We start from the raw sequence: 57,671 nt of genomic DNA, 5'->3' as shown, positions 1-57,671 counted from the left end.
GGGATATATTGATGTTAAAGATGCTACTTATGGGTTGGCTTATCATCCCATAGCTCATGAATTTGGACTTCAAGATGGCGATATTGTAACAGCCGTGGACACTTTCACAGTTCAAACAGCATCAGATATTCAATCGCTTATTTTATTAGAGGGTGCTAAAGAAATTACTGTACAAAGAAAGGATTCAACATTTAAGTTGACCATTCCTGCAGATTTTTCAGAAAAATTCCTGGAAAATGAAGTGAAAGCGTTGGCAATAGAAAGAGTATTTTCGGTTGTTGATTCTGTGTTTGCTAATACAGAGGCCGAAAAAGCAGGAATTAAAAAGGGAGATGTTATTCTCTCTATCAATGGTAAAGAAGCAGATTATGCACGTATGGCAACAAGCTTGTTTCAGGAAAACGCCGGAAAGCGTATTGTTATAGAGCTTGTTCGTGATAATAAAAATCTAAAATTGACCAGTAATGTTTCTGATAAAGGAAAAGTAGGTTTGCAATGGTTGATAGATTTTAAAATTACCCACGTTAAATACGGTTTTTGGGAAGCACTTCCTGCTGGTGTTAATAAAGGTATTGATACATTAGTAGGGTATGTAAAACAGTTTAAATTGGTATTTACAAAAGCCGGAGTAAAACAAATTGGAGGTTTTGGTGCAATAGGTAATTTATTCCCTCCATCATGGGATTGGCAATCTTTCTGGTCTTTAACCGGATTTTTATCTATTGTTTTGGCTTTTATGAATATTCTTCCAATACCGGCATTAGATGGTGGTCACGTGTTGTTTTTACTATACGAAATTGTTTCTGGTCGCAAGCCAAGCGAAAAATTTCTGGAATATGCGCAGGTAGCAGGAATGATTTTGTTACTAAGTTTGTTGTTATTTGCTAATGGTAATGATATATTTAGACTGATAAAAAGTTATTTTTAATTGTTACATTTGATTGAATTAAAAAATTAAGGTTATGTTGTCTAGTTCTGTATATATATGTGGATTCATGGGAGGTTATGAATGGATTGTTATTATATTAGTAATAGTTCTTTTATTTGGAGGTAGAAAAATTCCTGAATTAATGAAAGGTTTAGGTCAGGGGATGAAGGAGTTTAAGAAGGCGAAAGATGATCCTAATCAAGATAAAAAAGAGAGTAAAGACGATTCAAAGTAAATAATTGAAATAAAGAATAAAAAAGAGCTGATAGCAACTGTGTTATCAGCTTTTTTATTTTCAGGAGTTGATTAAAATTGATATAAGTCGTAACTTAAGTAGTGGGGATACTATGATTGGTTTTAAAAAATGAAAGAGTATTCATGTCTTATTTTTTGTATGGATTATTGTATTTGGCAATTCTTAATTTACGAGTGTGATGAAGAATATTTTAGTAGCAGTTGATTTTAAAGAAGGTACAGAAAAAGTTTTGGATTTTGCTAAACAGTTCGGGCAATTTTATTTAGCAAAAGTATGGATTATTCATGTGTCTGCACCTGAACCTGATTTTGTAGGTTATGAAGTTGGTCCCCAGTATATTTCCGATATGCGTGAAATAGAGCTTAAGGAAGAACATAAGCAACTTAAAAAATATGCTGATGATCTGAGTTTTACTGGCGTTGCTGCTGAGAGTATAATGCTTGAGGGAGGAACAGTTGAAATGTTGTCAGCTGAAATTGAAAAGTTGCATGTTAAGCTTTTAATAGTAGGTCATCATAAGCATGGTTTTTTTCACAAAGCATTCTTTGGAAGAACGGATGTTTCATTAATTGAACATGTTAATATTCCTACTTTAGTCGTTCCTGTTGATTAATGACGTATGTCTGAAATGGGTTTAGTCTCTGCTTTTTTACCATTTTTATAATAGGTAATGGAAATCAATTGTTTGTTGTTGTCGTAATTAAATTTCTCGCCATTAAACAATTTACCTTTTACAAAAAATCCTTTTAAAGATATTTTTCCATTATCATTAATTACGGTATGGTTTCCGGTTCCTTCAAACTTTAATCTTGGAATATCGCTGGTGTCGTCAATATTGTTTTGTTCTGTTTCAATGTTTTGCTTAGGTGTATTAAGGGCAATGTCTTCAGTAGTATTAATTTTTCCATCAGCATAATTCTTTTTCTGAACTAATAGACCTTTATCATTATAAACTAAAAGGTTTCCTTCCGTTTTTCCATTATTCCATGTACCCTGATACATTTTATTTCCATTTTCATGATAATAAAATTGCTCACCTTCTCTACGGCCATCATTATTGTAATTCCAGTTGTAAGATATTTGACCATTTTCATAATAATATTTATAATTACCAGTCCAATGATCTATTTGCCAATTGCCTTTTTCTCTTATTTTACCATTTTCGTAATAAAATGTTGCCAAACCTTTAGCTTCTCCATTAATATAAGAGATCTCCGATTTTTTATTGCCAGACTCGTAATAGGAAGTCCAGATACCATGTTTTTTATCATTTACATATTTACCTTCTTCCTTTATCTTATTGCTGTCAAAAACAGTTTTCCACCAACCTTGTTTTAAATGATGAGAGTCAGTAATATTAATAGTATCTGAACTTTGAATAAAAATGAGGTTGTTTCCCCAAGACTGGAAGGTTGATAGAAATATTAATATACTTATTAAGAAAAAATATCTTTGCAATTGAATCATAGTCATCGAAAATCTTATAAATACATTATACCTGATTTTTTTACTAAGGTTATATTGATTAGCTGATTTTTAGTGTATTTATATAAAAATGGTTTTTACAAAACATAAAATTAATAAAATGCCAAAGTAATTTTTGTACTTTGCAAGTAATAAAATGTAATACATGTCTGGAAAGAAAAATAAATCAAAGAAAAGAAGTAGGGGACTAAAAAAGCATGAAATAGCAGGATTAGTCCAGGGCGTCTTTTCAAATAATCCCAAACGAACATACAATTATAAGCAAATTTCTGATTTGCTTGGATTAAGAAAAAATGCATTAAAGCAAACTGTAGTTGAGATATTATATGAATTTCTCGAGAGTGGTTTTTTAACAGAGGTTTCACGAGGAAAATTTAAATTACTTTCACGAGGTGCCTATATGGAAGGTACTGTGGATGCCACTTCATCAGGAGCTGCCTATATTGTACCTTCAGATGGTAATGGTGATGATATATTTGTGAGTCAGCAAAATCTTAAAAATGCCTTAAATGGTGATTTGGTTAAGATTTTAATCTTTGCTAAAAAAAGAGGGCGTTCTCTTGAAGGTGAGGTTATTGAAGTGCTGGAAAGAAAACGAGAGACCTTTGTAGGTAGGATAGAGATGTCAAAGAATTTCGCGTTTTTAGTTACTGATAAAAAGGTGATGTTTCGCGACATGTTTATTCCATTGGAAAAGTTGAATGGTGCAAAAAATGGGCAGTTGGCTATTGGTAAAATTACCGACTGGCATGATTATACAAAAAATCCTTTTGCGGAAATTGTTGATGTATTAGGAGACGTTGGAGAAAATAATGCCGAAATTCATGCAATTTTGGCAGAATTTGATCTTCCTTATGAATATCCACATCACGTAATTGAAGCGGCAGAAGAAATTCCTGAGAAAATTTCAGCAGAAGAAATTAAAAAGCGAAGAGATTTCAGAGCGGTGACTACCTTCACTATTGATCCTAAAGATGCTAAGGATTTTGATGATGCATTATCGATTCAAAAACTGGATAATGGAAACTGGGAAGTAGGAGTGCATATTGCTGATGTAACTCATTATGTTACTCCTAAATCGATTATAGATAAAGAAGGATTTGATAGAGCAACGTCTGTTTATCTTGTCGACAGAGTTGTTCCTATGCTTCCTGAAAGGTTGAGTAATGGCATCTGTTCACTTCGACCCAATGAAGAAAAGCTATGTTTTTCAGTTGTATTTGAACTGGATGATGAGGCTAATCTTATAGATACCTGGTATGGGAAAACAGTTATTTATAGTGATCGAAGATTTACCTATGAAGAAGCTCAGGAAATTATAGAAACAGAGAATGGTGACTTCAAAGAAGAAGTATTGGCTCTTGATCGACTAGCTAAAAAATTACGAAAAAACAGATTTGATCACGGGGCAATTTCGTTCGAAAGAATTGAAGTAAAATTTGATATTGATGAAAAAGGAAAACCACTGAGTGTGTTTTTCAAGGAGTCAAAAGATGCCAATAAATTGATTGAAGAATTTATGTTGCTGGCCAATAAACGTGTAGCGGAGTTTATTGGTAAAAAAGAAGTTACACAAGGAAAAGGTGGGAAGCCTAAAACATTTGTATACAGGGTGCATGATAATCCTGATCCTGAAAAGTTTGAAAATTTTGCAAAATTTGTCAGGCGCTTTGGATATGAGGCTATGCCAGTAGGTGAAGAGAAAATAAGTAGCTCAATTAATAGATTATTAAAACAGGTTGAAGGTAAAAAAGAGCAAAATATTATAGAAACTTTAGCTATTAGAACAATGGCAAAGGCATCTTATTCATCTAATAATGTTGGGCATTATGGGTTGGCATTTAAACATTATACCCATTTTACTTCTCCAATTCGTCGTTATCCAGATATGATGGTTCATCGTTTACTGGAATCTTATCTCGACGGAGGTAGATCTGCAAACGCAACTAAAATCGAGGAAGATTGTAAACATTGTTCAAAAATGGAGTTGGTAGCTTCTGAAGCAGAAAGAGCATCGATTAAATTTAAGCAGGTTGAATTTATGAAAGAACATGTAGGTAAAGAATTTACTGGTGTTATTTCCGGAGTTACCGAATGGGGTTTTTATGTTGAACTGGATGAAAATAAATGTGAAGGAATGGTTTCTATCCGGAACCTGGATGATGATTTTTATAGGTTTGATGAAGATAATTATTGTATTATAGGTAGAAAATTTAAGAAGAAATATCAATTAGGAGATGCTGTGAAAGTTATTGTAGCAAAAGCAAATCTTATTAAAAAGCAGTTAGATTTTGAGTTGATAGATGATATGAAAGTATAAGTAAAAACGAAATATTTAGGTATCTAAATATTTTAGGTTGAAAAATATTGACATTTGTTCAAATAATTCGTAATATTAATATTGAATTATTGACTAAATAATTCGTGTTGAATTTTTGATGCAATATTAAAAGTGTTTTAGAGCATGAGAATATTCGACCGAATTGTCTAGTTGACACATTTAGAATGATTTCGACTTTTATTTACAAATACAATTCTGTAGCTTTGCGCACAATACAGATATTATTTTCTACCAACTTATGACAAACGAAAATCTAAATTACAATGAAAGCGTGAGGGTTTCTATTTTAGAAGCCGCACAGGGTCTTTTCTCCAAGTTCGGATACAAGAAGACAACAATGGAGGATATTGCACAGGAATTGCATAAAGGAAAAAGTTCTTTGTACTATTATTTTAAAAACAAGGAAGAGATATTCCAGGCAGTTATCGATTGGGAACAAACTGTTCTTTTAAGTAAATTACACGAAATTGTTGATTCAGAGCAAGAACCAAAGGATAAGTTAAACAACTATGTTCTTGTTAGAATGAAAACAATTAGTGAACTTGACAATTACTTTAAAGCTTTAACTGATGAAAAGTCTGGAGGACTTGAATTTGTTAGGAAAGTAAAAGAAAGTAGTGAAAAAGAAGAAATTGATATGATAAAAACAATTCTTGAAGAAGGAATTGCTTCGGATACATTTCAGTTAAAGAATACATTGATGGGAGCTACCGCTTTAGCATTAGCAATGAAAGGTTTGGAAGTACCTATGTTTAATGCTACCAATAAATTTGAAGATGTAATTGAGCATGTTCAAAATGTAATGAATATTTTATTCTTTGGATTAATAAAACGGTAAAATGTCATTGTTCTAAAAAAAAATAGGCCGTAATTTACGGCCTTTGTTGTTTTAAAAAGATTTATTATGCCCATAAAAATTCCGGATCAACTACCTGCTCGTGGCGTGCTAGAAGGTGAAAATGTCTTTGTAATGGATGAAAGCAGAGCTAATCATCAGGACATTAGACCTTTGAAGATTGTTGTTTTTAACTTAATGCCTTTAAAAATAACTACAGAAGCACAAATAATGCGTGTGTTATCAAATACGCCATTGCAAGTAGAAGTAGATCTGTTAATGACACGAAGTCATGCACCTAAAACAACACCCAGGGAGCATTTACTTGAATTCTATAAAACTTTTGAGGAAGTTAAGAAGAAAAAGTATGACGGTATGATTATTACAGGAGCTCCTGTGGAACATCTTGAATTTGATGAAGTTACATATTGGGATGAATTAAAGGAAATTATGGAATGGACTCGAAGAAATGTTACGAGTACTTTACATATTTGTTGGGGAGCCCAGGCAGGTTTGTATTATCATTACGGTATACCAAAGCATCATCTTGGAGAAAAGTTATTTGGTGTATTTGATCATAAGCTTAGAGATAAAAAAGAACCATTAATGAGGGGATTCGACGATCGATTTTTTGCTCCTCATTCACGTTTTACCGGGGTAAGGCAAAAGGATATTGATAAGGTTCCGGGATTAAAAACACTGGCAGATTCTGAAGAAGCTGGTGTATATATCGCTATATCGCCTGATAAGCGTCTTATTTTTGTTACAGGACATTCAGAGTACGATCCTTATACATTGAAAGAAGAATACTACAGGGATCTGGAAAAAGGAGATCATATTTCTATACCTAAGAATTATTTCCCTGATGATGATACATCCAATGAACCAATTGTAAGATGGCGTAGTCATGCTAGTTTATTATTTACAAATTGGTTAAATTATTATGTTTATCAAGAAACACCTTATAATTTTGATGAGATAAATTAAAATGGGGGTACTATAATTCAGAAAATGTAAAAGCTGACTTTTACCATGAATTCTATAATGATTTTATTTTATTTTTGATTAAATAAACTATAATAGCATACAAAATGAATATTCCTGAAAATTTGAAGTATACAAAAGACCATGAATGGGTTTTAATAGATGGCGACAAAGCAACTGTAGGTATTACTGATTTTGCTCAAGGTGAATTAGGTGATATCGTATTCGTTGAGATTGAAACAGAAGGTGAAGAACTTGATAAAGAAGAGGTATTTGGAACTATTGAAGCTGTGAAAACAGTTTCTGATTTATATATGCCTGTAGATGCTAAAGTTCTTGAAGTAAATCCTGAATTAGAGGATAATCCGGAATTGGTAAATAAAGAGCCTTATGAAGGTGGTTGGATGGTTAAAATTGAAGCTAAAGATGTAGCTCAGTTTGATCAACTACTTACAGCAGAACAATACAAAGAATTAATAAGTTAATTATTGTCTTTTAATATATAAGAGGCCTGAAGGTTATTTAACCTTCAGGCTTTTTTATTTTTTACCTCAGAAACTTTAGGGCAAAAAAAAATCCTCGCTCTTTTTAGAACGAGGATTTATATTTTAAAAGGTTATAATGATATTATAACTTTCTGCTTACTTCTACTTCTTCAAAGGCTTCAATTAAGTCATCTACTTTAATGTCGTGATAGTTATTGATACTAACACCACATTCATAACCTGTAGCTACCTCCTTAACATCATCTTTAAAGCGTTTAAGAGCGGCTAAATCTCCAGTGTATATTACTATACCATCTCTAATTAAACGAACCTTAGAATTACGTTTAATCTTACCTTCTTTAACCATACAACCGGCAATTGTACCAACTTTAGAAATCTTAAACGTTTCACGTACTTCAAGCGTTGAAATAACTTGTTCTTTGATTTCAGGAGAAAGCATACCTTCCATTGCAGATTTCAACTCTTCAATAGCATCGTAGATAATTGAGTAAAGTCTGATATCAATTTCCTCTTTCTCAGCAACCTTACGTGCAGCCATTGAAGGACGAACCTGGAATCCAATAACAATTGCGTTTGATGCAGCTGCTAACATGATATCTGATTCAGAAATTTGTCCTACAGCTTTATGGATTACATTAACCTGAATTTCATCAGTAGAAAGCTTGATTAATGAGTCAGAAAGTGCTTCGATAGAACCATCCACGTCACCTTTTACAATAACGTTAAGTTCCTGGAAGTTTCCAATTGCAATACGACGTCCGATTTCATCAAGAGTAATATGCTTTTTGGTTCTCATTCCTTGCTCACGTTGAAGTTGAGTACGTTTGTTAGTAATCTCTTTTGCTTCTCGTTCGCTTTCAAGTACATTAAATTTCTCACCCGCTTGAGGTGCTCCATTTAATCCAAGCATTAATACTGGTTCAGAAGGTCCAGCCTCAGTAATCTTTTTGTTTCTTTCGTTAAACATTGCTTTAACGTGGCCCATATAACTACCAGAAACAATGATGTCACCAATTTTTAACGTTCCTGACTGTACAAGAACTGTAGTAACATAACCTCTACCTTTATCTAATGATGATTCAATTACAGAACCAACAGCTTTTTTGTCTTTTACAGCTTTTAGCTCAAGTAAATCGGCTTCAAGCAATACTTTTTCAAGAAGATCTTCAATGTTAATTCCGTTTTTAGCAGAAATTTCCTGACATTGATATTTTCCACCCCAGTCTTCAACCAGGTAGTTCATATTTGCAAGTTCTTCTTTGATTTTGTCAGGATTTGCTCCCGGTTTATCAATTTTGTTAATTGCAAATACAATTGGCACACCAGCAGCAGATGCGTGGTTAATTGCCTCAATGGTTTGTGGCATCACGTTATCATCAGCTGCTACAATAATAATTGCAATATCTGTAACCTGTGCACCCCTTGCACGCATGGCAGTAAAGGCCTCGTGACCAGGAGTATCTAAGAATGTAATTTTTCTACCTGAATCAAGAGTTACAGAGTAAGCTCCAATGTGCTGTGTAATACCTCCGGCTTCACCTTGTATTACGTTTGCATTACGGATATGGTCAAGTAATGATGTTTTACCGTGGTCAACGTGTCCCATCACAGTAACAATAGGAGAACGTTCCTCAAGTAAAGATTCATCAATTTCTTCCTCTTCATCAATAGCTGCAGCAATCTCAACACTAATAAATTCTACTTTATGATCAAATTCCTCTGCTACTAACGAAATTGTTTCAGCATCTAAACGCTGGTTGATCGATACAAATAAACCAAGGCTCATACATGAAGCAATAATTTGGTTCACCTGTACATCCATCATAGTAGCTAATTCTGCTACTGTTACGAATTCCGCAACCTGAATAATATTTTTTTCCTGGTTTGCTTTCTCCATCTCAGCCATGTGCTTTTGGCTGACTGCATCACGTTTATCTCTACGGTGACGTGAGGCTTTAGACTTACCTTTGTTGGCTGTTAACCTAGCTAAGGTGTCTTTAATTTGCTTTTGTACATCCTCCTCGCTGATTTCAGCTTTCACCGGACGACGAGGTGCATTTTTTTGTCTGCGATTAGGTTTGTCATTATTGTTACGCGGATTTTGATTGCGTTGACCACCTGCTTGCGGACCTTTTGGTCTTTGTCCACCCTGTTGTTGGTTTGCACCACCACCTTGTTGAGTAGATTTTTCGTTTATATTTACGCGCTCTTTATCTTTTCGAATGCGCTTTCTTTTCTTCTTTTTGTTTTTATCAGCGTTACTGTCTGATTTTGATGGAGTAGTAGGTAATTCTATTTTTCCAACAACAGTAGGTCCAGATAATTTCTTAACCTGAGTAGGTTTAAATAAACCTTCTGATTTATCTTCTTTTTTCTCTTGAGGAGAATTTTTCTTCTCATTCTGAGTTGAGTCTGCAGAAACGCTTGGCTTTTCTGCTTTTTTCTCTGGGCTTACCTTTTCTGTTTTAGGTTTAGCCTCTTGTTGCGCTTTTGTTTTGTCTTCTGAAACCACTTCTTTATTATGGATTGCTTCTTTCTTTTCCTGTTTGTGTTGCTTCTTGGGTTTCTTTAAAGATTCAATATCAATTTTACCAACAACCTTTGGCTCCTCAATATTCTTTTTGGCAGCTGGTTTTTGAGATTCCTCAGGAGTAGGCTTTTCTTCTTTAACCTCAATAGGCTTTTCCTCTTTTTTAGGTTTTTCCTCCGGTTGTTTAGCTTCAGGAGCTTCAGTAGTAGGTTTTTCTTCTTGTTTTTTCTTTTTAGATAAGTTATCTAAATCGATTTTTCCAAGAACTTTAGGTGCTTCCTTATGAGGAATCTCTACCTTCTCAACTTTAACTTCTTCTTTTTTAGATTTATCCTGTACCGGAATATTGTCTAAATCTTTTCTGATATCCTCAATTGAGATTGTCTCTTTTTGTGGTTTTTGCTTACTAAGAGCTTCTGATTTTTTACGAACATTCAAGTCTGTACTATATTCATTCTCAAGGTGATTGTACATCTCTCCTGTTAACTTTGTGTTTGGATTTAACTCAACATCAAAGCCTTTTTTCTGTAAAAATTCAACAATAGTGTGAATTCCTACATTAAACTCTCGTGCAACTTTACTTAATCTATTTGTTTTACCAACTGCCATATTGGGAATTAAAGTTTTCTCTAATTAATGCTTAATATAAATCGGTGCAGACAAAAATAGTAGTTTTATTCAAATTCTGCACTTAATATCCTGATTACTTCTTCAATAGTTTCTTGTTCTAAATCAGTTCTTTTCACAAGATCTTCAACGCTTAAGTCTAATACCGATTTCGCAGTGTCGCATCCAATTGACTTGATTTCATCCAAAATCCAAGATTCAATCTCATCTGCAAATTCGTCTAAGCTTACGTCTTCATCATCCTCTTCCATTTCACGATATACGTCTAACTCGTATCCCGTTAACTGGCTGGCTAGTTTAATGTTTAAACCACCCTTACCAATGGCAAGGCTAACTTCTTCAGGACGTAAATAAACCTGAGCTCGTTTGTCGTCTTCAAATAATTTTATACTGTTTATTTTAGCAGGGTTAAGTGCTCTTTGAATAAACAGCTGAACATTTGTTGTGTAATTAATTACGTCAATATTTTCATTGCGTAACTCTCTTACAATACCATGAATACGGCTTCCTTTCATTCCAACACAGGCTCCCACAGGATCAATACGCTCATCGTATGATTCTACAGCAACTTTTGCTCTTTCTCCAGGAACACGTACAATCTTTTTAATAGTAATTAAACCATCAAATATTTCTGGTACTTCTAACTCAAATAATCTTTCAAGGAATACAGGAGATGTACGGGAAACAATAATTAATGGATTATTGTTTCGAATTTCAACCTTAACTACTACAGCTCTAACATTATCACCTTTTCTGAAAAAATCAGATGGGATTTGTTCTGCCTTAGGTAATATTAATTCGTTTCCTTCATCATCCTGAATCAGGATTTCTCTTTTCCAGATTTGGTAAACTTCTCCGGTAATAATATCTCCAATTCTATCCTTGTATTTGTGATAGATGTTGTCTTTTTCTAATTCTAAAATTCTTGCTGACAAGTTTTGTCTTAAGCTTAAAATAGCTCTTCGACCAAAGTCAAGGAATTTTACTTCGTCAGTAACTTCTTCACCAATCTCGTAGTCAGCGTCAATCTTTTTAGCGTCACTAAGCGAAATTTGTAGATTTTCATCTTCTAATTCATCATCATCTACAATCTCTCTGTTTCTCCAAATTTCAAAGTCTCCTTTGTCGGTGTTAATAATAACATCGAAATTTTCATCTGTCCCAAAACGTTTGATTAAAACGCTTCTAAAAGAGTCTTCAAGCACTCTGATCATAGTTGCACGATCGATGCTTTTTAGTTCTTTAAACTCTGAAAAGGTATCAATTAAATTAATGTTTTCCATGACGTTTTATTTGTCAGCTTGTTAAAACGAAATAACGACTTTTACCGATTTAATTTCGTCGAACGTATAGTTGTGACTAAAAATTTTTAATTCTTTTTTCTTTTTTCCTTCAATCTTAACCTTTTTTTCTTCTTCAATGGTAAAACCATTTTCTGTTACCTCGGTTAAAATTCCTTTGTGCGGTGCTGCATTTAAAAGCGTTACTTCAACTTCACGTCCAATATTTTTAACATATTGTTGTTTTACTTTTAATGCCTGGCCTAAACCTGGAGTTGAAACTTCCAACTCAAAATCTTCAACTTCACGGTCAAGAGAGCCTTCAATCAATCTGCTTATTTGTATGCAGTAATCTATGCTAATGCCGCTCATACTATCTATTAATACAGTAATTTTATTTCCTGTTGAAATTTTTAAATCTACCAGAAAACAATCATCAGCTTCTAGCTTTTCCTGAATTAATGTACTAATCTGCTCCTTCGTAATCATAGTCTATAGGGTAATAAAATAGGGGACTACCGCCCCCTACCTTTAAGACATTTAATTAAAATCCGGTGCAAAGATAATTAATAAGACATTAAAATGCAAGCAAGAAAGTAAATGTGATTTAGTAATAATTTATAATTTCTATAAATAAACAAATCTTGGATTTTAGATTTCTGTTAATTTGATTGGGACTTAAGAGGGATAGCAATGAATCAATTAGTATATTGCGAAATCTAAAAAAAAGTTGATAGTGAGTAGAGAATACAATTTAAATAAATTAAAAATTATAAATGATCCTGTTCATGGATTTGTCAAAGTACCTTTCCCAATTGTCTATGATCTTCTTCAGCACAGGTATTTTCAACGATTAAGAGGGATTAAACAGTTAGGTCTTACTTCTTTGGTGTATCCAGGTGCCATGCATAATCGTTTTCAACATGCTGTAGGAGCTATGCATCTAATGAGTTCCGCAGTTTCTGTGTTGCAAAGCAAAGGAATAGAAATCACAAAAGAGGAATCAATCGCTGTTCATATAGCAATTTTGCTTCACGATATTGGTCATGGTCCTTTTTCACATGCGCTTGAGTATTCTGTTGTTGAAGGTGTCTCTCACGAGGATGTTTCTTTGGCATTTATGCATTCATTGAATAAAGAGTTTGATGGGGCTTTATCTATGGCGCTTGATGTTTTCCAGGATAAATACCCAAAAAAGTTTTTACATCAACTGGTAAGTAGCCAGCTTGATATGGATCGGCTAGATTATTTGAAGAGGGATAGTTTTTTTTCAGGAGTAACAGAGGGTGTTATTGGTTCTGATCGCATTATTAAGATGCTACATGTGCATGATGATCAGCTTGTGGTAGAATCAAAAGGTATTTATTCTATCGAAAAGTTTTTGATTGCACGCAGACTTATGTATTGGCAGGTTTATTTACATAAAACAGCGCTGGTTGCAGAAAAGATGTTAATGAAGGTTTTACAACGTGCCAGGTATTTGTGTTCACAGGATATTGAATTGTATGCTCCTCAACAATTATTGTTTTTTCTTAAAAATGCCATCATCAAAGAGGATTTTGATCATAATGATGATGTTCTTGAAAATTTCGCCTTTCTTGATGATGGAGATATTATGAGTGCTATTAAATCTTGGATTCATCATAAGGATTATATTCTTTCGGCACTAGCCAGAGCTTTATATGATCGGGATTTATTACATATAGACTTACAAAAGGAAAATTTTGATAAAAATCTGGTAAAACAGATTCGCAATAAAGTTAAATCGGTATATAACCTTCAAAATACAGATGAAGTATCGTATTTTGTGTATACTGATGTGATAGAGAATCATGCCTATAGTATAACTGATGAAAAAATAAATATTCTGTATTCGGGAAATGAGTTACGAGATATATCTAAAGCTTCAGATATCTTAAATCTCTCAGTTTTAAGTAAGAACGTTAAAAAGAACGTGCTTTGTTACCCCAAATCATTAAGGAAATGGGTTAGTGAAATAAGTTAGGTTTTCATATGGAGGATAATATTATTAGATTTGCAGCAAATTTTTAACAATGGAATTTTCAGCGAGGCAAATTGCAGAATTAATTGATGGGGTTATTGTTGGGAACCCGGATGCAACTATAAATAATGTATCGAAAATAGAGGAGGGTAAACCCGGAACAATCTCATTTCTATCCAATCCAAAATATACAAAATTTATCTACGAAACCAATGCCAGCATAGTATTGGTGAATAAATCATTCGAGCCGGAAAAAGAGATATCTGCTACCTTAATTAAGGTTGACGATGCCTATGTGGCAGTTGCAAAATTAATGCAAATGTATGCGGAATCTATGCCAAAGAAATCAGGTATAGAGCAGCCTTCTTTTATTTCAGAATCGGCGAGTTTGGGCGAATTTCCTTATGTAGGGGCTTTTGCGTATATAGGCGATAATGTATCAATTGGTGATAATGTTAGTATATACCCTAATGTTTATATTGGAGACAATGTGAAAATTGGAGATAATACAATTATATATGCCGGAGTAAAAATATATCAGGGATGTAAAATTGGTTCCAATTGTGTGCTTCATGCGGGCAGTGTTGTAGGTTCCGATGGCTTTGGATTCGCTCCGGGTGAAGATGGTGAGTATACTAAAATTCCTCAATTAGGAAATGTGGTTCTGGAGGATAATGTAGAGATAGGAGCTAATACTACTATTGACAGGGCAACTATGGGTTCTACAATTATTCATAAAGGAGTTAAACTTGATAATTTAGTTCAGATTGCTCATAATGTTGAAGTAGGTGATAATACTGTAATTGCTGCAATTACGGGTATTGCAGGATCTTCAAAAGTGGGTAAAAACTGTATGTTTGGTGGTCATGCTGGTATTGCAGGACACTTAAATGTTGCAGATGGAGTTAAGTTAGGTGCGTTTACAGGTGTAAGTAAAAATGTTACACAAAAAGATTTATTCATGAGAGGTATTCCTGCACAGGATGCAAGACTTTATGGACGTTCTTTTGTGAATTTTAAACAATTGCCTGATTTAGCTGCTCAGCTTAAAGAATTAAAAGAAGAAATTAAAAAACTTAAAGGAGAATAAAAGCTTTTCTGAATTGATAAGAAAAGTGAATATATCTTTATTATGATTGAGAATCAGAATACTTTAGCAAGTCCTGTAACTCTGAATGGAAAAGGATTGCATACAGGAGCAGTTGTGAATTTAGTATTAAATCCAGCTGCAGTCAATTTTGGCTTTAAATTTAAAAGAGTTGACCTTGAGGGGCAACCAATTATAGATGCGGTTGCTGAAAATGTAGCATTTACAGAACGAGGAACCGTTTTACAAAAAAAAGAAGCTTCTATTAGTACTATTGAGCATTGCCTGGCAGCGCTTAGAGGAATGGGAGTTGACAACTGTTTAATTGAAATTGACGGTCCGGAAGTGCCGATTTTAGACGGAAGTTCAAAATTTTATGTTGAAGCCATTAAAAGTGTTGGACTTCAGGAACAGGATGAAGAGCGGAAATATTTTGTGGTTAAGGAAAAGATGGTTTTCGAAGATAAAGAGAAAGGGGTTAAGTTAATCGCTTTGCCAGACGACTCTTTTAGTATCGATACCCATATTTCATTTAACAACTCAATGTTTTTAGGAAGTCAGTTTGCTTCTTTAGATTCATTAAGTGATTTTGATAAAGAAATAAGTGCTTGTCGTACATTTGTTTTTCTTCATGAGGTTGAAATGTTGATGGAACATAACCTTATAAAAGGAGGCGATTTAGACAATGCTATTATTATAATTGATAAGGAAGTTTCTCAAGAGGAATTGGATAGATTAGCAGATTTGTTCAATCAGCCTCGTGTAGAAGTGAAACCTATTGGAATTTTAAATAATCTGGAATTAGTTCATCAGAACGAGCCAGCACGACATAAATTATTAGATGTAATTGGTGATTTGTGTTTGGCCGGTTTACCTATTAAAGGTAAAATTATTGCAACACGTCCCGGGCATCAATCAAATGTAGAATTTGCTAAAGTTCTACGTTGTGAGATTAAAAAATGTGCTAATAAACCAGTTGTTCCAGAATATGATCCTACAAAACAACCTGTTTTTGATATTAATCAGATAAAAGGATTGTTGCCTCATAGATACCCATTTTTATTGATTGATAAAATTATTGATCTGCAAGAAAATTATGTGGTTGGCATAAAGAATGTAACACATAATGAAAACTTTTTCCAAGGTCATTTTCCAACTGAACCTGTTATGCCAGGAGTGTTATTGGTGGAAGCAATGGCTCAATGCGGTGGTATTTTTGTATTAAACCAGGTTGAAGATCCTGAGTGTTATTCAACTTACTTTATGAAAATGGATAATATCAAGTTTCGCAGAAAAGTAGTTCCTGGAGATACTGTTATTTTTAAATTAGACTTACTTGCTCCTATAAGAAGAGGAGTGGCCAATATGAAGGGAGTAGCCTATGTTGGTGATGCTGTTGTTGCTGAAGGTGAGTTTATGGCTAATGTAACCAAAAACAAAGCGTAAAAGATTCTGTCTAACTGATATAATGTCGAATTCAGCTGTATTTATGTACAGTTGAATCTTATAAATAACATTTTATTTTTTTTATTAAGATAGTTAGACTATTTTCGCACCGGAAAATTTTGAGGGTATTAGTCATGAAGTTATTCTTCAGATAATTACATGAACTCATACCTGTAAAAGTAATTTTTTTGATTTGGAAGAGGTACAAACAATTCAAATAGAACCTGTAGATACAGGTAAAACAAAAGAAGAAAGTATGAAACAACCTTTGGCATATATTCATCCAGAAGCAAAAATAGCTCCGAATGTAGTTATTGAGCCATTTGTTACTATTGATAAGAATGTAGTTATTGAAGAGGGAACAAGGATTGGATCTAATGTAACAATAATGGAGGGCGCCAGAATTGGTAAAAATTGTAATATTTTCCCCGGAGCTGTAATCGCAGGTGTTCCTCAGGATTTGAAGTTTCAAGGTGAGGATACCGTTGCTATAATTGGCGACAATACAACAATTCGTGAGTGTGTTACCGTTAATAGAGGTACAGCTTCAAGAGGTAAAACTGTTGTGGGAAAAAATTGCCTTTTAATGGCATATACTCACATTGCACATGATACTATCGTTGGAGATAATGTAATTATAGCAAATGCTACACAGGTTGCCGGAGAAGTTCGAATTGATGATTTTGCAATCATTGGTGGTACTTCTGCTATTCACCAGTTTGTGCATGTTGGATCTCATGTGATGATTCAGGGAGGTTCTTTATTAAGTAAAGATGTTCCTCCATATGTAAAAGTTGGTAATGCAAAAATGTCTTATGGTGGAATTAATTCTATTGGATTAAGAAGAAGGAATTTTACCAACGAACAAATTACCGGAATCCAGAATATTTATAGAGTACTATATCAAAGTGGATTAAATAATACTGATGCTATTGAGAAAATAGAAGCTGAGTTACCTGCTTCTAAAGAGCGTGATGAAATTATTTTATTTGTTAAGAATTCTCAACGTGGAATCATAAAAGGTTATACATCAACCTCTGACAGATAATACTCCTCAGTATTTTAAGATATCAAAGCCGAAAAGTTGAAAAACTTTTCGGCTTTTTTTATGGAATTTATTTTTCTGTGCATCCTGTCTGTAGATTATTAATAAAAAGAAAGATGTTATGAAAAATTTAAGTTCAATAATATTAGGTCTGATAATGAGTGTTTTCATTATGCAAGAAGTGAGTGCAACTAAGATTATCTCTGGTGTTGTGTATGATAATAACCAACAGGTACTGGTCGGAGTTTCAGTTATGGAGAAGGGTACCAGAAATGGAACTGTAACTAATGTAGAAGGAAAGTATCAGTTGGAAGTTTCTGATGATGCAAAAATATTAGTGTTTTCTTTTATCGGGATGCAAACTAAAGAGGTTAAAATTAATCAGAAACTAACCATTGATGTAGTTATGGAACCGGACTTAAATTCAATTAATGAGATTACAGTAGCAGATGATGAACTTGAGTTGGAAGAATGTATAGTTGTTGGTTATGGTGTTCAAAAGAAATCTGTAGTAACGGGATCTGTTAGTACTTGTGTTTTACCCGGAAGAGTACCGCATTACAATTATCAACCAGTTCCTCAAATGCAAGAAGATTATGCTTTCGTAAAAGCAAACCAGTTTTTAGATCCGAACAATGACCCATTATCAACATTTTCAGTTGATGTTGACAGAGCTTCATATTCAAATATCCGACGCTTCTTAAATGGAGGTAATTTGCCACCAAAGGATGCCATTCGTATTGAAGAGATGATCAACTACTTTAATTATAGCTACGATGGCCCTAAAGATGAAAAACCATTTGCAGTTCATCATGAAGTGGTAGAGTGTCCCTGGAATAAGAGCCATTATCTAATGAAAGTAGCTCTGCAAGGTAAAAAGATTGAAAAAGAAAATTTACCTCCTTCAAATATTGTATTTCTTTTAGATGTTTCCGGTTCAATGGATTCCCCTCAAAAATTACCGTTGCTAAAATCAGCTTTAAAAATGTTGGTAAATGAACTTAGAGATGAAGATAAAGTTTCAATTGTAGTTTATGCAGGAGCCGCTGGAGTTGTTTTGGTACCTACTTCAGGCAAAGAGAAGGTAAAAATTATTAGTGCTCTGGATAATTTATCAGCAGGTGGTTCTACAGCTGGAGGAGCAGGATTGAAACTTGCCTATAAACTAGCCTCTGAGAATTTTATAAAAGATGGCAATAACAGGATTGTATTAGCTACAGATGGTGATTTTAATGTAGGATTGAGTAGTAATCAGGAAATGGAAAGGTTAATTGAATCTGAACGGGACAAAGGAATTTACATTACTGTTGCTGGTTTTGGTATGGGTAATTATAAAGATTCTAAAATGGAGATTATTGCAGATAAAGGAAATGGAAATTACTTTTATATAGATAATTTTCTTGAGGCCAAAAAAGCTTTGGTAGAAGAGTTTGGAGGAACGCTTTTTACAATAGCAAAAGATGTTAAATTGCAATTGGAGTTTAATCCTCAACATGTTGCGGGGTATAGATTAATTGGTTATGAAAATAGGTTGCTTAATAAAGAAGATTTTAATAATGATAAAGTTGATGCTGGTGAAATAGGTGCTGGTCATACAGTAACTGCTTTGTACGAAATAATACCCGTAGGAGCTAAAGATGTTGGAAGTTATCTACCAACAACAGATCCATTGAAATATCAAAAAGAGAAACAAAGAAAACAGATTACAGCACCCAAAGATTATTCAGATGAATTGCTGACGGTGAAGCTTAGGTACAAGCTGCCAAGCCAAAATAACAGTAGTTTGATGGTCGTTCCAATAAAAAACAAGGTGATTAATATTACTAATGCAAGTAGTGATTTTAAAGTAGCAGCTAGTGTTGCAGCCTGGGGGATGAAGTTGAAGAATGAAAATTATGTTAACAATACATCTATAAAGGATATTGTTGAATGGGCTGAAAATTCAGATTACAATGATAAGATGGGATATTTTTCTGAAATGATCAGATTAATGAAAATTTCAGAAATGCTTTTTGATGATCCAATCAATACATCTCAATAATAGATCTTGTTAAGGAATAAGAATATTTTAAATTCAGATAAAAAAGGAAGAAATTTGCTTAATTAAAGGGTGGAATATTTTGTATTTAGGTGTATTAAGCATTTAAAAAGCTTAAATTTTATCAAGAAATAGAACAAAAAATAAAATAAAAATCTATTTTATAAGATGCAGAAATACAGAAGTTAAACTTTTGTCACGTATTTGTCACGTAAGAAATTCTTGTATTTGTAGAATGATTAGTTTCTTTGAAATACCAAAAGGAAAAGAAGGTTTCATTAATATCAAAGTGTACTTTCAATCTCAAACCCGTATATAAACATTGAGTACCATTCCCATTCTTAAAATCTAATTCTATTATTAGGATGAACCTGTCTCATTTTGAGACAGGTTTTTTTATTACTACTTTGCAACCTTTTACAATGTCAATTGTCCTTTCTTTAAACAATGAGTAAAAATAAGATGCAAAAAAACATTATACTTATCATAATAATTCAATTGATCCTATTGTTAGATACTTATGCTAAACCTGAAAAATTAAATGACAAGGTGGTATTAAGTGGATACATCAAGGATGCCAGTAATGGAGAATTGCTTATTGGTGCGAATATCTATTTTAAAGAATTAAAAACAGGTACAATTTCCAATCTGTATGGTTTCTATTCTTTTAGTGTGGATCCGGGAGTCTACGAAGTTGATTTTGCTTATATGGGATATAAAACTATAAGCAAACAATTGAAAATTACTCAGGATATGGATCTTGATATTGAATTGGAGGAGGAAACTGAAAGTATTCAGGAAGTAGTTGTTTTAAGTAAAAAGCCTGATGCCAATGTTAGAGATCCTCAAATGAGTGTTCAAAAACTGCAGAGTAAGGATGTGAAGGCAGTACCTGCTTTAATGGGCGAAGTTGATGTAATAAAGGTTTTGCAATTGATGCCTGGAGTGCAAGCTACCAGTGAAGGGTCTAGTGGATTTAGTGTGCGAGGTGGGAATCCGGATCAGAATTTAGTATTGTTAGATGAGGCAATCGTATATAATGCCGGGCATATGCTTGGTTTCTTTTCTGTCTTTAATAACGATGCCATTAAGGATGTAAAACTATATAAGGGAGATATTCCTGCATCATCCGGAGGGAGGCTGTCATCTTTGGTAGATGTAAGGATGAATGATGGAAATAATAAAAAGATTGAAGGTAAAGGGGGAATTGGGTTGATATCATCCAGACTGACCCTTGAGGGACCTATTATTAAAAACAAAACATCATTTATTGTAAGTGGGAGAAGGACTTATGCAGATTTGTTTTTGCCTATAGTTACTGATGAAGAAGCGCAGGATAGCAGATTGCATTTCTACGATCTGAATATAAAACTAAAGCATGTAATAAATAATCATAATCGACTCTATTTTAGTACTTATATGGGACGGGATGTTTTTAAAGATGTGAACTCGCAGATTGATTATGGTAATCAGACATTTACATTGCGTTGGAATCATGTTTATAATCCTAAGCTATTTTCAAACTTAACTTTTGTAGGTAGTAAATACGATTATGAGTTAGGAACTAGTGAAGAGACTTCGGAATTTACATGGAAAAGCAGACTCAGGGATTTTAGTTTAAAGTTAGATTACAACTATTATTTGAATCCTAACAATACAATCTCATTTGGTTTTCAAAGTATTAGTCATAGAATTAATCCAGGTACTGCTCAGGGCAAGGGAGAAGAGTCGATGTTTAGTAAAGTGGAAGTGCCTGACTCAAGAGGATTAGAACATGGTGTTTATATAGCAAATAGTCAAAAGATAGGTGCGAGGTTAAATGTTAGGTATGGCCTACGTTTTTCTGGTTTGCAAAATGTTGGGGAGGTTACTGTTTATGAGTTTGATGAAAATTATGAAGCTATAAATGAATTACATTACAAAAGTGGTGATATATTCAATTCATATTGGGGATGGGAACCTCGGATTAGTATGTCTTATATTTTAAATCCAACCACTTCAATCAAGTCAAGTTATTCCAAAACCAGACAATATATTCATTTGGCTTCAAATTCTACTTCAACTACGCCTTTGGATGTTTGGTTTATGTCATCGCCCAACGTAAAACCCCAGATTTGTGATCAGTTTTCAGCCGGATTATTCAGGAATTTTGCGGATCATACGATTGAATCATCTATTGAGTTGTTTTATAAAGACATGAAAAATACGATTGATTTTAAAGATCACCCTGACTTGCTTTTAAATGATAAAATGGAAGGCGAAATAAGAACCGGAAAATCATGGGCTTATGGAGCGGAGTTTTTAATAAAGTTTAATCTTGAAAAATTTAATGGGTGGGTAGGTTATACCTGGAGTAAATCGTGGCGAAAAATTCCTGAGATTAATGAAGGTCGAAAATATTTATCGCCATATAGTCATGATCATGATATTTCATTGGTTTTAAACCATAAAATTAATAATCGTTATCAGGTAGGTTTAAACTGGGTATATTTTACAGGATCACCATATACAGCTCCTAATGGAAGAATGTTTGTTGGAGGAGATATAGTGCCAATTTATTCAGCACGTAACGAAGAAAGAATGCCGGATTATCACAGGATGGATGTTTCGTTTACAATTAAGAATAAAAAGAAAGAAGGCAGGCGATGGGAAGGAGAATGGAATTTCTCAGTATATAATCTTTACGGAAGAAAAAATGCATGGTCTATCTTTTTTGAGCAGGATGATAAAGATCCATATAAAGCTACCGCTCAAAAAACATATTTATTTCAATTTGTTCCTTCTGTTACTTATAATTTTAAATTTTAAATAATGAAGAATTATAATATTAAATATCTGTTTTTGGTAATTGTAATTAGTCTGTTTTCTTGTACAGAAGAAATAGAAATGGATCTAAAGTCTTCAGAACCAAAATTTGTTGTAGATGCTGTTTTTACCGATCAGGATATAGATCACTTTGTTAAATTGTCAATTTCATCAGATTATTTCAGTAATAGTATAAGCCCTGTTGTTTCTGGTGCTACAGTAGTTTTATCTGATGAGTTAAAGGAAATTGAACTTGAGGAGGACTTGACTAATTTGGGAACGTATATTATACCACGAACATTTAAAGGTATATATAATCAGGTTTATACATTGACTATCTCTGGTGTTGATATTGATGGAGATGGAGTAGAAGAATCATATACTGCCTCTAATACATTGTATGAACCTATTCCAATTATAAAGTTGGGTATGAACTGGGATGCCAGTCGTAATGAAGAAAGGTGGACCATTCAATTGTATTCTAAAGATAATCCGGACAAAGAAGATTTTTATGCATTTGCTGTATATGTAAATGGCAAGCTGTTTAGCGATCAGATTTCAGAATTGGAATATGCCTGGGATCGTTACTTTAATGGAAATGATGTTTCCGGAGTTACTGTACAGTCAATTCTTGAAGAAGATTCAGATGGTAAAAAAACTGAAACTCCAATTCAATTAGGTGATTGGGTTAAGTTGGAAATGCAAACGATTAACGAAGATTACTATCATTTTATCAATGCCGTTCATGAAGAAACCGGACTTCAGGTTCCATTATTTAGTGGACCTCCGGCTAATGTTCCTTCAAACGTAAGTAATGGAGCCAAGGGTTTTTTTAGAGTATATTCTGTCTCTGTCGATTCAATTCAGGTGACTCAGGAAATTCTTGATTTAAGAGATCAATAGTATTTATTTGGATTTTAAGTTTTTGAAAAACTGAGCCATATTTGCTTCATCTTTTTTACTTAATGCAGAAATATAAATCGGCGGGTATTTGGCCATTTGATTGGCAGACATCTGGTAAAGAAAAAGTTTCCTTTTATAAAATTTACTACCTGTTGTTTCGTATTTGATAAATGCAGATATGGGAATTTTATACATCTTAAATGATCGGTTAAAAGGAAAGGTGTTATAAAATTTTACTTCAAGATGGTCATCAGCATTGTTTAGCTCAATGTAATAAAAACCTCCTGTCATAAAATAGTAAAAAGCTAAGGCTGTTAATATGCCGCTTCCCCACTTAATTTCTGGTGTCATCATAACCGGTACAACCTGGCTACATATAAAGGCTGCTAAAAAAAGAAGTGCAATTAAGGTAAGAAGTAGTTGTATGCTTCCCGCTGTTTTTCTATTATCCATGATGCCTTGGTTTACGACGTTATTTTGTAAAAATGCATAAAATTTCAATATTTCACGTTATTAAATTTATAAAATCAAATCGTCTAAAATTACATTTTGAAGCAAAAATGGGTTCTGATCATTTTATATTGTAATAATATGCCATTATTTTAATAACTATTTAGTGTTTTGAAGCCCTTTTTTATTTATTTTTGGCGCATAATTTTTCTGTGTTGAGAAGATCTAAATATAAAATTTAATGCAAGTTATAGAAGAGAGTGAATCACGGGTTTACGGAGCGGAAAATATAAAACAAGACCTATCTGAATTAATAAAGAAATATAATAACGGAAAGGTTTTTCTGCTAGTAGATACGGGTTCTTATGAATATTGTTATCCCAAAATAAAAGGGATGGCAGAGATTGATGAAGATAATATTATTGTTATTGATCAGGGAGATCAAAATAAAAATATCGAAACTATTTCTAAAGTGTGGGAGTTTCTAAGTACTCATGGTGCTGATAGAAAATCAACATTAATTAACCTTGCCGGAGGGATGCCTTGTGATTTAGGTGGATTTGCAGCAGCTACATTTAAACGAGGTATTAATTTTATTAATATACCAACTACCTTGCTAAGTCAGGTAGATGCCAGTGTTGGTGGAAAAACCGGAATCAACTTTCATGGATTTAAAAATGAAATTGGGGTATTTAAACATGCATCAGCAGTATTAGTGAATACTGATTTTGTTGAAACTCAGGATCAGGAAAATATTTGTTCCGGGTTTGCTGAAATGATTAAACATGTGTTAATCTTTTCTGATAAGGATTGGCAGGTCATTAAAGCGTTTGATATAAAAAATGCAGATATTGAAGAGTTGAAAAAATTAGTTGTTAACTCAATTCATATTAAAGAGCATTTTGTAAAAGCTGATCCAACAGAAAAGAATGTTCGTAAATCGTTGAATTTTGGACATACTATAGGACATGCCTTTGAAAGTTTTGCCATGAAAAAGGGACGACCTGTTTTACATGGATATGCGGTTGCTTTTGGCATGGTTGCTGAACTTTATTTGGGAAATAAGATATGTGGTTTTCCACTTGAAAAAATAGAAGAGATTAGTGAAATGATTAAATCAATCTATGGTAAGTTTGAGTTTAGTCAGGATGATTATGAAGAGTTGTTTTTCTTAATGACTCATGATAAAAAGAATGAGCAAAATAAGATTAATTTCACTTTACTAAAGGATATTGGTCAAATTGAAATTAATCAAACTTGTACAAAAGAATTAATTTATGAGGCTTTAAACTTCTATAAGGATCATTAATCTTTGTTGTTAGCTTTCATGTTAAATTAGATAATAGTAAAAAAATGCAATATAAAGTTTCTGCACCTGAAACGGTGTCTCCGTATACGGTTAATTTACCCACTTCAAAAAGTATTAGTAATAGGGCATTAATATTAAATGCATTAGCATACAGTGCTAAACCTATTAAAAACTTATCAGATAGTGATGATACGCAGTTGTTAATAAAAGCACTTCAGTCAGATGGAAGTAAATTTGATGTAGGTGCTGCTGGTACTACCATGCGATTTTTAACCGCATTTCTATCTAAAATAGTTGGGGAATGGACTATTACAGGTTCAGAAAGAATGAAACAGAGACCAATTAAGATTTTAGTTGAAGCATTAAATAAGTTAGGTGCAAAAATAGAATATGTGGAAAAGGAAGGTTATCCTCCTTTGAAAATATTTGGTAGTGCAATGGAAGGTGGAGACTTGGAGTTAGCAGGAGATGTAAGTAGTCAATATATTTCTGCGCTATTAATGATAGGTCCTACAATGAAAAGTGGACTACGTCTAACCCTGACAGGAGAAATCATATCGCGTCCATACATTTTACTTACTTTGAAAATGATGGAAACTTTTGGTGTCAAAAGTCACTGGAAGGATAATGTTATTACAGTACCTGAGGGACAATATCAACCAACTGATTTTACTGTTGAAGCAGATTGGAGTGCTGCATCTTATTGGTTTCAAGTTGCTGCATTAAATAAAGGAACAGAACTAATTCTAAAGGGTGTAAAAAGATATAGTGAACAGGGTGATTCTAAGGTTGCTGAGCTATTTACGCAGTTAGGTGTGGATTTTAAATTTTCTAAGAATGGTTTGGTGCTTAAAAATACTGGTAAAATAGCTAATCAGTTTAATTACAATTTTATAGAGCAACCGGATTTAGCGCAAACTTTTGCGGTTACTTGCTGTTGTTTGGGTGTTCCATTTAAGTTTACAGGTCTGCAAACATTAAAGATTAAAGAAACTGATCGTATAAATGCCTTAATTGATGAGCTGAAAAAAATGGGCTTTGTACTAACTTCAAATCAGGTTGATGATCTTGTGTGGGATGGAACAACTTGTGATAAAGAAGACGTTCCATGTATAGCTACCTATAAAGATCATAGAATGGCAATGGCTTTTGCTCCGGCTGTATCTGTTATAAGTAATATGGCTATTGATGATCCGGCAGTGGTTTCTAAATCATATCCAAAGTATTGGGATCATATTAAAGAGTTTGGTTATTCTGTGCAGGAATAAATGAAAATAAAACATAAAAAAAAGGTGAATAACTAAGTTGTTCACCTTTTTTTTATGTTTAAAATTCAAAAATAACTAATCGGGATCCTTTTGTTGGTTTGTTATTAACTACAGCTGGTTTCCATAACCCTAAGTCTTTTATTTCCTTTCTTAGAGTGGCAGCAAAAACGTCGTCAATCGGAGTGATGATTTTAATATCGGAAATTTCACCTTTATCTGAAATAAAAATGTTGACATGGATTGTTGAGTAATTACTATTATCTGGCATTTCAAGGCTTCGTTCTATTTTACGTTTAAACTTTTTAAATCCAATTTCAGGATATGGAATTAAGTTGTTTTCAATTTTTGTTTCATCAACCTGCGAATCCTGAATGCTTTTTGATCTAGCTGATTTTGTGGAGTGTTTGCCATATCCAAGCGTAACAACTTCATCTAAGGCCATAGCATCATCTTCCAAGGTAATATCACCTAATGAATCATTTTTTACAAGCAGCGATTTTTGTTTATATCCTATAAAGTCAAAAGTAAGTAAACTCTCTTTTTCTTGAGTTTTAATAGAAAAATTACCTTTTAAATCGGTTATTGTTCCATTGGGTTTCCCGGCTTCAATAATTGTTACGCCCGGTATCGGAGTTCCCGCTTCATCTATAACTTTACCATTAAATTGAAAGAATGAATCCTTTGATAATGATTGTTCTAAATTTTTATTTGTTGCAATAAGACTGCTGTTTCCATCAACTTTATTTCCTTCAATTGTTCCGGTAATAACATTCTTTTTGTATTCCGAAGCTATTTCAATTTCTAATTCTTCGTCAATAATAAGATCTGTATCTGAAATATCAGTATTGTCATTTATAATAGGCTGAGCCGCGACCACTTTTAATTGAGGTGCATTATTTTCCTTTTTGTTGGTTTTTATTATGGTTGTTTGAGTAATTGGTTGTTCTTGTTCTGTTGACTTTATTTCTTTTTCTTCCTCAGCGATTAACAACTCAGGTTGAACTGATTTTAGTTTATCTGTTTTAACAGAGTCGGAAATAACTATTTTCTGTTGTTTACTTAATAGTGGTTGATTTGTGTTGTTGTTTGAAATAAAGAAAAGAGACGTAATTCCAAAAATAAATAACAACGAGGCTGCAACCTTAATCCATAAAGGAATTATTTTTTTGTTTTTATGATTTGATATTCGGTTTTCCAGATCTGTTAAGTTATCAATAAGCTGATTTGTGTTGTTTTTTTCATAACCTTCCACAGCTTCCATTAAAAATGGGTCAGCCTCCATCTCTCTTTCAAAAGCATACCTATCCTTGTCTGACAAATCATTGTTCAGATACTTTAAAATTCTTGATATGTATTTATTATTATATGGCATTGCTTTTTTCCAAACAGATTTTTAAGTTTCTTTTTGCGTTTTGTATGTAACTCTTTACTTTTTTTATGTCAGTTTCCATTTTTATGGATATCTGTTGGTAGGTCATTTCCTTAAAATAAAAAAGTTCGATACTTTCCTTTTGTTGAAATTTTAATTTGTTGATACAGTTTTTGAGTGCCTCTTCATTTTGTTGATGCAGCTCTTCATCAATAGGATGCGTTTCGTACTCTGATTCCATAAAGTTTCCAATAAAACTTTTTTCATCATCCAACGAAATAGTATTATGCTTTTCTTTTCTAAGTTCCATCAGGCAATGGTTTTTAGTAACAACATACAGCCATGGTCTGAAATGTTCAATTTTGGAGTCCTTAAGTGAGGATGATATTTTTTCAAATATTTGGATAACCGCATCCTGTGCTTCGCTATTGTTTTTTAAATATTTGAGACTAACACCAAAAACAAGGTCCATGTATCTACCATATAATTCGCCAAGAATATCAAGGTTGTGAGATTCCTGGTATAAATTTACCAGCTCAGCATCTGACTTAGTTTTTCTGTTTAATTGAAATAATCTCATGTATCTTAAAAAGTGTTGCTAAATGTATAAATAATATTAAGTTTTTTCAAAATATTATAACAAAGTAGTAGAAAAGCTGAGAGGGGATAAAAAATTAGTAAACAATACTAAAAAATCATAAAAAATTGAGGATACCCCTAAATTTTGAGGAAATAAACATGATAAATGTTATTTTTACAACTTAAACAATAAAAATCACCACCTATTTTATTGTTTGAGTTGTTAAAAGTAATTTTTGCCCGAATTATTTTGTGAATTTAAGATGTTGATGACTTAAATTTTAACTGACCTACTCTATGGCAAATGCTGATGATTAGTTTATAATTGCGCAATCAAATATGTGACGATTTGCAGTTTTTAATCTGATTATCAAATAATAGGTGAATAAAAAAAATGTTGCTTATTTAGAATGGCTTAATTTTATTTAATCTAAATAGTTTGCTAATTTTGCGCATTCAAAGCATGTAATTCAGGTCATTTAAAATAAATCATTAAACACTATTGTAAAATGATTGTTTTAATATGATTGATAACAAAGTAATTATGGCAGAAGATCAGGATAAAATATTAGAAGAAGTTACCGGAGGTGAATATAAATATGGGTTTACTACCGATATTGAAACTGAGGTAATTCCCAAAGGGTTGAATGAAGATGTGGTTCGATTGATTTCTCAAAAAAAGAATGAACCAGAATGGATGTTAGAATTTAGGCTGAAAGCATTTAGCCATTGGTTGAAAATGGAACAACCTAATTGGGCAAAACTAAATATTCCGAAGATTGACTTTCAGGATATAATCTATTATGCTGCGCCAAAGCAAAAGCCAAAGCTTGACAGTATGGATGATGTGGATCCGGAATTAAAAGCTACATTCGATAAATTAGGTATTCCTTTAGAAGAGCAAAAAGTATTATCTGGCGTTGCTGTAGATGCTGTAATGGATAGTGTTTCGGTTAAAACAACTTTTAAAGAAACATTAGCTGAGAAAGGTATCATATTTTGTAGCTTCAGTGAAGCTGTTCAGGAATATCCGGATTTAATTAAAAAATATATGGGATCGGTAGTTCCTTATACCGATAATTTCTTTGCGGCATTGAATAATGCGGTATTCAGTGATGGATCATTTGTATACATTCCCAAAGGAGTTCGCTGCCCGATTGAACTTTCTACTTATTTTAGAATTAATGCAACAAATACAGGACAGTTTGAAAGAACTTTAATTGTTGCTGATGATGATAGTTATGTAAGTTACCTGGAAGGTTGTACAGCTCCCCAAAGAGATGAAAATCAGTTGCACGCCGCAATTGTGGAGATTGTTACTATGGATAGAGCTGAAGTTAAGTACTCAACTGTACAGAACTGGTATCCTGGTGATAAAGAGGGTAAAGGAGGTATTTATAATTTTGTTACCAAACGAGCGCTTTGTAAAGGTGATTATTCTAAAGTAATGTGGACACAGGTTGAAACTGGTTCAGCTATTACATGGAAATACCCTAGTTGTGTATTAATGGGAAATCATTCTGTTGGAGAATTTTATTCCGTGGCAGTAACCAATAATTATCAACAGGCTGATACTGGAACAAAAATGATCCACATTGGTAAAAATACCCGAAGTCTGATTGTTTCAAAAGGTGTTTCTGCAGGTAAGAGCCAGAATAGCTACAGAGGATTAGTGAGAGTAAACAAAAAGGCTGAAAATGCACGTAACTTCTCACAGTGTGATTCTTTGTTAATGGGAGATAAATGTGGAGCACATACATTCCCATACCTCGAGATTAATAATAATTCTGCAGTGGTTGAACATGAGGCCACTACTTCAAAAATTGGTGAAGATCAAATCTTTTATTGTAATACACGTGGTCTTTCTACAGAAGATGCGATTGGGTTAATAGTAAATGGATATGTGAAGGAAGTAATTAACCAATTACCAATGGAGTTTGCTGTTGAAGCACAGAAGTTATTACAAATTAGTTTAGAGGGTAGTGTTGGATAACAGACACAAGTAGCAAGTATCAAGTCGAAAGACAAAAATAATCTTGCTAAGCTTTATTATATATTTTATAACAATCAAAATCAGGATTCTTAAAAGTCTTCATACTTGTGTCTTGATGCTTGATACAAAAACAAAAGGATTATGCTAGAGATAAAAAATTTACACGCCAAAATAGATGACAAAGAAATATTGAGAGGTATAAACTTAACTATTAAACCAGGAGAAGTTCATGCGATCATGGGACCTAATGGTTCCGGAAAAAGTACTTTATCTTCTGTACTAGCCGGAAGTGAAGTGTTTGAAGTTTCTGAAGGTTCAGCTACATTTTATGGTAAGGATTTGTTAGAAATGCCAGCTGAGGATAGAGCTCGCGAAGGATTGTTTTATAGCTTTCAATATCCGGTTGAAATACCAGGTGTAAGCATGGTTAATTTTATGCGTACTGCTGTAAATGAGCATCGTAAGTATAATAACGAAAAACCTTATTCGGCAAGTGAGTTTTTAAAGCTAATGCGCGAAAAGAAAAAGTTGGTTGAGATCGATTCGAATTTAACAAATCGTTCTGTTAATGAAGGATTCTCAGGTGGAGAGAAAAAGAAAAATGAAATTTTTCAGATGGCGATGCTTCAACCTAAAATATCTATTCTTGATGAAACAGATTCAGGTTTGGATATTGATGCTTTAAGAATCGTGGCTAATGGTGTAAATAAGCTGAAATCAGAAGATAATGCAACAGTAGTTATTACTCACTATCAGCGTTTGTTAGATTATATTGTTCCTGATTACGTACATGTTCTTTATAAAGGACGAATTGTAATGTCTGCAGGTAAAGAGCTTGCGCTGGAATTAGAAGAAAAAGGTTACGACTGGATTAAGAAGCAGTTTGAGGATTAACCCGTAAACTACAAGTTTAACCATTAAAATGTTTTAAAAATGAGTATAGCGGGTACAGATATAAAAACAGAAGAAAAATACATATCTCTTTTTAAAGATAACCTTGGTCATTTGAATGTAATTACTTCAGAGGAGGTTGCGAACGAAAGAGAGGCTGGAATTCGTATTTTTGAAGAAAAAGGAATTCCTAACCGCAAGGTTGAGAATTATAAATATACAAATTTAAACCCTCAGTTTGAAAGAGATTATGCTTGCGATTTTGAGCATGAGGTCTTTAATCAAAATTTAAGTGAGGTTTTCAATTGTAACGTTGAAGACCTTGATGCGATTACAGTATATTTAATTAATGGATGGTATTACAGGAAGAATCAGGTGTCTGAATCATTACCTAAAGGTGTATTGATGGGGAGCTTTGCTGAATTCTCAAAATCACATCCTGATATTTTTAAAGCACACTATAATAAGTATGCTAAAAATGAAGAAGATAGTTTAGTTGCATTAAATACAGCTTTTGCACAAGATGGATTCTTTCTTTATATACCAAAGGGAGTAGTGGTTGAAAAGCCAATTCAGATTGTTAATATAATGAAGTCAAGTGAAGATTTTATGGCATTTCCCAGAAATTTAGTTGTATTGGAAGAAAATGCTCAGGCTAAAATAATGGTTTGTGAGCATACACTTTCTGACAATAAGTTTTTGGTGAATGGAGTTACTGAGGCTTATATTGATAAAAATGCTGTTTTTGATCTTTATTCTATTCAGAATCAGCATAACTTAACCACAAATATTTCATCTGTTTTTATCAAACAAAAACAGAATTCAAATATTCTTACTCACAACCTTACTTTACATACAGGAGTAACAAGAAACAATGTTTATGTCCATATGGATGATGAACATTGTGAATCGAAGGTGTATGGATTGTTTGTTTCGGATAAGAGTCAGCATGTGGATAATTTCTCTTTTATTGATCATGCTAAACCAAATTGTTACAGCGAAGAGTTATTTAAAGGTGTATTGGATGATACGGCTACTGGTGCTTTTGCTGGTAAAATTATGGTTCGTCCTGATGCACAAAAAACAAATGCTTTTCAGAAAAATGACAATTTGTTGTTAACTGATACAGCAAAAATGAACACGAAGCCAATGCTTGAGATCTATGCCGATGATGTAAAATGTTCGCATGGTGCAACAGTAGGTCAGTTGGATGAAAAGTCGATGTTTTATCTTCGTTCAAGAGGTATAGGTAAAGATGAGGCAAGAATCTTATTGATGTATGCATTTGCTTATGAGGTTGTTGAGAAAATAAGAGTAGAGGCTGTTAGAGAGCAGATAAGAGGTTTGGTAGAGCAAGTGTTTAGAGGTGAGTTAAATAAATGTAACTCCTGTGCATTATGTGGTCAGGATGCTTCAGGAAAAGGATACACTTGTATGTAATGCTATGGCAATAGATATTAATAAAATAAGGGCTCAGTTTCCTATTCTTGATAGTGTGATTCATGGAAAGCCATTGGCTTATTTCGACAATGCAGCAACAACGCATAAGCCTGAACGGGTAGTAAATAAGGTCAATGAGGTTTATTATACCTTAAATAGTAATATTCACAGAGGAGTACATTATTTAAGTAATCAGGCTACTCTTGCATATGAGGAGGCTCGAAATAAAGTACAGCACTTTTTAAATGCAAGCCAGTCGTATGAAGTTATTTTTACCTCAGGAGCCACTGCTGCAATTAATTTGTTAGCCACTTCATTTGGTGATACGTACATTGAGGAAGATGATGAAATTATTGTTTCAACAATGGAACATCACTCTAATATTGTGCCTTGGCAAATGATGTGTAAAAGAAAAAAAGCGGTTTTAAAAGTAATTCCAATCAACGAAAAAGGAGAGTTGGATTTAGAAGCTTTTGAAGCACATTTATCTGATAAAACAAAGCTGGTTGCAGTTACTTATGTATCAAATGCACTGGGTACAGAGAATCCTATACCTGAAATCATCAAACGAACACATCAGAATAATTCCTTAATCATGGTTGATGCCTCTCAGGCAGTTCAGCATTTAAAAGTAGATGTTCAGGAATTAGATGTTGATTTTTTAGTTTTTTCAGGGCATAAAATATATGGACCAACAGGTACCGGTGCCTTATATGGAAAAGAAAAGTATTTAAACGAAATGGAGCCCTGGCAGGGTGGAGGCGAAATGATTAAGTCAGTAACTTTTGAAGAAACTACTTATAATGAACTTCCTTTTAAATTTGAAGCAGGAACTCCAAATATTGCTGGTGCAATAGGGCTTGGTGAGGCAATTGATTTTGTATCTGAAGTTGGAATAGAAAATATTGCTGAATATGAGCATGAATTGCTTACTTATGCTACAGAAAAGTTGAATACTATTGATGGTATGAGGATATTTGGTACTTCGGAGCATAAGTCCAGTGTAATCTCATTTTTAGTTAAGGAGATTCATCCTTTTGATATGGGGACAATGCTGGATAAGATGGGCTTGGCAGTCAGAACCGGTCATCATTGTGCGCAACCAATTATGGATTATTTCGGAATTCCAGGAACCTTAAGGGCTTCTTTTGCTGTTTATAATACTAAAGAAGAAATTGACAGGTTGGTGGAAGGAATTGCAAAGGTGGCTATGTTGTTTGGGTAAAGCTTTAAAATTTATCATCTTTGTGAGCTTAAATTTTGATATACAGAAATAAGATTAGAAATGACAATAAAAGAAATTCAAGAGGAAATAGTAGAGGAATTTACATCATTTGATGAATGGATGGATAAATATGCCTATTTAATTGAATTGGGTAATGATCTGGAACCTTTTGATAATCAATATAGATTAGATCAGAATTTATTGGATGGATGTCAGTCTAAAGTATGGTTGCATGCTTGGGAGGAAGATGGCAAAATTTATTATATGGGTGATAGTGATGCAATTATTGTTAAAGGTATTGTGGCTTTAATGATTAGAGCTTTATCTGGTCAAACACCTGATGATATATTAAATAATGAGTTGTCTTTTGTTGATGAAATAGGATTGAAAGAGCATCTTTCGCCTACTCGTTCCAACGGATTAGTTGCCATGATTAAGCAAATGAGACTATTTGCTTTGGCATTTAAGGCTAAACAGGCATAAACTTTATATAAAATTGAGTGTTAGATAGCAAAGAGTATAATGCTTTAGCATATAACACAACTGATACGAATAATTATGACAAACGAATTTTTATCAATAGAAGAAGAAATCGTAAATACTTTAAAAACTATTTTCGATCCGGAGATTCCTGTTAATATTTACGATTTAGGATTGATCTATGAAGTAAATGTTGAGGATGATGGTAAAGTTAGAGTTGTGATGACATTGACTTCACCAAACTGTCCTGTTGCAGAATCGATGCCCGAAGAGGTGTTTGATAAAGTAAGTGCTGTTGAAGGGGTTTCTCATGTAGATGTTAACTTGACTTTTGATCCTCCGTGGACAAAGGATATGTTATCCGATGAGGCTTTACTAGAGCTTGGTTTGTTATAGCGTTTGTCAATTTAAGATATTTAAAAGGTCCTTATTCAATGTGTTTGAATAAGGATTTTTTTTGCCCTTTGAACTGGTTAATAGTACTATTTTATTTAATTTGACAAAAAATAGTAAGAATGGATTTAGTGCAAACGGGATATACTGAACTGATAAAAGAAAAAGCAAAATCATTAGGTTTTGATGATTGTGGTATTACAAGGGCAACAGAGCTAGATGATGATAAAGTATATCTTAAAAAATGGCTGGATAATAAAATGCATGGTGAAATGCATTATATGGAAAATCATTTTGAAAAGAGGATAGATGCAAGTCTGTTGGTTGAAGGCGCAAAGAGTGTTATTGTACTATTAAAAAATTATTTTCCTAAAGATGCTCAAACAAAAGGAGCGCCTGTTATTTCTCGTTATGCTTATGGCGAAGATTATCATTTTGTTTTAAAAGACAAAATGCAAGAATTGTTTGATTTTATAAAGACAGAAATCTACCCTTCTTTAGAAGGAAGATGTTTTGTTGATTCAGCTCCAATTTTAGAACGAGCTTATGCTGTTAATGCTGGGTTGGGATGGATTGGAAAACATAGTAATTTAATTCATAAACGACTGGGTAGCTATGTCTTTATCTCCGAATTGGTAGTTAATCTGGAATTAGATTATGGAGAGAAGATTAAGGAAGCCTGTGGTGGTTGTACACGTTGTGTCGATGCCTGTCCTACCGGAGCAATTATCTCGCCTAAAGTAATAGATTCCAATAAATGTATTTCCTATTTAACCATTGAAAATAAAGGAGAAATACCAGAAGTATATAAGGGGAAAATGGATAATCGGATGTATGGATGTGATATATGTCAGGAGGCATGCCCCTGGACATGGAAATCAAGACCACACAAAGAAGAACGATTTATGCCTAATCCGGAAGTTTTGAAAATGACTAAAAGTGAATGGTCTGAATTAACTCAGGAAAGATTTTCAACACTCTTTAAAAAGTCGCCTGTGAAAAGAGCTAAGTTTTCTGGATTAAGAAGAAATATTGATTTTTTGGAGTAATTATCGTTTATAACCATATGATTACAAAATATTGTTATTAAATTTAAGATAATCTGCCTTTTTAAAGGACAATTAAATCAAAAAATAATTTTTCAGGACAGATGTTAATTTTAATAGAAGTAAAATGAAGTGTTGTGATCATTCTCCTTTTTATACTTATTCAAAAGATAAAACACTAATACATGGAATGTATTGGCTCCCTTCAGGTAATATAAAAGCCGTAATTTGTTTGGTGCATGGACTGGGAGGTCATATTGCCAGGTTTGCTGACTTTGCCCATGAATTCTGTAAAAATAAGATTGGTGTAATTGGTGTAGATTTACGAGGTCATGGTAAATCGCAAGGGAAAAGAGGTGATGTAAAAACACTGAATGAATTTTATGAAGATATTAAATCTTCGTTAAAGTATTTGGAACAGATTGTACCTGAAAATACCCCTTTGTATATTTATGGTAATAGTATGGGAGGTCCTGTGGCTTTAAAATTTGCAATGGAGAATACAGATATATTTCATGGAGTGATTTTAGCAGCACCTTGGTTTACGCTGTATAAACAACCAGAGGGTATTAAACTTTCTGTTTTGAGAATGATAAGTATGATTTTTCCTTGTGCAACATTTTCTTCTGGTATAAAATCAGGAGAATTTCGTTCAGATCCAAAGAAGCAACAAGAAGCAAAATCAGATGTGTTGGCTCATAAATATATTTCTGCCAGGTTGTTTTCCTTTATACATGATTTAGGTTTGGATTTAGTTTTAAATAAAGCTAATGATTTTAATTTACCTACTATTATATTTCATGGCAATATTGATAGAGTTACTGATTATAAATCTTCGTTAAAGTATAAAGAAAATAATACTGAAAATGTTGAGTTTGTTTTATTACCAAATACTAAACATGAAATTCATGTAGAACCAGAAAGAAATAATGTTTTAAATAAAATTGTTTCATGGATTGAAAGTAATGAGAAATACAATCATAAGAATAGTCAAAAACTAAAAGAGGCCTGTACTGAGTAAAATAATGGAGAGTTTTAGAACAGAGATAAAACCGGATTGTGTTGTAGATAAAATTGAATATGACTCTAAAATAATGTTTTTAGGGTCTTGTTTCGCAACCAATATAGGAGAGAAATTTAAAAATGCACGATTAAATTGTATGGTTAATCCTTATGGGGTTATTTATAATCCAATGAGTGTGGCTAATACGCTAAATGCAATAGTAAGCAATAGAATTTATTACAGTGAGGATTTACATTTTCAAGGAGAGCACTGGCATAGTTTCTATCATCATAGTTCATTTTCTGATCGGGATAAGGAAATATGTTTGCAAAAAATTAATGAAAATAATTTAGCTGCTCATGATTATTTAAAATCTTGTCAGTATTTATTTATCACTTTTGGAACTGCCTGGGTATATCAATGGGTAGAAAATGAAGAAATCGTTTCTAATTGTCATAAATATCCGGCAAAAGATTTTAATCGCTACATATTAAATGTAGAAGAAATCGTATCTACCTATAAAAAGTTGTTAACTGAATTGTTGGTTTTTAATCCTAAGCTTAAAATTGTTTTTACAGTAAGTCCGGTGAGACATTTAAAAGATGGTGCTCATGGAAATCAGATCAGTAAAGCAACTCTGTTATTAGCTGTTGACAGTATAGTTGAGCAATTTGCAAGTTGTGATTATTTTCCTGCATATGAGCTATTATTAGATGATTTACGCGACTATCGGTTTTACGATGTTGATATGGTACATCCTAATAGTACAAGTGTAGACTATATTTGGCGAAAGTTAGAAAGTTGTTTTTTTTCCGCTAAAACATTGGATTATATCAAGGAGATGCATAAATTAGTAAACGCAATAGGGCACAGACCTTATGATTCATCTTCAGAATCGCATCAAATTTTTCTTAATAAACAGATTGAGAAAATAAATTATCTTAAAAATAAATATCCCGAAGTGGATTTTGGTTCGGATTTAAGTTATTTCAAAAGTAAAATAATTTAAATCCTTGTTATTTATTCTTAAATAATTACAAATTGATAGTTAAAAGTGGAAATTGGTTATTATTTATAATAAATTTAAGGTGATTTACAGATGTAAATATCTAGAGAGTTAATTAATATATTGTTGAACCTTTAAATATCATAGTTTAGTTTTAGAGATTAGGCTGTAGGCTATTGTAAAACCTAAGTCCATCTAAAACACCCCGTATTGAATATTTTGTATGTGTGAAGTATCTTAAGTGAAATGATCATCTCTATTTGAGAGTTTAGGTAATTTTTTACTTCATATATTAAGTGATATTAAAAATAAAATATAACATGAAATAAACAAATAAATAGTAAATGTCCTATCTAACTTTTGAAAAATCCAAATTAATCAACCTGGAACAATCTCTGTACAAAGAGATTCTTCGAACCAATCGGGCAGGCTCCTATTCGAGTTCTAGTATTATAGGTTGTAATACACGGAAATATCATGGTTTATTGGTATGTCCGTTAGCCGATTTTGACATGATGCGTCATGTATTTATAAGTTCTCTTGATGTTACCGTAATTCAGCATGATAAAGAGTTTAATCTTGGTATACATAAGTATAATAAAAACCATTATGAACCTAAGGGACATAAATATATCAGAGAACTGGAATTTGATGTCATCCCTAGAAAAATTTATCGTGTAGGTGGTGTTTTATTAGCTGTTGAAGAAGTATTGGTAGAAAAGCAGGAAAGAGTTTTACTTAAATACACTCTGCTGGAAGCTAATTCCGACACTAAATTAAAATTAAAACCCTTTTTAGCCAACAGAAGTGTTCACGAATTGACACATGAGAATATGGCTGTTAATACCAAGTATTCTCGCATAAAAAATGGTATCGGTATTCAAATGTATCCGAAGTTGCCAAAACTATATATGCAATTGTCAAAAGAAAATGAATTTGTAGCCAATCCGGATTGGTACAGAGGAATTGAATATTTTAAGGAAGAACACAGAGGTTATCATTATAAGGAAGATTTATATGTACCCGGGTATTTTGAGGTAGATATAAAGAAAGGTGAGAGTATTATATTTTCAGCTTCACTAACAAGTCATAAACCTGAAAACTTTGATTTACGATTTGAGAAAGAAGTTGAAAAACGAATTCCCAGAGACAGTGTGTTTAATAACCTACTAAATTCTGCTCAGCAATTTTTTGTTCAGAATGGAAAAGGAATAACGATGGTTGCAGGCTATCATTGGTATAGTGAGCGACTTAGGGATACATTGGTTTCTGTTCCTCAGTTAACAGATGCATTGGGAGATGCAGATCTGTTTATTGAAGTTTTAGATACTACGGTAAAAAAACTAACCAAAATAATTAAGGATAAGGAAATAAAAAATCTGACTGAGGCGGATACACCACTTTGGTTTTTCTGGACTATTCAGCAATGTTGGGATAAATCTTGTGTGGATAAGTTTTGGACTAAATATTATGATTTCCTTAAATTGGTTATTAAGTCTTATTTATCCGGAAGATTTGAAAATGTAAAAATTGATGATAAAGGCCTGGTCGTTACGTATGATGAAAATATACCATTAACATGGATGAATGGTATGGTTGATGGTAAACCAGTAACGCCTCGAAATGGAGCCTGTGTTGAGATAAATGCACTTTGGTATAATGCATTAAGCTTATTTTTAGATTTAGCTAAAGAACAAAAGAAAGATGCCAGCTTGATTAAAGAGATCAAGATCACTTTAGAAAAATTAGATGTTTCGTTTATAGATACTTTTTGGAATGAAGATCAACATTGTTTATACGACCTGGTTGATGGAGATTTTAAGGATGCATCAATAAGACCAAATCAAATTTTTGCTACAGCATTTGCTTATTCACCCTTAAGCAATGAGCAAAAGAAAGGTATTATTGATGTGGCAAAGGAAGAATTGTTAACCCCTAAAGGGCTTCGAACTTTATCTCCTAAAAATCCACATTATCAAGGCTCAATGGAAGGTATTGCACATAAAAGAGAGTTTGGATTACATCATGGAGCTGTTTGGCCCTGGTTAATATCCTTTTATGCTGAGGGCTACCTTAAATTGCATAAACAAAGTGGTATTAGTCACATAAAGCGCATTGCAGATAATTTTGAAGAAGAAATGACAGATCATTGTATTGGAACTTTGTCTGAATATTATAATGGAAATCCACCTCAACGAGGTAAAGGTGCTGTAAGTATGGCATGGAATGTAGCTGGTGTTCTTAAAATTCTTAAACTAATCGAAAAATATAGTTAATATGAGGGTATTAATGTTTGGCTGGGAGTTTCCTCCTCATATTACAGGTGGGCTCGGAACAGCGTGCTATGGCTTAACAAGAGGATTATCACACGTTGAGGATCTGGATGTGTTATTTGTTGTGCCAAAAGCATATGGTGATGAAGATCAAACTTCAATTCAACTTGTTGGAGCAAATAATATCTCTGTTCGTCAGAGGAAAATAGACTTCAAAAAGTTTCAAAAAGAAATGGATTATATTGAGGTGGATACTCATATAATACCATATGTAGATCCGGATGATTATTACAAACTAACCAAAGTAAAGGTCGAAGGAGAAAAAAAGATTGTTCATACCAATGAGGAAGGTAAGATTGATTTCTCAGGAAAGTATGGCGCAAATCTGTTAGAGGAAATTTCTAATTATGCTCTTGTTGCCGGAGTTATTGCTCAGGATAACGAATTCGATGTGATTCATGCACACGATTGGTTGGCATATCCGGCAGGTATTGCAGCAAAAGAAGCTAGCGGGAAACCCTTGGTGGTCCATGTACATGCTACAGATTTTGACCGAAGCGGTGGTAGCGTAAACCCTGCTGTTTATGAAATCGAGAAAAGAGGACTGGATGCAGCTGATAAAGTGATTACAGTAAGTAATTTAACAAGAAATATAGTTGTTGAAAAATATGGTATCGACCCAGAAAAGGTAGTAACTGTTTATAATGCAGTTGAGCCTAAAGAAATGTCGGTTGATAACCCGATTAAAAAGAATAAAGATGAGAAAATTGTTACGTTTTTAGGTAGGATTACGATGCAGAAAGGGCCTGAGTATTTTATTGAGGCCGCGTATCGTGTTTTACAAAAAATGGACAATGTAAGGTTTGTTATGGCAGGAAGTGGTGATATGATGGAGAAAATGATTCGTAGAGCTGCAGAACTTAAGATTACAGATAAATTTCATTTTACAGGATTCTTAAAAGGAGAGGAAGTATTTACCATGTTACGTATGAGTGATTTGTATGTAATGCCCTCAGTTTCTGAACCCTTTGGTATTTCACCGTTAGAGGCCATGCAAAGTAATGTTCCCGTGTTAATCTCTTATCAATCAGGAGTTGCTGAAATTCTTAATCATGCAATAAAAACCAATTTTTGGGATATTGATGCAATGGCTGATGCTATTTACGGTGTGCTAAAATACCCTTCTCTTCCTTCAATGTTTATTAAACATGGAAAAAGCGAAGTGGAAGCACTAAAATGGGAGGACTCTGCAGTTAAAGTAAAGCAAGTTTATGACTCTGTAGTGCCTAACTTATAATCTAACCTTAAAATCTTTTTAATATTATGAAAACCATATGTTTATATTTTCAAGTTCATCAGCCATTCCGCTTTCGACGATATCGCTTTTTTGATATAGGGAATAATCATTATTACTATGATGATTATACCAATGAAAGTATCCTGATGAAAATTTCTCAGAAATGTTATTTGCCAACAAACCAATTGTTATTAAAGTTAATCCAGGCTAATAAAGGAAAGTTTAAAGTTGCATTTTCTATTTCAGGAGTTGCAATTAAACAGTTTCAGATTTATGCCCCAGAGGTAATTGAGAGTTTTCAGAAACTTGCTGCAACCGGACAAGTCGAGTTTTTAGCAGAAACATATTGTCACTCCCTGGTTTCACTTAAAGATAAAACAGAATTCGAGCGTCAGGTTAATATGCAGGTTGATTTGGTTAAAGAGCTATTTAATCAGGAGCCTAAAGTTTTTAGAAATACCGAGTTAATCTATTCTGATGAAATGGGTGATATGGTATATAAAATGGGTTATAAAGCCATGTTAACCGAAGGTGCTAAACATGTATTAGGATGGAAAAGTCCAAACTACTTGTATTGTAACAGTATCAATCCTAAATTAAAAGTATTACTTAAAAACTTTGAATTAAGTGATGATATTGCTTTTCGTTTTGGAAATCAAGGATGGAATGAATATCCTTTAACTCCAGAAAAATATGCACAATGGCTTAAGGATTTGGATCCGAAATCAGAAGTGATTAATCTATTTATGGATTATGAAACTTTCGGGGAACATCAGTGGAAAGAAACTGGAATATTTGAGTTTCTTGAAGGTCTTCCATCTGAAATTTTGAAGCATAAGGAATTTTCTTTTTCAACACCATCTGAAGTAGCGGATAATTTACAACCTGTTTCTTCGGTTAATGTTCCTTATCCAATTTCGTGGGCGGATGAAGAAAGAGACCTTACAGCTTGGCTTGGAAATGAAATGCAAGAGGAAGCATTCAATAAATTATATGCATTATTACCAAAAATGCAAAAGTGTGATGATCCTAAATTAAACGACGATTGGACTTACCTTCAGGCAAGTGATCATTTTTACTATATGTGTACAAAATATTTCTCCGATGGAGATGTGCATGCATATTTTAATCCATACGAGTCCCCTTATCAGGCGTTTATTAATTATATGAATATTTTAAGTGATTTTACACTTAGATTAAATGCTGCAGTTCCAGAAAGTGTTGAAGATGAGAATATCTCAAACCTAACACAAATGCTGGGTCAAAAAGAAGCCAGAATTGCAGAATTGGAAGCAAGTATTAAAAAAATGAGAGATAAGGATAAACAGAAAAAATCAAAATCTAAGGAAAAAATCATATAATAAAATAACTCTGACTCTTAACCAGGAGTCAGAGTTTAATTAAGCCTATATATTTCTTATTAAATAAACAGAGAAAATTATGAGCATTAAAAAGCAGTTTTTAAAAAGCAAACCAGAATGTAAGGTTACTTTTAAATTCACAAAAAAAGATGGTGTAGAGCCTCAAACAGTTAAGGTGATTGGTGATTTCAATAATTGGGATACTACCGTTGAACCTATGAAACCTTTAAAATCAGGTGATTTTACTCAAACAATTAGTTTAAGTAGCGGAACTGAATTTCAGTTCAGGTATTTAATTAATGATTGTACCTGGGTAAATGATGATGAAGCTGATACTTTTATTGATAACGGAATGGGTACCTCTGAAAAAAATGGAGTACTTCAACTCTAATGTCACCTTTCGTTAATCAACTTACGACTCTCTTTAAACGGTGAGATACCGCAACTACAATTTATTATTCAAAGAAAAAATGATGCAAAATTATTTAAAGCCTGATTATGTTTTTGAGGCAAGTTGGGAAGTATGTAATAAAATGGGCGGTATCCATACCGTTTTATCAACAAAAGCATTAACTCTCGTTGAAAATTTTGGAGAAAACATAATATTTATTGGACCTGACATTTATTCAGGATCAAATAAAACTAGTGAATTTGAACAGGATGATAATCTTTTTCCTGGATGGAAGGATATTTTAAATAAAGAAGGGCTTCGTGTAAGAACTGGCCGTTGGAAAGTAGTGGGTAGACCCATTGCTTTGTTAATTGACTTTAGTACACTTGTTCCGCAAAAAAATGAAATACTTTCACGTTTTTGGGAGTTGTATAAAGTCGACTCTTTATCAGGACAATGGGATTATATTGAATCCGTGATATTTGGATACGCTACAGGAAAAGTCATTGAAAGCTTTTATAAGTGTTTTCTGAATGCAAATCATAAAATTATTGCGCACTTTAATGAATGGATGACTGGTAGTGGTGCGCTTTATCTTAAAAATACACTACCACAAATTGCAACCGTATTTACTACGCATGCTACTGTAATTGGACGCAGTTTAGCAGGAAATGGAGAGCCATTATACGATGAATTGCAAAACTTCAATGCAGATATAAGATCACATGATTTAGGAGTTGTTGCTAAGCATTCATTAGAAAAAAAATCAGCTCTGAATGCAGATTGTTTTACAACCGTTTCTGATATTACCGCAAAAGAATGTGCCCAGTTTATGGAGCGACAGGTTGATGTGGTTACTCCCAATGGTTTTGAAAATGATTTTGTTCCTCAAACCGAAGAATTTCATGAGAAGAGAAAAATTGCACGTGAAAAATTACGTGCAGTATCTGAATGTTTGTTAGGATATAAATTATCTGAAGATGCACTGTTTATTGCCAATAGTGGAAGATACGAATACCGAAATAAAGGAATAGATGTATTTCTTGATAGTTTGAAGCATCTTAATGAGGATGAAAACTATAAAAGAGAAACTATTGTATTTGTTTTAATACCAGGAAATAATTTCGGTGCCAGAAAAGATTTAATTGCAAAATTAAATGGAGAATCAGACCTGGAACTTGAAAATCCTTTCTTAACCCATGGATTAAATGACCTGGGTTATGATCCTATTATAAATAAAATACAGGATATTCATCTGAATAATGATGTTGATGATACTGTAAAATTAATTTTTGTTCCAGCCTACCTTAAAGGAGATGATGGAATATTTAATCTTCCATACTATGATATTTTAATAGGTATGGATTTAACAGTCTTTCCTTCTTATTATGAACCATGGGGCTATACTCCACTGGAAAGTCTGGCATTTTATATCCCTACAATAACTACCAGTCTGGCAGGTTTCGGAATTTGGGGAAGTCAGTACTCCAATGGAATATCAGATGGTTTAGGGATCATCGAGCGCAATGACCATAATATGGCAGAAGTGTCTCGTAATATTTCTAATACAATTCAGGAATATTTACTGAAACCGGAAAGTGAAATATTAGATATACGTATGAAAGCGCATGAACTTTCAACAAGAGTTGATTGGGGTGCGTTGATTAAACATTATTTTGAAGCCTATGATATTGCGCTTAGAGCTGTAGAAAACAGACGGACTCAGATTGATGTGGTAAAAAGAGAAAAAAGAATCCATGTTAAACCTGAAAAGTCAGCAATGCCAGTATGGAAGAAGTTGTTTGTAAAATCAAAACTTCCTGACAGAATATCTCATCTGGGAGATATTGCTCATAATTTATGGTGGACATGGAATTATCAGGCTTCTGAATTGTTTGAATTTATTGATCCGGATACCTGGGTGCTAACAGGACGAGATCCTATTAAATTATTAGAACGTGTTAGTTATGATTATTTAGTGGATCTGGCTCAGAAAACTGAATTTGTTGAGCGATTGGATCAAGTGTATTCCATGTTTCGTGAGTATATGGATCGTGAACCAAGTCAGGATCCTTCCATAGCTTATTTTAGTATGGAGTACGGTATAAATGATGTACTGAAAATATATTCAGGAGGCCTTGGAGTTCTGGCTGGTGACTATTTAAAAGAAGCCAGTGATTCAAATGTGAATATGACTGCAATAGGCTTACTTTATAAATATGGGTATTTCAGACAGTCTGTTACTATCAGTGGTGATCAGCAATCGAACTTTGATCGTCAGGAGTTTTCAACATTACCTATTAAGGAGGTGAAAAATAGTGATGGTACACCTTTGGTATTACAAATGAGTGCACCAGGACGAATTGTTCACGTTAGAATATGGAAAGCAGATGTGGGCCGGGTACCTTTATACTTAATGGATACAGACCATGAACTAAATACTGAAAGCGACAGACAAATAACACATAGTTTGTATGGTGGTGATTGGGAAAATAGATTAAAGCAGGAGATTCTTCTTGGAATGGGTGGAATTCAGTTGCTGGATACATTAAATATACAAACCAATTTATTTCACTGTAACGAAGGTCATGCAGCATTGATTAATGTATCAAGGTTGATCAAGTATGTAGAAGGTCAGTATAATTTTCCTGAAGCAATGGAGTTAGTAAGGGCTTCTTCATTATTTACAACACATACACCAGTTCCTGCAGGTCATGATAAATTCGATGAAGACTTAATAAGGGTGTACTTCCGACATATTCCTGAAAGACTGCAAATTTCATGGGATGAATTTATGGGATTAGGACGTGAAAATGTAAATGATCATCATGAAAAATTCTCAATGAGTGTTCTGGCTGTTAAAACTTCTATGGAAGTGAATGGAGTAAGTTGGCTGCATGGTGAAGTTTCTCGAAACATGTTTCAGGGGTTATGGAAAGGCTTGTTTACTGAGGAAGTCCCAATTGGCTATGTAACCAATGGTGTTCATTACGGAACCTGGACGTCAAGTGATTTCCAAAGGCTTTACGAAAAAGAATTTGATCCGGCATTTAAATACGATCTTTCAAACAAAGACTATTGGAGAAAAATACATGATGTAAGTGATTATGATATTTGGCAAGTGCGATTGGCGCTGCGTAAAAAGTTAATTGACTTTGTTAAAAACAGAATGGCCTCGAATATGGTTAATAGTCACTCTGATCCATCGCAGATTATTGAAGTTATTGATCAGATTGATGATAAAGCATTAACCATTGGATTTGCCCGACGATTTGCAACCTATAAAAGAGCTCATTTATTGTTTACAGATGAGGAAAGACTTTCTGAAATTGTTAATAATCCGGAAAAACCTGTTCAGTTCATTTTTGCAGGTAAAGCGCACCCTGCCGACGGAGGTGGTCAGGCACTAATAAAGCATATTGTTGAAATATCTAAGAAACAGCAATTCCTGGGTAAAATTATTTTCCTTGAGAATTATGATATGGAACTGGCAAAGAGACTGGTAAGTGGTGTTGATATTTGGTTGAATACACCAACCAGACCATTGGAAGCATCCGGTACCAGTGGTGAAAAGGCTGAACTCAATGGTGTACTTAACTTTAGTGTACTTGATGGCTGGTGGTATGAAGGCTATAGAGAAGGAGCTGGTTGGAGCTTAACAGATAAGAGAACTTATCATGATCAGCAATTGCAGGATGAATTAGATGCGGCAACTATTTATAGTATGTTAGAAAATGAAATTGTACCATTATTCTATCAGACTAATGAAGAAGGCTTGTCTCATGAATGGATAAAATTTATTAAAAACTCCATTTCAGAGATTGCACCTAATTATACAACCAAGAGAATGATGGACGATTATATGGCTAAGTTCTATAGTAAGATGGATCATCGTTTGAAAGAGTTAAAGACTAATGACTGCAAATTGGTAAGAGAAATCTCATCATGGAAACGCTGGGTGAAGTCGAATTGGAATGATGTTGAAGTTGTAAATATTGAAATGCCTGATATTTATGCGCACCAGTTGGGAATTGGAGAAACTTACCATATTAGTGTGGTAATTGATTTAAAATCATTGGAAGGTATAGATATCTCAGTTCAGGCCATATTTGCAGATGTTCAGGAAGATGGAACGGCTAAAATGTTGAGCGTTGAGGAGTTTAATATTGATAAAAAAGATGGTAGTAAATTATACTGCTCCTTAAATCACATGTTAAATATTCCTGGGTTGTATAACTTTGGAATCAGAATGTATCCTAAAAACGTGTCAATAGAGGCTCAGCATGAGTTGTGTTGCATCAGATGGATTTAATTGAGTAACTAAAGAGACTATTTTAAATAGTATTTGTAAGTAAATAGAAGACGGCCGGGAAATTGAATTTATAATTCCCCGGCCGTTTTATTTTAAACAAACTCTTATAGCTATTAATAAACGCTTTTAGGAGGTATTCTTTTTAAGATAATTGCGGTGCGAGCCGGAATGTATATTTTTAATTGATATTGATTTCTATCGTATGGCATTCTCTCCGGGTAATAAATATAGGATTCGTCAAGTAAACCAAAGCCTCCAAATTCTTTGTTGTCAGTATTTAATACGATTTTGTATTTGCCAGACTCTATAAAAATGCCATAATCAGTATAAGAATGTGTTGGCGAGAAATTGAAAAGCATCAAATAGTTCCCTCTTTTAAAGCACATGATTTGATCACTTTCATTTATGGCTACACCATAACAACTATCATTAGTAGCTAAATAACCATCTTTAGCCAAATCAATCATCGCTTTGTCAAATGCAGACAGGAATTTAAATTTTAAATCCTGATGATCCATTAAGCTCCATTGGCGTCGGGCGTATTTGTACGACCAGCCATTACCTTCTCTTGGAAAATCAATCCACTCCGGATGGCCAAATTCATTTCCCATAAAATTGAGATAGCCTCCATAAGAGGTGGTTATTGTTGCCAATCGGATCATTTTATGCAGGGCAATTCCCCTGTCAATAATTAAACTCTCAGAGTTTAGATCCATCTTGTCATACATCTCTTTATCAACCAATCTAAAAATGATGGTTTTATCTCCCACTAAGGCCTGGTCGTGTGATTCTGTATATGAGATAACTTTCTCGCCTGCTCTATGCTGACTTAATTCATGAAATATTTGCCCTACATTCCAGTTCTCATCACTATTTTCTTTAATCATCTTAATCCAAAAGTCAGGAACTCCCATAGATAGTCTGTAGTCAAACCCAATACCTCCGTTATCTATAGTCTCTGATAAACCCGGGTAACCACTCATGTCTTCAGCAATAGTTATGGCATTGTGATTGGTTCGATGGATGAGTCTGTTTGCTAATGTTAAGTATGTTAATGCGTCAATGTCTTCTGTATCATTAAAATAATCAGCATATGATGAGAATGCATATTCTAAACCATGGTGTAAATAGAGCATACTGGTTACTCCATCAAAACGGTATCCGTCAAAATGGAATTCCTGAAGCCAGTATTTACAGTTAGATAATAAAAACTGTAGCACCTGATCTTTACCATAATTGAAACATTTACTATCCCAGGCCGGATGTTCACCTCTGCCACCATCATGAAAATATTGATAAGAGGTTCCATCAAATTTGCCTAACCCTTCCACTTCGTTTTTAACGGCGTGTGAGTGAACAATATCCATGATCACTGCAATACCGTTTTTGTGCGCTTCGTTAATTAAATCTTTTAGCTCCTCAGGAGTACCAAAGCGTGAAGAAACAGCAAAAAAGTTTGACACGTGATAACCAAAACTTCCATAATAAGGATGTTCCTGAATGGCCATTAACTGTATGGTGTTGTATCCGGCTTTAATAATTCGGGGAAGTACATTGTTTTTAAATTCAGTAAAGGAATTCACCTTTTCTTCTTCAGAAGACATTCCGATATGGGCCTCGTAAATCAATATTGGATCAACAGATGGTTTAAAGTCCTGGTCTTCCCATTTAAAATCCTCTTGCGGAGTCCATACCTGAGCACTAAATATTTTGGTTTCTTCATCCTGAACTACTCTGTTTATATATGAAGGTAAACGAAGTCCATCACCACCTTCCCAAAACAGATGTAGTTTAAAAAGATCACCATGCTTTAAAGTGGTTTTGGGTATTTTAATTTCCCAGTTTCCATTATCTAATTTTGTAAACTTATACTGTTGGTCTGGTTTCCAATTACTAAAGTCACCTATTAAGAAAATCTCTTTGGCATTTGGAGCCCATTCTCTTAATAATATTTCGTTTCCTAAATCATTTAAACCATAGTAATCATATCCATTTGACATTTGATCAAGGTCACCAAAAATATCTTTAAGGTAGTCAAGTTTGTTATTGTAGTGTTTTATTCTTTCAATTATTGACGATTCAAAAGGTTTTAACCAGGGGTCATTTTTCACAAAAACGGGTGTATCCATAAAAATTAGGCTTTGTATGTTATTATTGTAAGACTAAGATACCAACACTATTTTTATTCAAATCATAAAATTGATAAAGATTTAAATATTTATTCTTAGATAGAATTGTAACTTTGTCAGTATTTACTGTTAAAATTGCAGTTTTGATTATTAGACCGCTTTGTTCGTTCGGCTAAATATTGAATTAACTAATTAAGAACTAGGGGTAAAAGATCATGAGAGAGATAATAATATCGAACAAAATATAATTTGTGATATGGAGATTCAAAATATTAAACAACGATTTGGGATAATTGGAAATTCTTTTGGATTAAACCGTGCCATTGATATTGCTGTTCAGGTTGCACCTACTGACCTATCTGTGCTGATTACCGGAGAAAGTGGAGTAGGTAAAGAAACGTTTCCTAAAATAATACATCAGTTCAGTTCAAGAAAACATGGTCCGTATATTGCAGTAAACTGTGGGGCAATTCCGGAAGGAACTATTGATTCAGAATTGTTTGGACATAAAAAAGGTGCTTTTACAGGAGCATTATCCGATAGAAAGGGATATTTTGAAGAAGCTGATAACGGAACCATTTTTCTCGATGAGATAGGGGAATTACCTTTATCAACTCAGGTTCGTCTTTTGAGGGTTTTAGAAGCTGGTGAATTTATAAAGGTAGGTTCATCAGAGGTTTTAAAAACCAATGTTCGTGTAGTTGCGGCTACAAATGTTCAAATGGAAAAGGCTACCAAGGAAGGAAAGTTCCGGGAGGATTTGTTTTACAGGTTAAGCAGTGTGCCAATTACAATTCCTCCGTTAAGAGAGCGTACTGAAGATATTCATTTATTGTTTAGAAAGTTTGCACATGATTTTTCAGAGCGATATAGAATGCCTTCCATTAAACTTCAACCGGAAGCTGTGGATTTGTTAACCCAATATCGTTGGCCCGGAAATATTCGTCAGTTAAAGAATATAACGGAGCAAATTTCAGTAATTGAAGAAGAGCGAAATATTTCGGCAACAACGCTTCAGCACTATATCCCATATCATACTGGTGATAATCTGCCGGCTTTGATGGAAAATCCAACATCAAAAGAAAGTTCTTTTTCAAATGAAAGAGAAATTCTGTACAAGGTTCTTTTTGATATGAAAAAGGATATGGGTGATTTAAAAAAGCTCGTGTTGGAAATGATTCAGCAAGATGGGTCTATTAATATCGATAGTGAACATGCTCAAATTATTCAAAAATTATATGATAAGGATGTGGATGTGTTTCATCATAACGACGACCCAGGCAGCACACCTCCGGTAATTATAAAAAATACGCCGTCGCGTAATACAGATATACATGAGGGGATTGAAGATACTGAAGAGTTTGTTGAGGAATCATTATCGTTGGAAGAAAAAGAGATTGAGTTGATTAAAAAAGCCTTGGATAAATATAATGGCAAAAGAAAATATGCAGCTAAAGATTTAGGTATTTCAGAGCGAACTTTATATAGAAAGATTAAAGAGTATGACATCAAAAGCTAAAATAGGTAAAGGAATTTTACTTGGTGCCCTTATGGCTCTGTCATTTGTGGCATGTAAAATAGAATTTACATTAAAAGGTGCTTCAGTGCCGGCCGAATGGAAAACGTTTTCTGTGCAGTATTTTGAAAACAGGGCTCCGTTAATAAATCCAACCTTAAGTCAGGAATTTACTGAAGCACTTAAGGACAGAGTGATTAATGAGTCGAAACTGGTGTTGGAAGAAAGAAATGCAGATATTGATTTTTCAGGTCAGATTACCGGATATAATGTTAAGCCAATGGCTATTCAGGCAGATGCAATTTCAGCAGAAACCAGGTTGACGATTACTGTAAAGGTAAAATATCGAAATTTTAAAGATCCAAAGCAAAACTGGGAATCATCATTTAGTGGATACGAAGATTATTCTAGTGATCGAGATATAAATGATGTTGAGAACGAATTAACAGAACTGATCATTGAAAAAATCACACAGGATATTTTCAATAAAGCTTTTTCCGACTGGTAGAATGAATAAAAGTAGTTTCGCTAAAATATTATCTAATCCTGATTTAGTTTCAGAAGAAACGTTGTCTTCGCTTAAGGAAATTATAGACGAGTATCCTTTTTTTCAGGCTGGAAGAATGTTGATGTTGAAGAATATGCATAAGTTAGATCATATTCGATATAATAGTGAATTAAAACATTCTGCAGTTTATATAGCAGATAGAACAAAACTGTTTTTTCTTTTAAATGATATTGGTACAGCACATGAGGAGCAAGGGGATAAACTTCCTATTGATAGAAAACAGGAGGTGGTTCAAACAGTGGCACCAACAGAACCTTTGGTATCCCAAGAGCCTGAAATAGTTCCTGAAAAAGAAGAGAAAAAAGAGGAGGTTGCAAAATCAAATGTTACTATTACGGATAATTATCTTAATGCGTCAGATGATTTTGTTGATGAAACCGGAAGTGCACAACGTTTCACATTTAGTAATCCGAATAGTGAAGTTATTAAGAAACATGATGAATTTGAGAACATTGTTTTGCCCGCTGCAGATTTGTTGGATTATGAATCTACAAGTTCTACAATTTATTCCTTACCGGATATAGATGAAGTTTCAAAAGTAGATCCCAATGAAAACAGGTCTTTTTCTGATTGGTTGCATATTATGCATTATTCCTCGCCGGAGGAACCTAAAGAAAATAAGGGAAAAGCAAAAGGAATGGATTTGATTGATAGTTTCTTAAGTCAGGATCCTAAAATTATTCCTAATGCCAGTAAAAAGCATAAAAACATAGATTTATCAGAGCAAAAAGAAGATAGTAATGAAGATATTTTATCTGAAACTCTGGCAAAAATATACATTAAACAAGGACATAAAAGTAAAGCTATTTCAATTTTCGAGAAATTGCGTTTGAAATATCCTGAAAAAAATGCTTACTTTGCACGTCGAATTAGTGAGTTAAAAGAAATTTAAAAATTAAATATTTAAAAGATATGTTTCAAGTAGTATCTGTACTAGTAATTATTGTAAGTATTCTTTTAATACTTATTGTGTTGGTTCAAGATTCAAAAGGTGGTGGTTTAGCCTCTAACTTTTCTTCTCAAAACCAGATTATGGGCGTTAGAAAAACAACCGATTTCTTAGGTAAAGCTACCTGGTATTTAGCAGGCGGATTGTTAGTGTTATCATTAGTTACTGTAATGGTACTTGAAAAACCAGGTTCTGGTGATGGTTCAGTTCTTGATGAAAAATTACAGCAAATTGAACAACCACAAAATGCATTACCATCATTCCCATCTGCATCAGGAGATGAGGCACAAAGTAGCGACGAATCAGCTGCTGAAACTCAGGAATAATATAACTCAACTATTATAGTTTAATGCCAGTATGTCATTCATACTGGCATTTTTTTTATCCCGCCTTTACGCTCTGTTTTTTGATCGTAATCAGGATCTTAAATATTCGAAAAAAATATGACAATCGTATGCTTCGTGTTTCTTGCATTGTGCAATATTGTCAGTTTTGTGCTGTAAAAAGTTCCGTTTTTGGTATTGGCACAGTTTATGACAAACCAAAGCCGAAAATTATAATATCGTTTAACTTTAAAAAATTAAAAATATGTCACAATTACAAGGAAAGATTCTTGCCGGTAAAATTTTGGTTAAGCCACAGGCAGCAGAAACAAAAACTGCAAGTGGAATCATTATTCCTGATTCAGCAAAAGAAAAACCTCTTCAGGGTGAAGTTGTTTTAATTGGGGCTGAAAAGAAAGATGAGAAAATGGAAGTAGCTGTGGGTGATGTGGTTCTTTACGGAAAGTATGCCGGAACAGAATTAAACATTGAAGGAACTGACTATTTATTAATTTCTCAATCAGACGTATTGTTTATTAAATAATTTAACGAACCTTATTAAGTAATAGTAAAATGGCAAAAGAAATTAAATTCAATATCGAAGCTCGTGATTTATTAAAACAAGGAATTGATGAGCTGGCAAATGCAGTAAAAGTAACCTTAGGTCCTAAAGGTAGAAATGTTATTATGGACAAAAAATTTGGAGCACCAGCAATTACAAAAGATGGTGTTTCAGTTGCAAAAGAAATTGAGTTAAAAGATCCTTATGCAAATATGGGTGCTCAAATGGTTAAAGAAGTGGCTTCAAGAACCGGAGATAATGCTGGTGATGGAACAACAACTGCAACCGTATTGGCTCAATCAATTGTTAATGTAGGTTTAAAAAACGTTACTGCAGGTGCTAACCCAATGGAGCTTAAAGCTGGTATTGATAAAGCTGTTAAAGCAGTAAAAGAAAGTATTGCCGCTCAATCACAAGAAATTGGTGATCACAATGAAAAAATTGAGCAAGTAGCTAAAATTTCTGCAAATAATGATGCTGAAATTGGTCGCTTAATTGCTGAGGCAATGGAAAAAGTAGGTAAAGAGGGTGTTATTACTGTTGAAGAGGCTAAAGGTATCGAAACTACTGTTGAGGTTGTTGAAGGTATGCAATTCGACAGAGGATATATTTCTCCATACTTTGTAACTAACACTGAAAAAATGGCTGCAGAGTTGGATAATCCTTTTATCCTTATCCACGACAAGAAAATTTCTACAATGAAGGATCTTCTTCCTGTATTGGAAGCTACAGCTCAAACAGGTCGTCCTTTATTAATCATTGCTGAGGATGTGGATGGTGAAGCTTTAGCTACTCTAGTAGTAAACCGTCTTCGTGGCTCATTAAAAGTTGCAGCTGTTAAAGCTCCAGGTTTTGGTGACAGAAGAAAAGAGATGTTACAAGATATCGCTACTTTAACTAATGGTACTTTAATTACTGAAGAAGTAGGTTTAACTCTTGAGCAAGCTACTTTAGATATGTTAGGAGAAGCTGAAAAAGCTACTTTAGATAAAGAAAATACTACAATTGTAAACGGAGCTGGTTCAAAAGAAGCTATCGACGCAAGAGCAGATCAAATTAAAGCTCAAATTGCCAACACAACTTCTGATTACGATAAAGAAAAACTACAAGAGCGTTTAGCTAAAATTGCTGGTGGAGTTGCTGTTCTTTACGTTGGTGCTGCATCTGAAATTGAGATGAAAGAGAAGAAAGATCGTGTGGACGATGCATTAAGTGCTACTCGTGCTGCTGTTGAAGAAGGTATTGTTCCTGGAGGTGGTGTTGCTTTAATCCGTGCTATCGAAGTATTAGAAGGATTAAGAGGCGAAACTGAAGACGAAAATACAGGTATCGAAATTGTAAAAAGAGCAATTGAAGAGCCTTTACGTCAAATTGTAGCAAATGCAGGTAAAGAAGGTGCTGTAGTTGTACAAAAAGTTAAAGAGGGATCTGGTGACTTTGGTTATAATGCACGTATCGATGAGTATCAAAACTTCTTTGAAACAGGAGTAATTGATCCTGCAAAAGTTACACGTATTGCACTTGAGAATGCAGCATCTATTGCTGGAATGTTCTTAACAACAGAATGTGTAATTGTTGATGCAGAAGAAGAAATGCCAATGCAAGCTCCTGGAATGGGAGGAATGGGCGGAGGTATGCCTGGAATGATGTAATCAGGAACTGCTGATTAAAGATACTTTGTATCTAAAATATATTATATAGCCAATGTGTTTATCGCATTGGCTTTTTTGTTATTACATATTGAGTAATTCCATGTTTCATCACGATCTTTATCTTATAAGCATTATTTCATGGTGTTGATATATGTATTTTCTGTATTTCAATAATCAGGCAACTCTGCGATGTTAAAAACAGTCTAATGTTTGATATATAATCTATCCTGTTTTTTTTATGCTCAAAGTAATCAATTCCTATATGTTACCAGGCTGAAACTTATGGCTGATAGTCCTATTTACTATTGTTTTTTTATTTGTTGAGTGTGCTGTAGCAGTTTTGATGGAGACTCTTATAATCGTTAAAATAATTTTTTATTATAAAACATTGTCGGTTAGATATTAAAGTAATCAAATGCGGAAAAAGGGAAAATATAAGCAAAAACAACCTATAATTTCCCTAGGAAATCGCTTACTATTTTTTAAATTTGTTAGGACGGATTTATATATAAACAAAAAAAACATTGTCAAACATGAAATTTGAATTACCTACATTACCTTATGCATCAGATGCATTAGAACCAGTTATTAGCAAAAAAACTATAGAATATCATTATGGAAAGCACCATCAGGCTTATGTAAACAATCTTAATAATTTGATTGCAGGAACTGAGTTTGAAAATGCAGATCTTGAAACGATCATTAAAAAAGCTGAAGGTGGTATTTTTAATAATGCTGCTCAGGTATGGAACCATACTTTTTATTTTACATCATTTTCTCCTGAAGGAGGTGGAGAGCCTACTGGAGCTTTAGCTGAGGCTATTACAAAAGCATTTGGAAGCTTTGATGCATTTAAAGAAGCTTTTAATAAAGCTGCAGCTACATTATTTGGTTCAGGATGGGCATGGTTGGTAAAAGATGCTTCAGGTGAATTGAAAATTGTACAAACAAGCAATGCTGCTAATCCAATGACAGAAGGATTAACTCCTGTCTTAACTTGTGATGTATGGGAACATGCTTATTATTTAGATTATCAAAATGTTCGTCCTGATTATATTGCCAATTTCTGGAAGTTGATAGACTGGAGTGTAGTTTCAGAGCGATACTAAGTTAATAATTGAAAAATCCCTTTTTATTATGCTTAAAGATCTAATCTTAAAAAATCGAAGTTACAGAAGGTTCTATCAGGATAAAGAAATTAGTTTGGATGAATTATCTGAATTGGTTGATTTAGCCCGATTGTCCCCTTCTGCAAGAAATGCGCAGCCATTGAAGTATATTTTATCCAATAGCCCACAAACAAACAGTGTTATATTTAAGCATTTGTCATGGGCCGGATATCTTCAGAGTTGGAATGGTCCGGAAGAAGGTGAGCGTCCTTCGGCATATATTATTATGGTGAATGATACTTCTATCTCCTCAAACTTTTTTAGTGATAATGGTATTGCTTCTCAAAGCATTTTATTAGGTGCTGTTGAAAAAGGCTTTGGTGGTTGTATTATTGGTTCTGTTGAGCGATTGCAGCTTCAGCGTGAATTGAATATTCCATCTCAGTATAAAATAGTGCAGGTAATAGCATTAGGTGTACCTAAAGAAGAAGTTGTGGTAGAAGAATTGGATAAGGATCATAAATATTGGAGAGATATTAAAGAGGTACATCATGTTCCCAAACGAAGTCTTACTGATATTATATTAAAGCTGTAAATGATACAAAAGATAAAGTTAAGATAGTTCGGTTTCCATATGGAAGTCGAACTATTTTTTTTATAGGTATATCACCTTGAATTGTCTTTTATTTCTGTGTATATTTAGAATAGGGTTGTATCTGTAATTATAAATTTATACAAATGAAACGATATATTTGGGTGTTATTGTTTGTCTTTTTTAGCAGTGCGTGGAGTAATGCACAGGTTACGAGAGATTCACTTTTGTTCAGGGGAGTTGTAATGGAAGGTGATAGTTTGTTTAGTTTGCCTTATGCTAAATATAAGGTGAATGATGACAAAGGTTTTATGTCAAATGAAGAAGGTCAGTTTTCTTTCTGGGCTAAAAGTGGTGATATAGTTCAATTTTCATATGTGGGGTTCAAGCCATTGTATGTGCAAATTCATGATTCATTAGCTAATGATAATTATTTAATGGGAATTTTTTTGAGTAGAGATACTATTGAATTATCAGAAGTAGTCATATTACCACAAAATATAAGTCCTGAAGCTTATGCCCGGAATATGCCTTTATTGAGTGATGCATCAGAAACGGTGGCACAGCATAATGTTGATATGTCCACTTACCAGGCCATAACGCAGCCGGTTACTGAATGGGATGCTGAAATGAATCAGAAGAATTTTTTGCAGGCCAGATCCAATGATGTGGCTTACAGAACACAGATTCAACCCAATCAAATGGTGGGTGTAAGTACTGTTTCTGCAAAGCAGGCTATCGAAAGGTCAAAATTAAGAAATCTTAAAAAGCCAAGGCGTTCCTATATCAGCTTGGCTGAATGGGAATATTTAATTTCATCATATCAGGAAAAGATTAGAAAGAAAAGTTTTCAATAGGATGTAAATAATTGATCTATCTATTTCAATTAGAGAGGCATTGAAAATTCTAAATCTGTTATTGTAAAAGAAGCGCCACCGGCGTGTTATCAATTGCCCAGCCTTTTCGGGCTGGGTAAATATGTTGGAATATAGATAAAGCACCAAAGGTGTGACGTGTTATTTAATTCTATTTTTTACCATTAGATATATGGTATAATCAGCAGGAATGAAACTACTCCCCATCTCTT

47 protein-coding genes (1 of these 47 running past the window's edge) are annotated in these 57,671 nt (G+C 33.6%); 39 read left to right on the top strand and 8 right to left on the bottom strand.

All coding sequences use genetic code 11. The annotated features are described in order from the left end of the window. The 3 genes from rseP to OM075_RS12015 all read left to right on the top strand — a co-directional run. On the top strand, positions 1–928 hold the 3' portion of the coding sequence (gene rseP, locus OM075_RS12025; RefSeq protein WP_301190766.1) for an RIP metalloprotease RseP. Its footprint begins 389 nt before the window's first position; only the last 928 of its 1,317 coding nucleotides appear in the window; its start codon lies beyond the left edge, outside the window; its stop codon occupies positions 926–928. Between the two features lie 34 nt (positions 929–962). Beyond that, positions 963–1,163 carry a twin-arginine translocase TatA/TatE family subunit gene (tatA, locus tag OM075_RS12020; protein WP_301190765.1) on the top strand — a complete coding sequence of 67 codons (201 nt, stop codon included), beginning with the start codon at positions 963–965 and terminating at the stop codon, positions 1,161–1,163. A 199-nt stretch (positions 1,164–1,362) separates the two neighbouring features. Beyond that, on the top strand, positions 1,363–1,797 hold the full coding sequence (locus OM075_RS12015) for a universal stress protein (RefSeq protein ID WP_301190764.1): 435 nt from the start codon (positions 1,363–1,365) through the stop codon (positions 1,795–1,797). On the opposite strand, the gene OM075_RS12010 is transcribed toward OM075_RS12015, so the two are convergent. Next, positions 1,794–2,651 carry a toxin-antitoxin system YwqK family antitoxin gene (locus OM075_RS12010; protein ID WP_301190763.1) on the bottom strand — a complete coding sequence of 286 codons (858 nt, stop codon included), beginning with the start codon at positions 2,649–2,651 and terminating at the stop codon, positions 1,794–1,796. The two genes, OM075_RS12015 and OM075_RS12010, sit on opposite strands and share 4 nt — an antisense overlap. 163 nt (positions 2,652–2,814) lie before the next feature. On the opposite strand from OM075_RS12010, the gene rnr reads away from it, so the two are divergent. The 4 genes from rnr (at position 2,815) to gcvH (ending at position 7,314) form a co-directional block, all read left to right on the top strand. Continuing rightward, positions 2,815–4,989, top strand: a complete 2,175-nt coding sequence (rnr, locus tag OM075_RS12005) for a ribonuclease R (RefSeq protein WP_301190762.1) — start codon at positions 2,815–2,817, stop codon at positions 4,987–4,989. 259 nt (positions 4,990–5,248) lie between these two features. After that, complete coding sequence (locus OM075_RS12000; protein ID WP_301190761.1) at positions 5,249–5,848, top strand: TetR/AcrR family transcriptional regulator; 600 nt, start codon at positions 5,249–5,251, stop codon at positions 5,846–5,848. 66 nt (positions 5,849–5,914) lie between these two features. Further along, the gene (metA, locus tag OM075_RS11995; RefSeq protein WP_301190760.1) at positions 5,915–6,832 is read left to right on the top strand and encodes a homoserine O-acetyltransferase MetA; all 918 of its coding nucleotides are present in this window, start codon (positions 5,915–5,917) and stop codon (positions 6,830–6,832) included. A 104-nt stretch (positions 6,833–6,936) separates the two neighbouring features. Next, on the top strand, positions 6,937–7,314 hold the full coding sequence (gene gcvH / locus OM075_RS11990) for a glycine cleavage system protein GcvH (protein WP_301190759.1): 378 nt from the start codon (positions 6,937–6,939) through the stop codon (positions 7,312–7,314). Between the two features lie 142 nt (positions 7,315–7,456). Here the strand turns inward: gcvH and infB are convergent, their stop codons facing one another. The 3 genes from infB to rimP all read right to left on the bottom strand — a co-directional run bounded on the left by infB (position 7,457) and on the right by rimP (position 12,261). Further along, entirely contained in the window at positions 7,457–10,474 is a 3,018-nt protein-coding gene (gene infB, locus OM075_RS11985; RefSeq protein ID WP_301190758.1) for a translation initiation factor IF-2, read from the bottom strand. A gap of 65 nt (positions 10,475–10,539) precedes the next feature. After that, positions 10,540–11,775, bottom strand: coding sequence for a transcription termination factor NusA (gene nusA, locus OM075_RS11980; protein WP_301190757.1), 1,236 nt, complete (start codon positions 11,773–11,775; stop codon positions 10,540–10,542). Positions 11,776–11,796: 21 nt separating this feature from the next. After that, positions 11,797–12,261, bottom strand: a complete 465-nt coding sequence (rimP, locus tag OM075_RS11975; protein WP_301190756.1) for a ribosome assembly cofactor RimP — start codon at positions 12,259–12,261, stop codon at positions 11,797–11,799. 247 nt (positions 12,262–12,508) lie between these two features. On the opposite strand from rimP, the gene OM075_RS11970 reads away from it, so the two are divergent. The 7 genes from OM075_RS11970 to OM075_RS11940 all read left to right on the top strand — a co-directional run bounded on the left by OM075_RS11970 (position 12,509) and on the right by OM075_RS11940 (position 23,098). Beyond that, positions 12,509–13,777, top strand: a complete 1,269-nt coding sequence (locus tag OM075_RS11970; RefSeq protein ID WP_301190755.1) for an HD domain-containing protein — start codon at positions 12,509–12,511, stop codon at positions 13,775–13,777. A 49-nt stretch (positions 13,778–13,826) separates the two neighbouring features. Further along, positions 13,827–14,864 carry a UDP-3-O-(3-hydroxymyristoyl)glucosamine N-acyltransferase gene (gene lpxD, locus OM075_RS11965; protein WP_301190754.1) on the top strand — a complete coding sequence of 346 codons (1,038 nt, stop codon included), beginning with the start codon at positions 13,827–13,829 and terminating at the stop codon, positions 14,862–14,864. Between the two features lie 42 nt (positions 14,865–14,906). Beyond that, positions 14,907–16,307 (top strand): bifunctional UDP-3-O-[3-hydroxymyristoyl] N-acetylglucosamine deacetylase/3-hydroxyacyl-ACP dehydratase, encoded by a 1,401-nt coding sequence (locus tag OM075_RS11960; RefSeq protein ID WP_301190753.1) that lies wholly within the window; start codon positions 14,907–14,909, stop codon positions 16,305–16,307. Positions 16,308–16,563: 256 nt separating this feature from the next. Next, positions 16,564–17,355: an acyl-ACP--UDP-N-acetylglucosamine O-acyltransferase gene (gene lpxA / locus OM075_RS11955; protein WP_301190780.1), complete on the top strand. Its 792-nt coding sequence runs from the start codon at positions 16,564–16,566 to the stop codon at positions 17,353–17,355. A 118-nt stretch (positions 17,356–17,473) separates the two neighbouring features. Next, positions 17,474–19,393, top strand: a complete 1,920-nt coding sequence (locus tag OM075_RS11950) for a vWA domain-containing protein (protein WP_301190752.1) — start codon at positions 17,474–17,476, stop codon at positions 19,391–19,393. Between the two features lie 444 nt (positions 19,394–19,837). After that, positions 19,838–22,198: a TonB-dependent receptor gene (locus tag OM075_RS11945; protein WP_301190751.1), complete on the top strand. Its 2,361-nt coding sequence runs from the start codon at positions 19,838–19,840 to the stop codon at positions 22,196–22,198. A gap of 3 nt (positions 22,199–22,201) precedes the next feature. Further along, on the top strand, positions 22,202–23,098 hold the full coding sequence (locus OM075_RS11940; protein WP_301190750.1) for a DUF4249 family protein: 897 nt from the start codon (positions 22,202–22,204) through the stop codon (positions 23,096–23,098). A gap of 3 nt (positions 23,099–23,101) precedes the next feature. Here OM075_RS11940 and OM075_RS11935 read toward each other — a convergent pair whose 3' ends face one another. After that, positions 23,102–23,551, bottom strand: a complete 450-nt coding sequence (locus OM075_RS11935) for a hypothetical protein (protein ID WP_301190749.1) — start codon at positions 23,549–23,551, stop codon at positions 23,102–23,104. A gap of 238 nt (positions 23,552–23,789) precedes the next feature. Between OM075_RS11935 and aroB the strand changes: the two genes are divergently transcribed. Together aroB and OM075_RS11925 are read left to right on the top strand one after the other, a co-directional pair. After that, positions 23,790–24,857, top strand: a complete 1,068-nt coding sequence (gene aroB / locus OM075_RS11930) for a 3-dehydroquinate synthase (RefSeq protein WP_301190748.1) — start codon at positions 23,790–23,792, stop codon at positions 24,855–24,857. Between the two features lie 44 nt (positions 24,858–24,901). Next, on the top strand, positions 24,902–26,125 hold the full coding sequence (locus tag OM075_RS11925; protein WP_301190747.1) for a 3-phosphoshikimate 1-carboxyvinyltransferase: 1,224 nt from the start codon (positions 24,902–24,904) through the stop codon (positions 26,123–26,125). A gap of 58 nt (positions 26,126–26,183) precedes the next feature. On the opposite strand, the gene OM075_RS11920 is transcribed toward OM075_RS11925, so the two are convergent. Together OM075_RS11920 and OM075_RS11915 are read right to left on the bottom strand one after the other, a co-directional pair. Further along, positions 26,184–27,497 carry a carboxypeptidase-like regulatory domain-containing protein gene (locus OM075_RS11920; RefSeq protein WP_301190746.1) on the bottom strand — a complete coding sequence of 438 codons (1,314 nt, stop codon included), beginning with the start codon at positions 27,495–27,497 and terminating at the stop codon, positions 26,184–26,186. Then, the gene (locus OM075_RS11915; RefSeq protein WP_301190745.1) at positions 27,487–28,074 is read right to left on the bottom strand and encodes an RNA polymerase sigma factor; all 588 of its coding nucleotides are present in this window, start codon (positions 28,072–28,074) and stop codon (positions 27,487–27,489) included. Before OM075_RS11915 ends, OM075_RS11920 begins: the two co-directional genes overlap by 11 nt. Positions 28,075–28,617: 543 nt before the next feature. Here OM075_RS11915 and sufB point away from each other — a divergent pair. From sufB to glgP, 14 genes are all read left to right on the top strand, one after another. Beyond that, on the top strand, positions 28,618–30,066 hold the full coding sequence (gene sufB / locus OM075_RS11910) for a Fe-S cluster assembly protein SufB (protein WP_363321601.1): 1,449 nt from the start codon (positions 28,618–28,620) through the stop codon (positions 30,064–30,066). A 141-nt stretch (positions 30,067–30,207) separates the two neighbouring features. Further along, positions 30,208–30,960 carry a Fe-S cluster assembly ATPase SufC gene (gene sufC / locus OM075_RS11905; protein WP_301190743.1) on the top strand — a complete coding sequence of 251 codons (753 nt, stop codon included), beginning with the start codon at positions 30,208–30,210 and terminating at the stop codon, positions 30,958–30,960. A 39-nt stretch (positions 30,961–30,999) separates the two neighbouring features. Beyond that, on the top strand, positions 31,000–32,397 hold the full coding sequence (sufD, locus tag OM075_RS11900; RefSeq protein ID WP_301190742.1) for a Fe-S cluster assembly protein SufD: 1,398 nt from the start codon (positions 31,000–31,002) through the stop codon (positions 32,395–32,397). Beyond that, positions 32,366–33,622, top strand: coding sequence for an aminotransferase class V-fold PLP-dependent enzyme (locus tag OM075_RS11895; protein ID WP_301190741.1), 1,257 nt, complete (start codon positions 32,366–32,368; stop codon positions 33,620–33,622). The genes sufD and OM075_RS11895 overlap by 32 nt, the downstream gene beginning before the upstream one ends. Before the next feature lie 60 nt (positions 33,623–33,682). After that, positions 33,683–34,105, top strand: a complete 423-nt coding sequence (locus OM075_RS11890) for a SufE family protein (protein WP_301190740.1) — start codon at positions 33,683–33,685, stop codon at positions 34,103–34,105. Positions 34,106–34,180: 75 nt separating this feature from the next. Beyond that, positions 34,181–34,498: an SUF system Fe-S cluster assembly protein gene (locus tag OM075_RS11885; protein WP_301190739.1), complete on the top strand. Its 318-nt coding sequence runs from the start codon at positions 34,181–34,183 to the stop codon at positions 34,496–34,498. A 119-nt stretch (positions 34,499–34,617) separates the two neighbouring features. Then, entirely contained in the window at positions 34,618–35,544 is a 927-nt protein-coding gene (queG, locus tag OM075_RS11880) for a tRNA epoxyqueuosine(34) reductase QueG (protein ID WP_301190738.1), read from the top strand. A gap of 124 nt (positions 35,545–35,668) precedes the next feature. Beyond that, the gene (locus OM075_RS11875) at positions 35,669–36,562 is read left to right on the top strand and encodes an alpha/beta hydrolase (RefSeq protein WP_301190737.1); all 894 of its coding nucleotides are present in this window, start codon (positions 35,669–35,671) and stop codon (positions 36,560–36,562) included. Positions 36,563–36,566: 4 nt separating this feature from the next. After that, positions 36,567–37,553 carry a GSCFA domain-containing protein gene (locus OM075_RS11870; RefSeq protein ID WP_301190736.1) on the top strand — a complete coding sequence of 329 codons (987 nt, stop codon included), beginning with the start codon at positions 36,567–36,569 and terminating at the stop codon, positions 37,551–37,553. Positions 37,554–37,894: 341 nt separating this feature from the next. After that, entirely contained in the window at positions 37,895–39,826 is a 1,932-nt protein-coding gene (locus OM075_RS11865) for an amylo-alpha-1,6-glucosidase (protein WP_301190735.1), read from the top strand. A 1-nt stretch (position 39,827) separates the two neighbouring features. Continuing rightward, positions 39,828–41,120 (top strand): glycosyltransferase family 4 protein, encoded by a 1,293-nt coding sequence (locus OM075_RS11860; protein WP_301190734.1) that lies wholly within the window; start codon positions 39,828–39,830, stop codon positions 41,118–41,120. 26 nt (positions 41,121–41,146) lie between these two features. Further along, entirely contained in the window at positions 41,147–42,481 is a 1,335-nt protein-coding gene (locus OM075_RS11855; protein ID WP_301190733.1) for a glycoside hydrolase family 57 protein, read from the top strand. A 79-nt stretch (positions 42,482–42,560) separates the two neighbouring features. Next, positions 42,561–42,872, top strand: a complete 312-nt coding sequence (locus OM075_RS11850) for an isoamylase early set domain-containing protein (protein WP_301190732.1) — start codon at positions 42,561–42,563, stop codon at positions 42,870–42,872. Between the two features lie 82 nt (positions 42,873–42,954). Next, entirely contained in the window at positions 42,955–47,184 is a 4,230-nt protein-coding gene (glgP, locus tag OM075_RS11845; RefSeq protein WP_301190731.1) for an alpha-glucan family phosphorylase, read from the top strand. A 113-nt stretch (positions 47,185–47,297) separates the two neighbouring features. On the opposite strand, the gene OM075_RS11840 is transcribed toward glgP, so the two are convergent. Further along, complete coding sequence (locus OM075_RS11840) at positions 47,298–49,313, bottom strand: alpha amylase C-terminal domain-containing protein (protein ID WP_301190730.1); 2,016 nt, start codon at positions 49,311–49,313, stop codon at positions 47,298–47,300. A 256-nt stretch (positions 49,314–49,569) separates the two neighbouring features. Between OM075_RS11840 and OM075_RS11835 the strand changes: the two genes are divergently transcribed. From OM075_RS11835 to OM075_RS11795, 9 genes are all read left to right on the top strand, one after another. After that, positions 49,570–50,832, top strand: a complete 1,263-nt coding sequence (locus OM075_RS11835) for a sigma-54 interaction domain-containing protein (protein WP_301190729.1) — start codon at positions 49,570–49,572, stop codon at positions 50,830–50,832. Beyond that, positions 50,816–51,337: an LptE family protein gene (locus OM075_RS11830; protein ID WP_301190728.1), complete on the top strand. Its 522-nt coding sequence runs from the start codon at positions 50,816–50,818 to the stop codon at positions 51,335–51,337. Before OM075_RS11835 ends, OM075_RS11830 begins: the two co-directional genes overlap by 17 nt. Before the next feature lies 1 nt (position 51,338). Continuing rightward, positions 51,339–52,289: a tetratricopeptide repeat protein gene (locus OM075_RS11825; RefSeq protein WP_301190727.1), complete on the top strand. Its 951-nt coding sequence runs from the start codon at positions 51,339–51,341 to the stop codon at positions 52,287–52,289. 20 nt (positions 52,290–52,309) lie between these two features. Then, entirely contained in the window at positions 52,310–52,672 is a 363-nt protein-coding gene (secG, locus tag OM075_RS11820) for a preprotein translocase subunit SecG (protein WP_301190726.1), read from the top strand. A gap of 262 nt (positions 52,673–52,934) precedes the next feature. After that, positions 52,935–53,213, top strand: a complete 279-nt coding sequence (locus OM075_RS11815) for a co-chaperone GroES (protein WP_301190725.1) — start codon at positions 52,935–52,937, stop codon at positions 53,211–53,213. A gap of 29 nt (positions 53,214–53,242) precedes the next feature. Next, a complete protein-coding gene (gene groL / locus OM075_RS11810; protein WP_301190724.1) occupies positions 53,243–54,883 on the top strand; it encodes a chaperonin GroEL in 1,641 nt (546 codons plus the stop codon). Positions 54,884–55,416: 533 nt separating this feature from the next. After that, positions 55,417–55,992: a superoxide dismutase gene (locus OM075_RS11805; protein WP_301190723.1), complete on the top strand. Its 576-nt coding sequence runs from the start codon at positions 55,417–55,419 to the stop codon at positions 55,990–55,992. Positions 55,993–56,020: 28 nt separating this feature from the next. Beyond that, on the top strand, positions 56,021–56,587 hold the full coding sequence (locus OM075_RS11800; protein WP_301190722.1) for a nitroreductase family protein: 567 nt from the start codon (positions 56,021–56,023) through the stop codon (positions 56,585–56,587). 143 nt (positions 56,588–56,730) lie between these two features. Further along, the gene (locus OM075_RS11795; protein ID WP_301190721.1) at positions 56,731–57,441 is read left to right on the top strand and encodes a peptidase associated/transthyretin-like domain-containing protein; all 711 of its coding nucleotides are present in this window, start codon (positions 56,731–56,733) and stop codon (positions 57,439–57,441) included. Positions 57,442–57,671 lie beyond the last annotated feature (230 nt).

The organism is Plebeiibacterium sediminum (genome assembly GCF_026013605.1).
GTDB lineage: Bacteria > Bacteroidota > Bacteroidia > Bacteroidales > Marinilabiliaceae > Saccharicrinis > Saccharicrinis sediminus.
The sequence above is the reverse complement of the archived record's forward strand: the minus strand, read 5'-3'. Positions and strand labels throughout refer to the sequence as shown.

Bases quoted from the DNA above. Each gene is read 5' to 3' on its own strand.
- tatA (WP_301190765.1), top strand. From the start codon at position 963: ATGTTGTCTAGTTCTGTATATATATGTGGATTCATGGGAGGTTATGAA.
- OM075_RS12015 (WP_301190764.1), top strand. From the start codon at position 1,363: ATGAAGAATATTTTAGTAGCAGTTGATTTTAAAGAAGGTACAGAAAAA.
- OM075_RS12010 (WP_301190763.1), bottom strand. From the start codon at position 2,651: ATGATTCAATTGCAAAGATATTTTTTCTTAATAAGTATATTAATATTT.
- rnr (WP_301190762.1), top strand. From the start codon at position 2,815: ATGTCTGGAAAGAAAAATAAATCAAAGAAAAGAAGTAGGGGACTAAAA.
- OM075_RS12000 (WP_301190761.1), top strand. From the start codon at position 5,249: ATGACAAACGAAAATCTAAATTACAATGAAAGCGTGAGGGTTTCTATT.
- metA (WP_301190760.1), top strand. From the start codon at position 5,915: ATGCCCATAAAAATTCCGGATCAACTACCTGCTCGTGGCGTGCTAGAA.
- gcvH (WP_301190759.1), top strand. From the start codon at position 6,937: ATGAATATTCCTGAAAATTTGAAGTATACAAAAGACCATGAATGGGTT.
- infB (WP_301190758.1), bottom strand. From the start codon at position 10,474: ATGGCAGTTGGTAAAACAAATAGATTAAGTAAAGTTGCACGAGAGTTT.
- nusA (WP_301190757.1), bottom strand. From the start codon at position 11,775: ATGGAAAACATTAATTTAATTGATACCTTTTCAGAGTTTAAAGAACTA.
- rimP (WP_301190756.1), bottom strand. From the start codon at position 12,261: ATGATTACGAAGGAGCAGATTAGTACATTAATTCAGGAAAAGCTAGAA.
- lpxD (WP_301190754.1), top strand. From the start codon at position 13,827: ATGGAATTTTCAGCGAGGCAAATTGCAGAATTAATTGATGGGGTTATT.
- OM075_RS11960 (WP_301190753.1), top strand. From the start codon at position 14,907: ATGATTGAGAATCAGAATACTTTAGCAAGTCCTGTAACTCTGAATGGA.
- lpxA (WP_301190780.1), top strand. From the start codon at position 16,564: ATGAAACAACCTTTGGCATATATTCATCCAGAAGCAAAAATAGCTCCG.
- OM075_RS11950 (WP_301190752.1), top strand. From the start codon at position 17,474: ATGAAAAATTTAAGTTCAATAATATTAGGTCTGATAATGAGTGTTTTC.
- OM075_RS11945 (WP_301190751.1), top strand. From the start codon at position 19,838: ATGAGTAAAAATAAGATGCAAAAAAACATTATACTTATCATAATAATT.
- OM075_RS11940 (WP_301190750.1), top strand. From the start codon at position 22,202: ATGAAGAATTATAATATTAAATATCTGTTTTTGGTAATTGTAATTAGT.
- OM075_RS11935 (WP_301190749.1), bottom strand. From the start codon at position 23,551: ATGGATAATAGAAAAACAGCGGGAAGCATACAACTACTTCTTACCTTA.
- aroB (WP_301190748.1), top strand. From the start codon at position 23,790: ATGCAAGTTATAGAAGAGAGTGAATCACGGGTTTACGGAGCGGAAAAT.
- OM075_RS11925 (WP_301190747.1), top strand. From the start codon at position 24,902: ATGCAATATAAAGTTTCTGCACCTGAAACGGTGTCTCCGTATACGGTT.
- OM075_RS11920 (WP_301190746.1), bottom strand. From the start codon at position 27,497: ATGCCATATAATAATAAATACATATCAAGAATTTTAAAGTATCTGAAC.
- OM075_RS11915 (WP_301190745.1), bottom strand. From the start codon at position 28,074: ATGAGATTATTTCAATTAAACAGAAAAACTAAGTCAGATGCTGAGCTG.
- sufB (WP_363321601.1), top strand. From the start codon at position 28,618: ATGGCAGAAGATCAGGATAAAATATTAGAAGAAGTTACCGGAGGTGAA.
- sufC (WP_301190743.1), top strand. From the start codon at position 30,208: ATGCTAGAGATAAAAAATTTACACGCCAAAATAGATGACAAAGAAATA.
- sufD (WP_301190742.1), top strand. From the start codon at position 31,000: ATGAGTATAGCGGGTACAGATATAAAAACAGAAGAAAAATACATATCT.
- OM075_RS11895 (WP_301190741.1), top strand. From the start codon at position 32,366: ATGCTTCAGGAAAAGGATACACTTGTATGTAATGCTATGGCAATAGAT.
- OM075_RS11890 (WP_301190740.1), top strand. From the start codon at position 33,683: ATGACAATAAAAGAAATTCAAGAGGAAATAGTAGAGGAATTTACATCA.
- OM075_RS11885 (WP_301190739.1), top strand. From the start codon at position 34,181: ATGACAAACGAATTTTTATCAATAGAAGAAGAAATCGTAAATACTTTA.
- queG (WP_301190738.1), top strand. From the start codon at position 34,618: ATGGATTTAGTGCAAACGGGATATACTGAACTGATAAAAGAAAAAGCA.
- OM075_RS11875 (WP_301190737.1), top strand. From the start codon at position 35,669: ATGAAGTGTTGTGATCATTCTCCTTTTTATACTTATTCAAAAGATAAA.
- OM075_RS11870 (WP_301190736.1), top strand. From the start codon at position 36,567: ATGGAGAGTTTTAGAACAGAGATAAAACCGGATTGTGTTGTAGATAAA.
- OM075_RS11865 (WP_301190735.1), top strand. From the start codon at position 37,895: ATGTCCTATCTAACTTTTGAAAAATCCAAATTAATCAACCTGGAACAA.
- OM075_RS11860 (WP_301190734.1), top strand. From the start codon at position 39,828: ATGAGGGTATTAATGTTTGGCTGGGAGTTTCCTCCTCATATTACAGGT.
- OM075_RS11855 (WP_301190733.1), top strand. From the start codon at position 41,147: ATGAAAACCATATGTTTATATTTTCAAGTTCATCAGCCATTCCGCTTT.
- OM075_RS11850 (WP_301190732.1), top strand. From the start codon at position 42,561: ATGAGCATTAAAAAGCAGTTTTTAAAAAGCAAACCAGAATGTAAGGTT.
- glgP (WP_301190731.1), top strand. From the start codon at position 42,955: ATGCAAAATTATTTAAAGCCTGATTATGTTTTTGAGGCAAGTTGGGAA.
- OM075_RS11840 (WP_301190730.1), bottom strand. From the start codon at position 49,313: ATGGATACACCCGTTTTTGTGAAAAATGACCCCTGGTTAAAACCTTTT.
- OM075_RS11835 (WP_301190729.1), top strand. From the start codon at position 49,570: ATGGAGATTCAAAATATTAAACAACGATTTGGGATAATTGGAAATTCT.
- OM075_RS11830 (WP_301190728.1), top strand. From the start codon at position 50,816: ATGACATCAAAAGCTAAAATAGGTAAAGGAATTTTACTTGGTGCCCTT.
- OM075_RS11825 (WP_301190727.1), top strand. From the start codon at position 51,339: ATGAATAAAAGTAGTTTCGCTAAAATATTATCTAATCCTGATTTAGTT.
- secG (WP_301190726.1), top strand. From the start codon at position 52,310: ATGTTTCAAGTAGTATCTGTACTAGTAATTATTGTAAGTATTCTTTTA.
- OM075_RS11815 (WP_301190725.1), top strand. From the start codon at position 52,935: ATGTCACAATTACAAGGAAAGATTCTTGCCGGTAAAATTTTGGTTAAG.
- groL (WP_301190724.1), top strand. From the start codon at position 53,243: ATGGCAAAAGAAATTAAATTCAATATCGAAGCTCGTGATTTATTAAAA.
- OM075_RS11805 (WP_301190723.1), top strand. From the start codon at position 55,417: ATGAAATTTGAATTACCTACATTACCTTATGCATCAGATGCATTAGAA.
- OM075_RS11800 (WP_301190722.1), top strand. From the start codon at position 56,021: ATGCTTAAAGATCTAATCTTAAAAAATCGAAGTTACAGAAGGTTCTAT.
- OM075_RS11795 (WP_301190721.1), top strand. From the start codon at position 56,731: ATGAAACGATATATTTGGGTGTTATTGTTTGTCTTTTTTAGCAGTGCG.